Source organism: Geobacter sp. (assembly GCA_009684525.1).
GTDB lineage: Bacteria > Desulfobacterota > Desulfuromonadia > Geobacterales > DSM-12255 > Geoanaerobacter.
The window spans coordinates 115,343-173,013 of sequence record WKKR01000001.1 but is presented as its reverse complement, the minus strand read 5'-3'; the positions used below and the strand labels follow the sequence as shown (position 1 = coordinate 173,013).

51 protein-coding genes, 1 tRNA gene and 2 pseudogenes (1 of these 54 cut by a window edge) are annotated in these 57,671 nt (G+C 55.7%); 21 read left to right on the top strand and 33 right to left on the bottom strand.

The genetic code is table 11. From position 1 onward, the window contains the following. Positions 1–641, top strand: partial view of a hypothetical protein gene (locus GJT30_00840; protein ID MSM38156.1) — the 3' end only. 895 nt of this gene lie to the left of the window's left edge; 641 of the gene's 1,536 nt are visible here — the last part of the coding sequence; the start codon falls outside the window, past its left edge; the stop codon is at positions 639–641. A 331-nt stretch (positions 642–972) separates the two neighbouring features. On the opposite strand, the gene GJT30_00835 is transcribed toward GJT30_00840, so the two are convergent. The 6 genes from GJT30_00835 to GJT30_00810 all read right to left on the bottom strand — a co-directional run bounded on the left by GJT30_00835 (position 973) and on the right by GJT30_00810 (position 5,985). Further along, the gene (locus tag GJT30_00835) at positions 973–1,287 is read right to left on the bottom strand and encodes a BON domain-containing protein (protein MSM38155.1); all 315 of its coding nucleotides are present in this window, start codon (positions 1,285–1,287) and stop codon (positions 973–975) included. Between the two features lie 28 nt (positions 1,288–1,315). Beyond that, positions 1,316–1,597 (bottom strand): DUF1207 domain-containing protein, encoded by a 282-nt coding sequence (locus tag GJT30_00830; GenBank protein ID MSM38154.1) that lies wholly within the window; start codon positions 1,595–1,597, stop codon positions 1,316–1,318. A gap of 4 nt (positions 1,598–1,601) precedes the next feature. Next, a complete protein-coding gene (locus GJT30_00825; protein MSM38153.1) occupies positions 1,602–2,981 on the bottom strand; it encodes an OmpA family protein in 1,380 nt (459 codons plus the stop codon). 93 nt (positions 2,982–3,074) lie between these two features. Further along, a complete protein-coding gene (locus GJT30_00820) occupies positions 3,075–4,133 on the bottom strand; it encodes a zinc-binding dehydrogenase (protein ID MSM38152.1) in 1,059 nt (352 codons plus the stop codon). Between the two features lie 67 nt (positions 4,134–4,200). Then, entirely contained in the window at positions 4,201–4,401 is a 201-nt protein-coding gene (locus GJT30_00815; GenBank protein ID MSM38151.1) for a hypothetical protein, read from the bottom strand. 9 nt (positions 4,402–4,410) lie between these two features. Beyond that, positions 4,411–5,985, bottom strand: a complete 1,575-nt coding sequence (locus tag GJT30_00810) for a DUF4070 domain-containing protein (GenBank protein MSM38150.1) — start codon at positions 5,983–5,985, stop codon at positions 4,411–4,413. 575 nt (positions 5,986–6,560) lie between these two features. On the opposite strand from GJT30_00810, the gene GJT30_00805 reads away from it, so the two are divergent. The 10 genes and pseudogenes from GJT30_00805 (at position 6,561) to GJT30_00760 (ending at position 16,006) form a co-directional block, all read left to right on the top strand. Further along, positions 6,561–6,710, top strand: a complete 150-nt coding sequence (locus GJT30_00805; protein MSM38149.1) for a lmo0937 family membrane protein — start codon at positions 6,561–6,563, stop codon at positions 6,708–6,710. A 55-nt stretch (positions 6,711–6,765) separates the two neighbouring features. Further along, complete coding sequence (locus GJT30_00800) at positions 6,766–7,518, top strand: PAS domain S-box protein (protein ID MSM38148.1); 753 nt, start codon at positions 6,766–6,768, stop codon at positions 7,516–7,518. Between the two features lie 1,142 nt (positions 7,519–8,660). Next, the gene (locus GJT30_00795; GenBank protein MSM38147.1) at positions 8,661–8,993 is read left to right on the top strand and encodes a hypothetical protein; all 333 of its coding nucleotides are present in this window, start codon (positions 8,661–8,663) and stop codon (positions 8,991–8,993) included. A gap of 125 nt (positions 8,994–9,118) precedes the next feature. Then, the gene (locus tag GJT30_00790) at positions 9,119–9,907 is read left to right on the top strand and encodes a VacJ family lipoprotein (GenBank protein ID MSM38146.1); all 789 of its coding nucleotides are present in this window, start codon (positions 9,119–9,121) and stop codon (positions 9,905–9,907) included. 31 nt (positions 9,908–9,938) lie between these two features. Continuing rightward, a complete protein-coding gene (locus tag GJT30_00785) occupies positions 9,939–10,166 on the top strand; it encodes a hypothetical protein (protein MSM38145.1) in 228 nt (75 codons plus the stop codon). A gap of 5 nt (positions 10,167–10,171) precedes the next feature. Then, positions 10,172–12,646: an AMP-binding protein gene (locus GJT30_00780; protein MSM38144.1), complete on the top strand. Its 2,475-nt coding sequence runs from the start codon at positions 10,172–10,174 to the stop codon at positions 12,644–12,646. A gap of 51 nt (positions 12,647–12,697) precedes the next feature. Then, positions 12,698–13,531 carry an alpha/beta fold hydrolase gene (locus GJT30_00775; GenBank protein ID MSM38143.1) on the top strand — a complete coding sequence of 278 codons (834 nt, stop codon included), beginning with the start codon at positions 12,698–12,700 and terminating at the stop codon, positions 13,529–13,531. 83 nt (positions 13,532–13,614) lie between these two features. Continuing rightward, on the top strand, positions 13,615–14,856 hold the full coding sequence (locus GJT30_00770) for an MFS transporter (protein MSM38142.1): 1,242 nt from the start codon (positions 13,615–13,617) through the stop codon (positions 14,854–14,856). Positions 14,857–15,140: 284 nt separating this feature from the next. Continuing rightward, the gene (locus tag GJT30_00765) at positions 15,141–15,788 is read left to right on the top strand and encodes a hypothetical protein (protein ID MSM38141.1); all 648 of its coding nucleotides are present in this window, start codon (positions 15,141–15,143) and stop codon (positions 15,786–15,788) included. Positions 15,789–15,922: 134 nt separating this feature from the next. Beyond that, positions 15,923–16,006, top strand: a pseudogene (locus GJT30_00760) (PEP-CTERM sorting domain-containing protein). Between the two features lie 341 nt (positions 16,007–16,347). Here GJT30_00760 and GJT30_00755 read toward each other — a convergent pair. The 4 genes from GJT30_00755 to GJT30_00740 form a co-directional block, all read right to left on the bottom strand. After that, complete coding sequence (locus GJT30_00755) at positions 16,348–16,842, bottom strand: DUF2147 domain-containing protein (GenBank protein ID MSM38140.1); 495 nt, start codon at positions 16,840–16,842, stop codon at positions 16,348–16,350. A gap of 364 nt (positions 16,843–17,206) precedes the next feature. Beyond that, on the bottom strand, positions 17,207–18,766 hold the full coding sequence (locus tag GJT30_00750) for a PAS domain S-box protein (GenBank protein MSM38139.1): 1,560 nt from the start codon (positions 18,764–18,766) through the stop codon (positions 17,207–17,209). A 192-nt stretch (positions 18,767–18,958) separates the two neighbouring features. Beyond that, on the bottom strand, positions 18,959–19,882 hold the full coding sequence (locus GJT30_00745; protein MSM38138.1) for a hypothetical protein: 924 nt from the start codon (positions 19,880–19,882) through the stop codon (positions 18,959–18,961). Next, positions 19,882–22,524 (bottom strand): chemotaxis protein CheB, encoded by a 2,643-nt coding sequence (locus GJT30_00740; GenBank protein ID MSM38137.1) that lies wholly within the window; start codon positions 22,522–22,524, stop codon positions 19,882–19,884. Before GJT30_00740 ends, GJT30_00745 begins: the two co-directional genes overlap by 1 nt. Positions 22,525–22,898: 374 nt before the next feature. Between GJT30_00740 and GJT30_00735 the strand changes: the two genes are divergently transcribed. The 3 genes and pseudogenes from GJT30_00735 (at position 22,899) to GJT30_00725 (ending at position 26,563) form a co-directional block, all read left to right on the top strand. Beyond that, on the top strand, positions 22,899–24,521 hold the full coding sequence (locus GJT30_00735) for a hypothetical protein (protein MSM38136.1): 1,623 nt from the start codon (positions 22,899–22,901) through the stop codon (positions 24,519–24,521). An 89-nt stretch (positions 24,522–24,610) separates the two neighbouring features. After that, the gene (locus tag GJT30_00730; GenBank protein MSM38135.1) at positions 24,611–26,305 is read left to right on the top strand and encodes a PAS domain S-box protein; all 1,695 of its coding nucleotides are present in this window, start codon (positions 24,611–24,613) and stop codon (positions 26,303–26,305) included. Beyond that, positions 26,305–26,563 (top strand): annotated as a pseudogene (locus GJT30_00725) (response regulator). The gene GJT30_00730 and the pseudogene GJT30_00725 overlap by 1 nt, the downstream one beginning before the upstream one ends. Before the next feature lie 763 nt (positions 26,564–27,326). On the opposite strand, the gene GJT30_00720 reads toward GJT30_00725, so the two are convergent. The 16 genes from GJT30_00720 to GJT30_00645 all read right to left on the bottom strand — a co-directional run bounded on the left by GJT30_00720 (position 27,327) and on the right by GJT30_00645 (position 42,355). Next, positions 27,327–27,989 (bottom strand): transposase, encoded by a 663-nt coding sequence (locus GJT30_00720; protein MSM38134.1) that lies wholly within the window; start codon positions 27,987–27,989, stop codon positions 27,327–27,329. Between the two features lie 37 nt (positions 27,990–28,026). Beyond that, the gene (locus GJT30_00715; GenBank protein ID MSM38133.1) at positions 28,027–28,413 is read right to left on the bottom strand and encodes a hypothetical protein; all 387 of its coding nucleotides are present in this window, start codon (positions 28,411–28,413) and stop codon (positions 28,027–28,029) included. An 81-nt stretch (positions 28,414–28,494) separates the two neighbouring features. Further along, on the bottom strand, positions 28,495–29,721 hold the full coding sequence (locus tag GJT30_00710; GenBank protein MSM38132.1) for a hypothetical protein: 1,227 nt from the start codon (positions 29,719–29,721) through the stop codon (positions 28,495–28,497). Between the two features lie 61 nt (positions 29,722–29,782). Next, complete coding sequence (locus tag GJT30_00705; protein MSM38131.1) at positions 29,783–30,385, bottom strand: hypothetical protein; 603 nt, start codon at positions 30,383–30,385, stop codon at positions 29,783–29,785. A 73-nt stretch (positions 30,386–30,458) separates the two neighbouring features. Next, a complete protein-coding gene (locus tag GJT30_00700; GenBank protein ID MSM38130.1) occupies positions 30,459–31,298 on the bottom strand; it encodes a hypothetical protein in 840 nt (279 codons plus the stop codon). A 463-nt stretch (positions 31,299–31,761) separates the two neighbouring features. Beyond that, positions 31,762–32,154, bottom strand: coding sequence for a YgiT-type zinc finger protein (locus GJT30_00695; GenBank protein MSM38129.1), 393 nt, complete (start codon positions 32,152–32,154; stop codon positions 31,762–31,764). Positions 32,155–32,177: 23 nt separating this feature from the next. After that, positions 32,178–32,480 (bottom strand): type II toxin-antitoxin system MqsR family toxin, encoded by a 303-nt coding sequence (locus GJT30_00690; protein ID MSM38128.1) that lies wholly within the window; start codon positions 32,478–32,480, stop codon positions 32,178–32,180. Positions 32,481–32,664: 184 nt separating this feature from the next. Then, positions 32,665–32,739 (bottom strand) — tRNA-Gly (locus tag GJT30_00685). 70 nt (positions 32,740–32,809) lie between these two features. Then, on the bottom strand, positions 32,810–33,502 hold the full coding sequence (locus tag GJT30_00680) for an ATP-binding cassette domain-containing protein (protein MSM38127.1): 693 nt from the start codon (positions 33,500–33,502) through the stop codon (positions 32,810–32,812). 31 nt (positions 33,503–33,533) lie between these two features. Beyond that, positions 33,534–34,694 carry an FtsX-like permease family protein gene (locus tag GJT30_00675; protein ID MSM38126.1) on the bottom strand — a complete coding sequence of 387 codons (1,161 nt, stop codon included), beginning with the start codon at positions 34,692–34,694 and terminating at the stop codon, positions 33,534–33,536. Positions 34,695–34,740: 46 nt separating this feature from the next. After that, entirely contained in the window at positions 34,741–35,211 is a 471-nt protein-coding gene (locus tag GJT30_00670; protein ID MSM38125.1) for a DUF2318 domain-containing protein, read from the bottom strand. A gap of 51 nt (positions 35,212–35,262) precedes the next feature. After that, positions 35,263–35,712, bottom strand: coding sequence for a hypothetical protein (locus GJT30_00665; protein MSM38124.1), 450 nt, complete (start codon positions 35,710–35,712; stop codon positions 35,263–35,265). A 136-nt stretch (positions 35,713–35,848) separates the two neighbouring features. Further along, positions 35,849–38,488, bottom strand: a complete 2,640-nt coding sequence (locus tag GJT30_00660; protein MSM38123.1) for an HAD-IC family P-type ATPase — start codon at positions 38,486–38,488, stop codon at positions 35,849–35,851. Beyond that, on the bottom strand, positions 38,485–40,962 hold the full coding sequence (locus tag GJT30_00655; GenBank protein ID MSM38122.1) for an AMP-binding protein: 2,478 nt from the start codon (positions 40,960–40,962) through the stop codon (positions 38,485–38,487). The genes GJT30_00660 and GJT30_00655 overlap by 4 nt, the downstream gene beginning before the upstream one ends. Before the next feature lie 189 nt (positions 40,963–41,151). Next, complete coding sequence (gene pgsA, locus GJT30_00650) at positions 41,152–41,742, bottom strand: CDP-diacylglycerol--glycerol-3-phosphate 3-phosphatidyltransferase (GenBank protein MSM38121.1); 591 nt, start codon at positions 41,740–41,742, stop codon at positions 41,152–41,154. A gap of 1 nt (position 41,743) precedes the next feature. Continuing rightward, entirely contained in the window at positions 41,744–42,355 is a 612-nt protein-coding gene (locus tag GJT30_00645; protein ID MSM38120.1) for a transglycosylase SLT domain-containing protein, read from the bottom strand. Positions 42,356–42,546: 191 nt separating this feature from the next. Between GJT30_00645 and nadB the strand changes: the two genes are divergently transcribed. The 3 genes from nadB (at position 42,547) to GJT30_00630 (ending at position 44,715) form a co-directional block, all read left to right on the top strand. Continuing rightward, positions 42,547–44,142 (top strand): L-aspartate oxidase, encoded by a 1,596-nt coding sequence (gene nadB, locus GJT30_00640; protein MSM38119.1) that lies wholly within the window; start codon positions 42,547–42,549, stop codon positions 44,140–44,142. Positions 44,143–44,220: 78 nt separating this feature from the next. Continuing rightward, a complete protein-coding gene (locus tag GJT30_00635; GenBank protein MSM38118.1) occupies positions 44,221–44,499 on the top strand; it encodes a chorismate mutase in 279 nt (92 codons plus the stop codon). A gap of 6 nt (positions 44,500–44,505) precedes the next feature. Continuing rightward, positions 44,506–44,715, top strand: coding sequence for a hypothetical protein (locus GJT30_00630; GenBank protein MSM38117.1), 210 nt, complete (start codon positions 44,506–44,508; stop codon positions 44,713–44,715). Positions 44,716–44,725: 10 nt separating this feature from the next. Here GJT30_00630 and GJT30_00625 read toward each other — a convergent pair whose 3' ends face one another. Next, on the bottom strand, positions 44,726–45,910 hold the full coding sequence (locus GJT30_00625; protein ID MSM38116.1) for an HD domain-containing protein: 1,185 nt from the start codon (positions 45,908–45,910) through the stop codon (positions 44,726–44,728). A gap of 95 nt (positions 45,911–46,005) precedes the next feature. On the opposite strand from GJT30_00625, the gene GJT30_00620 reads away from it, so the two are divergent. Beyond that, on the top strand, positions 46,006–46,785 hold the full coding sequence (locus tag GJT30_00620; protein MSM38115.1) for a prolipoprotein diacylglyceryl transferase: 780 nt from the start codon (positions 46,006–46,008) through the stop codon (positions 46,783–46,785). Positions 46,786–46,795: 10 nt separating this feature from the next. Here the strand turns inward: GJT30_00620 and GJT30_00615 are convergent, their stop codons facing one another. The 5 genes from GJT30_00615 to GJT30_00595 all read right to left on the bottom strand — a co-directional run bounded on the left by GJT30_00615 (position 46,796) and on the right by GJT30_00595 (position 52,733). Continuing rightward, the gene (locus tag GJT30_00615) at positions 46,796–47,221 is read right to left on the bottom strand and encodes an ATP-binding protein (protein ID MSM38114.1); all 426 of its coding nucleotides are present in this window, start codon (positions 47,219–47,221) and stop codon (positions 46,796–46,798) included. A 14-nt stretch (positions 47,222–47,235) separates the two neighbouring features. Then, positions 47,236–47,571 carry an anti-sigma factor antagonist gene (locus tag GJT30_00610; GenBank protein MSM38113.1) on the bottom strand — a complete coding sequence of 112 codons (336 nt, stop codon included), beginning with the start codon at positions 47,569–47,571 and terminating at the stop codon, positions 47,236–47,238. 96 nt (positions 47,572–47,667) lie between these two features. After that, positions 47,668–50,916, bottom strand: coding sequence for a SpoIIE family protein phosphatase (locus tag GJT30_00605; protein ID MSM38112.1), 3,249 nt, complete (start codon positions 50,914–50,916; stop codon positions 47,668–47,670). A gap of 6 nt (positions 50,917–50,922) precedes the next feature. Continuing rightward, positions 50,923–51,171, bottom strand: a complete 249-nt coding sequence (locus GJT30_00600; protein ID MSM38111.1) for a hypothetical protein — start codon at positions 51,169–51,171, stop codon at positions 50,923–50,925. Then, positions 51,171–52,733, bottom strand: coding sequence for an AAA family ATPase (locus tag GJT30_00595; protein MSM38110.1), 1,563 nt, complete (start codon positions 52,731–52,733; stop codon positions 51,171–51,173). The genes GJT30_00600 and GJT30_00595 overlap by 1 nt, the downstream gene beginning before the upstream one ends. Before the next feature lie 257 nt (positions 52,734–52,990). On the opposite strand from GJT30_00595, the gene GJT30_00590 reads away from it, so the two are divergent. Genes GJT30_00590 through GJT30_00580 form a run of 3 tightly spaced genes read left to right on the top strand, consistent with a single transcriptional unit; the run spans position 52,991 to position 57,371 of the window. Beyond that, positions 52,991–54,715 (top strand): tetratricopeptide repeat protein, encoded by a 1,725-nt coding sequence (locus GJT30_00590; protein MSM38109.1) that lies wholly within the window; start codon positions 52,991–52,993, stop codon positions 54,713–54,715. Further along, the gene (locus GJT30_00585) at positions 54,712–56,331 is read left to right on the top strand and encodes a peptide-binding protein (GenBank protein MSM38108.1); all 1,620 of its coding nucleotides are present in this window, start codon (positions 54,712–54,714) and stop codon (positions 56,329–56,331) included. The genes GJT30_00590 and GJT30_00585 overlap by 4 nt, the downstream gene beginning before the upstream one ends. Before the next feature lie 59 nt (positions 56,332–56,390). After that, entirely contained in the window at positions 56,391–57,371 is a 981-nt protein-coding gene (locus tag GJT30_00580; GenBank protein MSM38107.1) for an ABC transporter permease subunit, read from the top strand. Between the two features lie 53 nt (positions 57,372–57,424). On the opposite strand, the gene GJT30_00575 is transcribed toward GJT30_00580, so the two are convergent. Continuing rightward, positions 57,425–57,664 carry a hypothetical protein gene (locus GJT30_00575; GenBank protein ID MSM38106.1) on the bottom strand — a complete coding sequence of 80 codons (240 nt, stop codon included), beginning with the start codon at positions 57,662–57,664 and terminating at the stop codon, positions 57,425–57,427. Positions 57,665–57,671 lie beyond the last annotated feature (7 nt).

The following is a 57,671-nucleotide window of genomic DNA, read 5'->3' as shown; positions in this document are numbered from 1 at the left end:
TGACGACGGCCATCCAGGGATATTCGCATGCCCAAAAGGTGGCGATTCAGGGCGACGGGAAAATCGTTGTAATGGGCCAGTCGTTTTTGAGCAACTTTACCAATTTTGCCGCCACCGTCGCCAGGTATAACACTGATGGCACTCTTGACACGACCTTTGGCAGCCCGAATGGTTACGTCATAGACACCCGTCTGGACGACCCGCAAGCCATGGCTCTGCAGAGCGGAAAGATCGTGATCAGCGGTGGCGCCATAGTGGGTCCGATCTATCAGTTCGCCATGCTTCGGTTCGGTACCGACGGAGTCTCTGACAGCACCTTCGGCACCACGGGTCTTGTTACCACACCGGTCGGGGGAGCCGGTGTCAGCGGCGAAGCCTACTCGCTAGCCTTGACCAGCGGCGACGGCATTATCCTCGCCGGGCATGTCAGCACAACCCCAGCGCAGATAGGAGTTGCCCGTTACAGTTCAAACGGGGTCCTTGACACCACCTTCGGAAGCCCCGACGGCTATGTGCTTACCTCGATCGGCACAAGTCCCTACCCCTACGCCGCTATCATCGACGGGAACGGCAAAATCGTTATCGCTGGAGGGCAGGGATCGGGTACCGCGTCATACTTCGTAGTCAGGTACCTTCCATAAAACAAAGAGTAAAGCGGCCCTCCAGATTTGGGGGGCCGCTTTGTTCGTACATGCTTCCAACGAATTACCCCGCCGCAAGCACCGGAGTCCAGTGATTTTTAATTTGGTCAAAGACATCCCCCCAGATGCCTCTCACACCTGGTCAAAGTCGAAGAGACCCGTGCAGAAAAACGACAAGCAAAAAGGGAACCTCAAAAGATTCCCTTGATCGTGATCGATAAAAGAGAGTGTAATTGAAACTACAGGTATCTTGTGTGTAACTTTTCGACTGTTTATGCCAGAAAACAGAAAAAAGGGTCAAGAGACCTTGACCCCATCCAAGGTCACACGACTATTTTATCGACAGGTCATTTTTCACCGAAATTACCCCCTTAACCCTGGCGGCAACCTCTCCCGCTTTTGATACACTCTGCGCCGAATCGACGAATCCACTTAACTGTACCACTCCCTTGAATGTCTCAACATTGATCTGCATTGTTTTCAGTGTTGGTTCGTCAAATATTGCAGCTTTTACCTTGGTTGTAATGACGGAGTCATCGATATACTGGCCGGTGCTTTCGTGTTTTTGCGTGGATGCGCATCCCAGGAATACGGTAATAAACCCGACACAGACCAGCGATTTCAAGATACGATACAATTTTCTCATGGTATTTCCTCCTTTTTCACACGTTTGCTCAGAATGATATGTTGATACCTGCCCCGTAGTACTCTGCCCGAAGTTTGTAGAACTGCCCGAAAGGCAAATTGCCGTGGTAATATTCGCCGAATATCTGAATGGCCCGTTTTTCAGTATAGGGGCTGCGAATATTGAAGCCTGCTTTGGCGCTTACGTCGGGGTTCCAGTCGGTTTCCTCCCAAGCATTACACATGACGCTGCCGAATAGTCTAATTGTCGGCTTGTAGACTGGCTTCGTGCTCAGATAATCGATGCCCCCCTGGACACTTCTGCGCTTGATCTCGTCACTTTTTGATTACACAATCGATAACAGCGTTAATTCTACGGTTTTTCTGTCGCCCTTCAGGGGTGTTGTTGTAGGCGATGCGCCGGGTGGCACCGTACCCCTTGGCAAACAGGCGGGAACGCTCGATACCGAAATTTTCAACCAGGTAGTTCACCACATTTTCTGCACGCTGCAGGGAGAGCTTCATATTGTGCTCAGCGCCACCGATGTTGTCGGTATGCCCCTCGATAACAGCAGTAGTCGTCGGGTACTTCTTCATGTAATCGCCGACCTTGTTGACTTCGCCATAATAGCGGGGCTGGATCTCGGCGCTATCCGTGGCGTATTCCACCTTCAGGGAGATACAGAGCCTCTCGGGCGGTGGAGCGAGTTCCTTTACATCGAGAGCACAGTCGATGATGGCGTTGATGTGTCGGTTTTTCTGCTTACCTGCATCGGTTGCGTTGTCGGCAATCGGACTGGCCTTACCGTAACCTTTGGCAGAGAGACGCGAAGGATCAATACCGAAATTATCCACCAGTGACTTCACCACGCTCTCGGCTCGCCGCTGGGAGAGTTGCAAATTGTATTCATCGCTGCCGACCTCGTCTGTATACCCCTCGATGACGGCGGTAGTTGTAGGGTATTTTTTCATGAAGTCACCGACCTTGGCCACCTCATCGTTATATTGCGGGCGTATGTCGGCTTTGTTGATGTCAAACTCGATGTCCAGGGAAACACAGTATTTCATCTTCTCCGGGGTTGGTTCTGCAGCAGGTACCGGCTCGAGTGCAGGTTCCGGAATAGGGGCCGGGGTGACCACTGGCTCAGGCTCAGGCTCAGTTACCGGCTGCGTGGCAGTTTGTTTCCCGCCGAACTGGTAGGTAACCCCGACGGTGTATTCATAGTTGGAAAGGGTCTCATTGTCACGGAAGACGAGGTGGCGTAAATCGGCACGCAGAGCCAGATCGTCGGTCAGAAAGTATTTGAGCCCAGGCCCGTAATCGAAGATCCCCTTGGTTAGGGTGCCCTGGTTTTCGCGGTCAACGGTGATGCCGCCATAACCTGCCGCCAGGTAGGGAACCAGTCTGCTGTCCGGTAGGAGGTGCAGTAATAGGTCGCCGCCATACCGATAGACCTGGACGTCTTGGCTTGCCTGGGTGCTTTCCGTCGGGACGAAGTCGAACAGTGCCTCGACACCGAAATACTTGGTGAAGTTATAGCCGCCACGGATGCCGATGACGGGTCCTGTTTCCAGGTGCTGCTTGCCGTCGAAGCTGTAGCCGCCGACTATGCCGGAAAGAGTAAAGGAATCCGGGCGAATGCCGCCTGCTGTGGCCGTTGAAATAATTGCGAAGAGGAGTAAATGGACAATCGAAGACGTGGTGATGATTTTCATATGATACCTCCTTGTCATAAATGCTGTCAGATTTCGAAAAATGCGCGGCTGTAATCACAATAGGCAACTATGGTCGGCATGCAGCCCTATGCGTCAAGACGGAACCGTGAGATCCTGGTCTTGTGCAAGGCGCACGACCAGTTTGCCGAAGTTCTTGCCTTCCAACATCCCGATGAAAGCTTCGGGTGCGTTTTCCAACCCATCGACAATGTCTTCGCGGTACTTGATGCGGCCTTCAGCCAACCATGCGCTCATCTGCTGGTAAAACTCGCCAAAACGATGGCCGTAGTCCTCGAAAATGATGAACCCCTGCATCTTGATGCGCTTGGTGAGCAGTGTCCGCATCAGAAGCCCGAGACGGTCCGGGCCTTGCGGCAGGTCGGTGTCATTATACTGGGCGATCAGTCCGCACAAAGGGATGCGGGCAGATGCGTTCAACAGAGGAAGAACAGCATCGAATACCGTTCCGCCGACGCTCTCAAAGTACACATCGATCCCATTCGGGCAGGCTACTGTCAATTGTTGCGAGAAGTCGGCGCGCCTTCGGTCTATACAGACATCGAACCCCAGTTCCTTCACAACATAGCGACATTTTTCAGCACCGCCAGCGATACCGACCACGCGGCAACCAGCGAGTAGCTTGGCAATCTGGCCCACCACCGAGCCGACCGCTCCGGATGCGGCCGGAACAACTACTGTTTCCTTTGCTTTAGGGTGGCCGATGTCAAGCAGGCCTATATAAGCAGTAAAGCCGGGCATGCCAAGGATCCCAAGGAGTAGCGAGGGACGAGGCATCCCGCTTTCGAGTTTGGCGAGATTCAGGCCATCGGAAAGATCATAGTCCTGCCAGCCGCTGTAGGCGAGGACCAGGTCTCCCGCCTGAAAGTCCGGATGGAAAGAAGTTTCAACGCGTGAGACAGTGCCGCCGACCATCACGTCATTGATCGCTACCGGTGCTGTGTAAGACGGCTGATCGCTCATCCGGCCTCGCATGTATGGGTCGAGCGAAAGATACAAGGTTCGCAAAAGCATCTGCCCGTTTGAGGGGACGGGAACGGCACGTTCTTCAAGTCGGAAGTTCTCGGTAGTCGGGACGCCGAAAGGGCGAGATTTCAGAACGATTCGGCGATTGACGGTATTGCTTTGTGACATGATTCTCACCTCGCCTGAAACAAGTGAACACGCAGTTTACGAAGCCGGTGATAACTTTCTTCTGTGATCATTTCTTGTTTGCCTTCTCAAGGTCAAAATCTTTCACATCCATGATTCCCATAAGTTCGAGTTCGGCGATCTTCAGGTCGGCATTGAACCGAGCCTGATTTTTTTCATCCGCAAGTAACATGCCCGAGAAGATTTGAAGGTATAAAGAGCGTAACGGCTTGATTCGTAGGGTGAATAATTCAGGAAACGCAGGGACCACGACAGTCCCTCAAGGTAATCCGTCATTTTTAGCATAACTGTTACATGTAACGGACCAGCCATCCTTTTCACACAAGGCACCATTACCATCGAACATCCCGCTCCCCCTGAATTTTTCGGCAACCTTTCTGAAATGGAAACCGTATATGGCATAGGTTATTGCCAGTGGGAACAGCCGCGGTTTTCTGATGAGAGCCCAAAAAAAGAGTTTCCAGTAATGAAAACGTTCCCTTCCGATAACCCCCAGGAAAAGGATCGATTTGAAAAGCGCCCCGACATACCCTCGCTGGAGGTGATATTTTCCCAGATGCATCGGTTGGTACTCTGTAAGAAGCCTGATCACTCGCGGATAGTAGTTTTTGGGTGAGTAGATAGAATCGAGAATGGATCGGTAGCCATCAATGAGGGCTTTGACCTCCATCCTCGGAATGAAATTGAGATGACTGTCCATGTTGTTGCCGGTATCATCGCCCAGAAGTCTCCCCTCCTGTGCCATGCGCTGATAAAGCCTGGTACCGCGGATGGCTGAAAGCAGGCCGACCATGGCAGTGACGATGCCGCTCTCCTGGATAAAGAGAATCTGACGGTCGAAGATAGATGGCGGATCACTGTCAAAGCCGACGATAAACCCTCCATGCACCTGCAAGCCAGCCCGCTGAATGCTCTTGACAGATGCCAGCAGGTCGCGGTTCCTGTTTTGTACCTTGCCGCACTCGGCGTGGCTCTCTTCATAAGGTGTCTCGATGCCGATAAAGACCTCTTCGAAACCTGCCCTGACCATCAGTTCCATGAGTTGCGGGTCGTCGGCCAGATCGATGGATGCCTCGGTGTAAAAGTAGAAGGGGTGCTCTTTCTGTTCCATCCAGGTTATTATTGCAGGTAGAATTTCCTTTTTCAGTTTCCGCTTGTCGCCAATAAAGTTGTCGTCGACGAAAAATACCGCCCCACGCCATCCCCGGGAATACAGGCTGTCCAGTTCGTCAATCAACTGCTCCAGCTTTTTGCTCCTCGGCTTTCTCCCGAACAGTGCAGTGATGTCGCAAAACTCGCAATCAAAGGGACAACCCCGGCAATACTGGATGTTCATGGCGGCATAGTTTCTGACATCAATCAGTTCCCAGAGCGGAATGGGGGTGTCCACCAAGTCTGCCCACCGCTCGTCGGCATAGAGATGTCGTGCCTCACCATTACAAAGGTCTGCCAGGAATGGAGGGAGAGTCAGTTCCGCTTCGCCGAGGACCAGGTGGTCCACATCTGGGAAATCCTCATGGCATGCGGTAAAGAGGGGGCCACCGGCAACGGTCTTTACGGCAAGCTGCCGGCAACGGGAGATCACCTGCTGCGCAGATTCCAACTGGACCGTCATGGCGCTGATAAATACGTAATCCGCCCATGCCAGGTCTGCATCAGCAAGGGGGCGAACGTTCATGTCGACAAGCCTTTTATCCCATTCTTTCGGTAGCATGGCAGCTACCGTCAGCAGACCAAGCGGTGGAAAGCTCGCCTTTTTGCCAATGAATTTCAAAGCATGCCGAAAGCTCCAGAAGGTATCCGGATAGTGGGGATACACGAGAAGTATCTTCATATGACTGCTCCAGAAACGGCCATTTCTCCTGAGTTGAATTCTGAGTGCAATTCTGTTTGTGAGTTTCTCTGTGGGGAGATACAGCAACTAAAATGCCAGGGGATACTTACGGCGTAATGCGTTGATTTCACGACTTAAAATGCTATAGCGCACATGAGATGAAGGGAAAGTTGTCATCGTAATCTGTTATATTTAACGATGCCGCCATATATGACGGGCATATCTCATTTTGAATTCACCCTGATTTTTTATAGTGCAGCAATTGAAATTATTGAATGTTCTCCTGATATGTTAACGGTGTGATTGGGATAATCATAAATTCAGACTGTATTACCTCCCATCGAAGAATCCCGCAGCATGTTGAAGTTCCGCCAAATATTGAGGCGTATCGAAATCAATCATGATTTACTGATGTCCCGGTTATCCTCTTCTGTCAACCTAACGCGGTGTTATTAAAGGCGAATTGAAGCTTCTGATCCTGCATTAGGTTCTTGGCATCCCAATTGCCTTACAAGTGAATATCTAGATGAGAGTAGCGGCACAAGTTACACATCCGTCTCCAAAAGGAGATTGTTATGCTGTGGACAATTTGCGTGGTCCTGATAGTGATGTGGCTGTTGGGTATGGTTAATTCATATACCATGGGTGGGTTGATTCATATTTTGCTCGTAATTGCCATTATTGTGGTGCTCGTAAGAGTCATTCAAGGGCGAAAGATCCTGTAGACATCCTGACAGACTATGAATATTCAACGACATATCAGCGAAATGTGGGGCAAAAATGGAAACTGGCAAAGTTAAGAGCCTGTCAGTATTTGACAAACATCAGAGCAGAGTCGAAGTTCCGTTGCAGGCAAAAACGACTCACGTGCATTCTTCCCGAACCAGGGAAGAAGGACTGAGGCTTGTCCATGAATTTGAAGCCCGCCAGATCGAACTGGAGACGCAAATCCTGAAGCTATGCAAAGCCAAGGAAGGGGTTGAGAAAACGTTGAGATTGTATACTGATCTCTTCGATTTTTCCCCGGTCGGCTATTTTACCATCACCCGAAACGGTAAGATCCGCAACGTGAACCGCACTGGCGCCGGCCTTGTCGGAAGTGAGCCATACAAACTTTCTGGCAGCAGCTTCATGAGGTTGGTCAAAGATGAATACCGGACAGAAATCAAATCGTTCCTCAACTTAGCCTTTGCAAGTCGGCGCAAAGAGACCTGCGAAGCGGTGCTCCTCGATAAAGAGAACCTTCCTCGCTATGTACAGATCGAAGCAAAGATCAATGATTCGGGCCAGGCGTGCCACCTCGTCTTGATTGACATATCAGATCGCATAGAGCCACCAGCCGTGTACACACCCGGTTATACGGCCGAGGATGAATACGCCCTTATGGAAACCAACCTGTATAACGCCGGGAACAACAAGCTGATCTGGTCTGCTGCGTCCGAGACCGAGATTTTCGGTTCGAACCAGGACCAGATTAAATCTTATATAGGCGTCATGGTGGACGCCATGTCTGACCAGGAACTATTGAGGTGACGATTATGGGGATCTCGACCAGAAAGCAGCAATTAGCCCCATATGACCGCTCTCATCGGTTTTGCTTTTGTCATTGGCAGCACTGCATGGGTACTTATTGTCGTTGGAGTGCACACCATCATGATGATCTCGATAGTCATACGTGCAGGGGGTGTGATCTTGACCGGGATAACGCGTACCCTTTCTAAGGACAACCCCGGTCTTGCACAAGCAATCCCTCAGATTGACGCCACCAGGGCGGAAACTATCTACCGGCTCACCTGTCTGTCCGTACAGGCGAAATGCATGCCCACGTATAATGGAGACACCCGCATGATGTACCTGAGAATGCTGTTTATAGCCGGCTGCTTCTTGTTGTTGACAGTGCCAAGTCGCGCAGCAGATGACGACTACGGTTATCCGATCTCGGGATCGTATGAAGCCACCATCCTCGGGACCCCGGCAAACCTCATGGCTGAGTTCCCTGCAAAGATGCGGGTTCGGCAGCTTGTGCTCGATGTAATCCCGGACCGGCAGAAACCGCCGATCTTCTTTTACGATAAGGGATTGCATTGCACCTTCGCCTACCAGGAGAAGAAGGCGCCGCTGGTCTTTCTGATCGCCGGAGCCGGCGCCAGCGACCGGGCCCCGAAGCTTTTGACCATGATGAAGGCCCTCTACCAGGCTGGCTTTCATGTCATCACCCTGCCGTCGTCGTCCCATGCAAACTTCATAGTCAGTGCCTCACAAAACAACATCCCCGGAGATCTGACCGAGGACGCCGCAGACCTGTACCGGGTTATGGAGATCGCCTGGAAAGAGGTAGAAGATGACATTGAGGTATCATCCTTCCACCTGTGCGGCTACAGCCTAGGCGCTACCCAGGCCGCCTTCGTGGCGAAGCTGGACGAAGAGCGAAAGGTCTTCAACTTTCGCAGGGTGCTCATGATTAACCCCGCGGTAAGCCTCTACAATTCTGCTGCAAGGATCGAAGAACTCCTGAAACGGATACCCGGAGGAGCCAAGAAGCAAGGCATCTTTTTCAATAAGATGCTGATAAAATTCAGCCAATTCTACCGGTATGGCAATTTTGTTGCCCTCAACGATGATTTTCTCTACTCGATCTACACGGAGAAGCTCTTCTCCCGTGAGGAAACCGGTGGATTGATCGGTCTCACCTACCGCATCAACCTGGCAGGCATGATCTTCTCCTCCGACGTGATGACCAACAGTGGCTACGTCGTCCCGAAGAACCGGGTCCTGAGCCCCACCGATTCCCTTTTCGATTATTTTCTGGTCTCCACCCACCTGAGCTTCTTCGACTATTTCAACGAGTACCTTTATCCCCATTTCCAGAAGCGTCGACCGGGACTCACCAAGCAGGAGCTCATCGACACCCTGGGCTTCAAAAGTATCGAGGGGTACCTGAAGTCGTCTGCCAAATTCGGCGTCATGACCAACGAAAACGACTTCATCCTTACCAAGGCGGAGCTTGACTACCTCCGGCAGCTTTTTGGCGAACGGGCCAAGATCTACCCGCGTGGTGGCCATTTGGGCAACCTTGAGTATAAGGAAAACCTGGCCTACATGGTCGCTTTTTTTGAATAGGAGGGGCACTACAATGACTCTTACCCGATATGGATCCTGTAGTCGGGCCTTCTTCTTCCTGCTGCTGTCGGTGTCTTTGCTCGGGTGCGCCTCAGCCAGGGTAAACAGTCCGGCCGAAGAACCGCCGATGCACTCGATCAGCGAGTTCAAGGACCAACGCTTCGCTGAGGTAGCCGATCCCTGGGAAGGGTTCAACCGGAGCATGTACCGGTTCAACTTTTACTTTGACAAATACCTGTTCCTCCCGGTCGTGAGCGGCTACGAGTATGTCACTCCCACCTTCCTGCAGGAACGCATCTCCGGCTTCTTCAACAACCTCGGGGAGATCCGGAATCTCACCAACAGCTTGTTCCAGTTCAAGGGAACTGAGTCGGCGACGACACTTGGCCGTTTCGTGACAAACAGTACCCTGGGGCTTGGCGGCCTGTTCGACCCTGCTACCAGCCTGGGACTGGAACGCCATGACGAGGATTTCGGCAAGACCCTTGGCTACTGGGGGGTAGACTCCGGACCCTACCTGGTGCTGCCGATATTTGGCCCCTCTTCCCTTCGCGACACAGGAGGTCTTGCAGTGGACAGCGGGATAACATACGGCATCTATACGGCGGTCGATCCGTTTGGGAGCTCCGACGACAGCTTCGCCATCGCCTCGGGGATAACAACCCTGGAGGTCATCGATGCGCGGCATCAGCAGACTTTCCGCTACTATGAGAGCGGCTACCCCTTCGAGTACTACATGGTCCGCTTCTTCTACCACGAGAAGCGCGAGATCGAAATCGGCAAACCGATTCCGACAGATTGACGTCGCCAGGGCGGAAAAGAACCCTTTCCAGATGAGAACTGCCTACCTGAAGGGTCCCGACATCTCCCACACCCCGATGGCGCTCAAAAACGGGACAGTATCCATTTACCCCGGCATGAAAATCCTGTTCATGTCCGGTTATACATCCGATGTGATCGCTCATCGAGGAGTTCTGGACGAAGGGGTGAACTTCATGCAGAAGCCATTCTCGATGTTGGATCTGTCCATCAAGGTACGGGAAGCTCTGAGTGAGCAGTGAAAACCATGCGGACCCTGATCGATCTCTTCGGGACGTTCGAAGCGCTGGGTGATAAAACCGCCTTTGTGAACCGCACCGGCATACGACGGCTGACGGTTTCTTATCGGGAGTTTCACGGACTTGCCCTGAAAATGGCCAACCTCTTGGCGCAACGTGGTGTGGCGGCGGGGGACAGGGTGCTGATCTGGGGGCCAAACTCTTCCTGGTGGGCAATAGCCTATTGGGGCATCATCATCCGTGGCGCAATCGCCGTCCCGGTGGACTTCATGTCCGATCTGGCACGCGCCGATTCCATCCGTGACCTCACGAAAACCAAGGTTGTCCTGCAGAGCCGCTTCAAGCCGGAGCGGATATCCGAAGGCGCTTCGATGCTGCTGGAAGATCTTCCCAATCTGCTGGAAGACATTAACCCCATCCACGAACTTGCATCCGTTGCACCCGAAGATACGGCGCAACTCATCTATACTTCCGGCACTACCGGCAACCCGAAGGGGGTCATCCTGACCCACAAAAACCTGGTCGCCAACGTGATCCAGATAAACCTGGCTGTACCGATCATTACCCCCGAGTTCAACTTCCTTTCCCTGCTGCCGCTATCCCACATGTTCGAACAGATGGGCGGTTTTTTTACCCCGCTCTACCATGGAGCGGCCATCGTGTATCTGCGCACTCTCAAGCCCTCCGCGATCATGGAAGCGCTGGGCGAAGAGGACATCTACATCATCATGTCCGTTCCCCGCCTGATGCAGCTGCTCAAAACGACCATCGAGCGGGAAATTGAAGATAAGCACCTCTCCGGCCTGTTTCGATCGTTAACGAAGCTCGCAACAAGGCTCCCGAAAGGGGTGCGCCGAGCCCTCTTCTACCCGGTACAAAGCAAGTTCGGCCCCGATTTCACTGCCTTCGTCTCAGGCGGCGCACCACTGGATCCGGAGGTTTTCAATTTCTGGAATAGCATGGGATTCACCGTTCTGGAGGGATATGGCCTCACCGAAACCTCGCCCGTGCTCTGCGTCAACACCATGGACCGACAGGTAGCAGGTTCGGTTGGCCCTCCCCTGCCGGGGGTTCAATTGAGGGTCGAGGAAAGAGAGGTCCTGGTGCGCGGGGATAATGTCTTTCCCGGCTACTACGAGAATGAACAGGCCAGCCGCGAGGCCTTCACTGACGACGGTTGGTTTCGGACCGGAGACCTCGGGGAGATCGCTCCGCACGGCGGGCTGATCATCAAGGGGAGGGATAAGGAACTGATTGTCACCGGTGCCGGGGTCAATGTCTATCCCGACGAACTGGAGGCGGTGCTGAACAAGATCAGTGGGGTGAAGGAGTCGTGCGTCATCGGTGTGGATCGGGGAGGAGGCGAAGAGGTGCATGCTGTGCTGCTCCTGGACGGAAGCGGCAAAGCGCCCGAAGAGATCATTGCCCAGGCGAACCGTAGTCTGGATACTCTGCACCAGATTACCGGTTCCACTATCTGGAACGAGCCGGAATTTCCCAAGACCACAACCCTCAAGATCAAAAAATTCGCGGTGAAGGAAGAGTTGAAAAAGGGGCCGGAGGAAAGTGATGCAGGCATCAGCCGGGACAGACTGCTCAACCTGCTTGCCAAGGTGACCGGTACGGGTGCCGCTCAAATCCGGGAGGAGTCCTTGCTGGTGGCCGACCTGGGCCTTACCTCCATCGACCGGGTCGAATTGGTCAGTTTCCTGGAACAGGAATACCGGCTGGATATCGAGGACTCACAGATCGGTCCGCAAACACGGGTCTCGGACCTGCGCCAGATTATCGCAAAACGGGAAAAACCGATCCGGCACGACCATTTCCGGTTCTGGACCAATGCCGGTTTCTTCAGGAATGTGCGAAGGGCCTGGGATACCCTGTTTCACGGCCCCTTGTTTCGCCGCTTCGTCACACTCGAAGTACAAGGGATCGATAAGCTGCAAAACCTGGCCGGACCGGTTTTTTTCGTGGCCAATCACCTGAGTTACCTGGATCAACCGGCTGTCATGTTCGCGCTCCCGCCGAAGATCCGTAACAGAACCGCCACTGCTGCCTGGGAAGAGTTCTTCTTCGGTGACTACCATGGGATCGACCGGATCTTGAGGCGCCTGAGCTATGAGTACGCTACCGTATTGCTCAACCTCTTTCCCCTGCCCCAGTCACAAGGGTTCAGCGGCTCGCTCGCCCACATGGGAAGACTTGCCGATGCCGGCGTTAACATCCTGATCTTCCCGGAAGGGGGGCATTCAAGGGACGGCACGATGCAGCCCTTCCAGTTGGGTTTGGGAATCATGGTCAAGGAGTTGGGGATTCCGGTAGTGCCGATAAAAATCAGCGGAACCGATCAGGTTCTTCCGCACGATGGCAAGTTTCCAAAACAGGGCAAGGTGACGATAACCTTCGGAGAACCGCGGCGGTTTCGCTACGAGGAACCACCGGAGATCGTGGAGCAGACGCGGCTGGCAGTGGAGAAACTCTGAAAATCAGGATGACAAAGCTGCAAAAAGCTAATCTAAACAAGGAGGCACACAATGAGCTCGATAACGACGCAAGACGGTACACAGATCTATTACAAGGACTGGGGCAGCGGACAGCCCGTTGTCTTCAGCCATGGTTGGCCACTGAGCGCGGACGCCTGGGAAGACCAGATGGTTTTTCTGAGTGACCATGGATACCGCTGCATTGCCCATGACCGTCGCGGCCATGGCCGGTCGAGCCAGCCTTGGAACGGCAACGACATGGATACATACGCCGCCGACCTCGCGGCCCTTGTCGAAGCACTCGACGTAAAGAACGCGATCCATGTCGGTCACTCAACGGGTGGCGGTGAAGTTGCCCGCTATATTGGCCGCTACGGCACGAAACGTGTGGCCAAGGCCGTGCTGATCGGCTCGGTAACTCCGCTCATGCTGAAGACAGCCGAAAATCCCGGGGGGTTGCCGACAGAGGCTTTCGACCAGATCCGCACAGGGGTCCTCGCCGACCGCTCGCAGTTCTTCAAGGATCTCACCATTCCGTTCTACGGTGCCAACAGGCCACATGCCAAGGTCTCGCAAGGCCTTCGGGATTCGTTCTGGCTCCAGGGAATGCAGGCCGGGTTCAAAGGCGTTTTCGATTGCATCAAGGCCTTCTCCGAAACAGACTTCACGAAAGATCTCGAAAAGTTCGACGTCCCGACACTGATACTTCACAGTGATGACGACCAGATAGTGCCGATTGGCGCTTCGGCCATGCTCTCGTCCAAGCTCGTCAAAGGCGCCACGCTGAAGATTTATCCGGGTGCGCCTCACGGGATGTGCTCGACCCACAAGGGGGAGGTCAACGAGGACCTGCTCGCTTTCATCAAGGCTGAGACAACCAGGTAACCCGGCCATGCATGAAGGGGGTAATCGGGATTTAGCGTGAACAGCACTCCGGTTGAAGCAGACACGAGAAAAGGGGTCAATAAGTGAATGCAGGGCCGATCTCTACTCCCTACCGCCACTACGCTCTGGGGCTCCTTGTGGCGGTGAACCTGCTCAACTACATCGACAGGCAGGTGCTTTTTGCGGTATTCCCCCTGATCAAGATCGACCTGCGTCTCACCGATACGGAGCTTGGGTTTCTCGGGAGCTCCTTCATGCTCAGTTATCTGCTCTTCGCCCCGCTCTTCGGTTGGCTCGGAGACCAGTGGAGCCGAACCAGACTGGCTGCAGGAGGACTCGTTGTCTGGAGTCTGGCCACTGCCCTGGGCGGACTTGCTGGCGGCTACCGGACCCTGCTGGCAGCCCGGGCTACAGTCGGAGTCGGTGAGGCGAGTTTCGGCACTGTATCGCCAGGTCTCGTCGCCGACTTCTTCCCGAAGGAGCGCCGCGGCCGGATTCTTGCCTGGTTTTATGTTGCCATTCCTGTTGGCAGCGCGCTGGGCTATCTCCTTGGAGGGGTGCTGGGACAGAGGTACGGCTGGCATGCTGCTTTTCTCTTGGTCGGCGTGCCGGGCCTCTTGCTGGCTATCCCCATCGCCCTGTTGCGCACCCCTCCCCGCGGCGGCGACGATGCACCGTCGCAGCCTCCGGGAGGAAAGGTTTTCAAAGAATACGCCGCCTTGTTCAGAAATCGCTCGTTTGTTTACAATACCCTTGCCATGGCGGCGATGACCTTCGCCATAGGGGGGCTTGCACAGTGGATCCCCTCATTTCTGACCCGTGTGCATTCTCTGGATGTTGCAAAAGGGAATACCCTGTTCGGGGCGACCACGGTGCTGGCAGGGATATGTGGCACCATGGCAGGTGGCTGGCTTGGCGACCGCTGGCAAAAAAGTAATGGCAAGGGGTATCTGCTCATATCCGGCTGGGGGTTTCTTATCGGCACCCCCTTCGCCGTCTGGGCCATTCTCGCCCCCGGATTGATCTCCTGCATGGCCGCGATATGTATCGCCGAGTTTTTTCTCTTTCTCAACACCGGGCCGCTCAACACCGTCATCATCAATGTCACCAACCCTGCTGTTCGCGCCATGGCCTTTGCGGTCAACATCTTTTTCATTCACGCCCTGGGTGACGCCGTATCTCCCGCCATTCTCGGCTGGCTGTCCGACCAGTGGGGTCTGCGCAGCGCCCTCCTGATCACCCCGCTTGCCATGGTAGTGGCAGGCATCTTCTGTTTCATCAGCGGCAGATTCGTGGTGGAGGATATGGTTCAAGCCGAGGGATAACTTGGTACAGTCGATTTATCACCTTTGAAGACCCCATCAAAGCTTCCCTCAACATATTGAGGTTCCACCAGATATTGAGGGCAATCGGAAATCTCAATCTATCCGGATAGTCACTTAGATCAACCTAACGCACTGTTACTCAAGATTTAATTGTGTTTGTTGCATTACCGTCAGTTATTGGCAGGTTAATTGCCTTGTCATAACGTGATGATGAAGACTTTCGGAGTACCTGCCAAGATGGATGTTAGTGCAAGGCAGAAATACTCGCACCTAAAGGAGAACACATGAAACTCAGACACCACTCATTCGCCGTATGTACCTTCCTTCTACTCGGCACTGCCGCCTTCATGGGGGGGTGTGCAACTACAGGCACGGAGCGATCCGTCAAAACCTCCAACTCGATACAGGATGTGGAAGTAGAGATCAGAAAAATGATCGTCCAGATCGATGCCACGGGTACATCGCTTGATGCCTTGGTTTATCCGGCAAACCCTGATCTCAAAAAATCTTTCGATTCATATTCGGACAATGTCGTCAAGCTTGATAACGAGGGTAAAAAGGTGCTCAATCGCATTGAGGAGATGAAGGCACGAAGCAATGAGTATTTTGCAGAGTGGGAAAAACAGGGAGATACCTTCACCAATCCCGATATCCGCGAACTCAGCGCAGAACGCCGCAATAACCTGGCGCAAATCTATGCGCAGGTACCGGCAAAAGGCGCAGGAATCAAACGGGCATACAATGATTACCTGATTGACCTGAAGGAAATCCAGAAGTACCTGTCTAACGACTTAACGCCAAAAGGTATCGAAGCCATTACGCCCGTTGCCCAGAAATCCATCCAGGACCGTGAGGCCTTGAAGGAATCCATCAAACCGGTAATTGTTGCGCTGGATGATATCAAGGCAGAACTGTATAAAGAGAAGAAATAGGCACAGAATCGTCACCAGATCTCGCGCAGGGTGGTGACAAATACGTTTGCAGAGTGCAGCTCGTGTCACACCCGGAAACACCGGATGTGACACGAGCAGTTTCGGTTGTACGAACGGCAGCACTTTTCTAGCCGGTCCCGGAATCTTCAACCCTGTTCCTCCTTGTCTTTGGGCTGGCCGGATCGAAGGCATTCCGTAAAATGGTCAAGACAGCCTGACCCTAAAGACGTTTGGTTCAACGAGGAGGCAACTATATGTCATTGATAATTTATCTCGTCGGGTTTGCTTTTGTCATAGGTGGCATAGCGTGGGCACTTGTTGTCGCGAAAGTGAGTGCAAACTACGTGATGATTTCGGTTGTCATACTCATTGGCATCGGGATCTTGACCGGAGTGACTCGTACCCGTACGAAGGACTGAACCGGGATATTCTAAATTACCAGGATTTAAGGAGAAACAGACCGGCAGTATGAAGCAGACGGTTACCGCAAAGACCATGACTCCTGCACAACGGTTTGGGTTGCGAGGGAACTTTCCGGTCAGTCGGTCGTGGTACATACCTACCGGGCCAGGGTGAAGGTTCGACCGATAAGAGAAATCCCTATATAGCCGCGTAATTCCAATCGTTCAGGTGATGCCAGGAACATTTTACACTTGTAGCTCTTGCCGGTTTCAGGATCGTAGCAGATCCCGTTCCCCCACCGGTTGCCACCTTTGGGAGTGAGCCCTTTCATTACCTGAAGACCGAGAATCGGGCGATTCCGCAGCGAAGGGTTGGGGTTTTTCCTGTCGACCTTGGTTTTCCCGACTGGCCCATCCTTGCTATCGATGTATTTCGGTTGCTTCAGCCAGACTATTTTCCCGCAGATTCTCTCTCCGCACCGGAATAATTCCAACCGCGAATCGCCACCATCGGTTTTCCACAACCCGAGGACGCCACTCGGGCCGGCACCGAACGCGGTTGCCGCCGTCAGTAGAGCTATAGCCAAGAGCGTACAAACCTTCATGAATCTCCTCCGGAACGCAACCCCTCCCTCGTGAGGAATCGCACCCATCCCCTGATCGTTGTTCCGTCGCTCATAAAGAGATCCTCCGCGTTGAATTGCTTAGGATTTCTCCATTAATTTCGCCGCTGACACTTTTGTTGGATTCTCCATGCAATTATTTCCAATGACTTACCTCCTCTGGGAAATAACTGTTTTCATTTGCGAAAAAATATGACAGTGCTCATGTTCTGCAGAGAACAAACATCGCAATTAACGAGCCAGAGAAGATCTGTGGATACGGCGAGTGCAATAGTCTGATTATGCGAGGGAAAATGGAAAGGAAGGATGCAGGTTGAAGGGAAAGCCGTCAGTGGCAGCCGCCACATTTAACAAAAACCGCCATATATGACAAACGCGTTTGACGTATCCCCCATTATTGCCGGTGGATGCCGTATTTCCTCATTCGGGCTCGAAGGGTGCTGGGGTTTAGCCCAAGGAGTATTGCCGCCCCTTTTTCCCCTTCGATCCGCCAACCGGTCTGCTGGAGCACCTGGCAGATGTGGTCGTGTTCAAGCTCGGCAAGGGCTTTGACGTCCTGCGCGACCAAACCCTCTGTTTTCTGGAACGTATCGAAGCGATCCAACACCTGAAGAACGGTTCCCTGGCTGGTTATTACCGCCCGCTCGATGACACTTTCCAGCTCCCGCACATTGCCGGGCCAGTGGTATTCCTGCAGGGCGTTCAGGGTCTCCTGTGATACGGTATTGATCTTCTTGCCACTTTTCTTGTTGAACTTGGCGACAAAATGATTGACGAGCAACGGGATGTCATCCTTGCGCTGCCGGAGTGGCGGGATCGTGATGGGAAACACATTGATCCGATAGAAAAGGTCTTCCCTGAACCTGCCGTTAAGAATCTCTTCTTTCAGGTTCCGGTTGCTGGCCGCGATGATCCGGACATTCACCTTGATGGTACGGGGTCCCCCCAGTCGCTCGAACTCGCCGTCCTGAATGACCCGGAGCAGCTTGCATTGCATATCCATCGGCATTTCACCGATTTCGTCCAGAAAAATGGTACCGCCATCGGCCAGCTCGAAGCGTCCGATCTGTCGGGAATCGGCTCCGGTGAACGCACCTCGTTCTCGCCCAAAGAGCTCGCTTTCGATGAGGTTCGCCGGCAATGACGTGCAGTTGACCGTGATCATTGGCCGGTCCTTGCGAACACTGCGTGTGTGGATGGCACGCGCGATCACCCCCTTGCCGACACCAGTCTCGCCGAGAAGAAGTACTGTCGCGTCCATGGGCGCCACCTGCTCGACCCGTAAAAACACATTCGAAATGGCTTTGCTTTGACCTATTATCTCACCGAAATTGTACTCCTCGGCAACTTCATGCTGCAGGTAGACGTTCTCGGCCTCGAGCCGGTTTTGTAACTGTTTGATTTCCGCCAATGCTGCCTTGAGAGACTCTTCTCCCCTCTTCCGTTCGGCTACTTCCTCCGTCAGCTGCAGATTGGCAATGGACAGGTCTTTCGTACGCTCAAGAACCAGCAGTTCCAGGTTTGTATGTGCTTTAAGCAACTCATCTTCCAGATGTTTGCGAACCGTAGCATCAATAATTGAAGTAAGGATAAACGGAGCTTTATCTTTTGTAGATATCGCTACACTCTGAAGCTGGCCATGGACCACAACACCTTCGCTCCCCAATAGCTTGATTTCGCATCTCAGAATAACCTCCCGATGCAAAACACACTCGAGGTGCGTGGAAAAATCATCCTTGCCGGCTGCATCAGCGATAAAATTCGAAAAGGGCATGCCGATGAGACGTTTTTTTTCCATACCAAGCAGTTGCGCACCACTAAGGTTGACTTCCTGTATCACACCGCGTGCATCAAAGGTGAAATAACCTACGGGTGCAAAATCATAGAGTTCGGAATAGGTATTCCGCGATAGCTCCAGCTCATCCCTGGATTGGCGGAGTTCTTCGTTTTGCATCTCCAGTTCGATCTGGTGGACATCAAGCTCATGGACAAGCCGCTCCCTTTCATGCTCTGACCAGAGAGGTCGTTCTTTCGGTGCCTGATCCCTCAGGCGATCATGAGCGCGACGACGTAGTTCGGCGGCTTCTGACAGGTTTTCGTCTTTGTCGATTACCATAAATATCCCTCTATAATCGGCATTCCCATCCTATCGTCGAGAAGACTCTTGAAGCGTGAAGTAGAACGTTGCCCCTGCTCCCGGTTTGGCTTCGGCCCAAATTCGGCCGGAGTGTTTTTCAATTATCCGGTGAACTGTTGCCAGACCAATACCCGTCCCCTCGAATTCGTCATCATTTTGCTGTCTGCGAAACGGCAGAAAAATGTTATCCGCACACTCCATGTCGAACCCGGCTCCATTGTCCTTCACGTAATAGACATTCTCGCCTTCTACGACCCTTTTCCCAAACCTGACAGAGGCATCGGGTGTCTTTGAACTGAACTTGACAGCATTCCCGAGCAGGTTTCTCATGCATATTTCCAATAAATTCCGGTCACCTGTAGCTGTTACATTCGGATCGATCGAAACATGAACGAGGTTATCGCCGATGTTTTCGAGGATTTCCGCAACGATGTATTTTGCCATATCGGACAGGTTCAGCTTCTGCAGTTGGATTTCGGCACGGGAAAGCCGGTTCAAGGCAAGAAACGAGTCGATAACCACCCTTAAGCGGTTGCTGGCAGCTACTATGCGCCGGGCACAGTTAACGATGGACACTTTATCACCCACTTCTGCGATCTCAACCAACATATTGCCGAAACCTTCGAGGCGGGCGACTGGAGCCCTGAATTCATGCGAAATACCATAGCAGAACTGTTCCAGCTCTCTATTTATCCGCTCGAGTTCGATAGTGCGTTCTTTGACCCGGATTTCAAGTTCCTCCCGGGACCGGCAGAGCTCCGCGTTCTGCATTTCCAGCTCAACCTGGTGAACCTGCAGTTCGTGAAGAAGTTTCTGCATTTCATGTTCTGTATCGGGTGGCCATGCTTCTGGCTCCCGAGCTTGCAACTTTGCTTCTGCCCGGCGGCGCAGCTCGGTTGCGGTTGATTTGTTCATTTTATTGCTGTTCTCCATTACTTCTCCCCACTTTCAAGCTGGCGCTTGAGTCTGGCATTTTCCTCGCGCAGTTCCTGCTCCAAGGTCTTGGCCAAAGTGATATCAGCAAAGGTGATCACCACGCCGCCGATAACGTCCTCAGCGGTGCGATAGGGCATGATACGCACCGTAAACCAGCGGCCATCTTTAGCCGCGATCTGCTTTTCGGAAAAGTTCAGAGTCCGTAACACTCCCCGTGATTCTTCGGCCATTTCCGGATAGAGCAGGTCGCTCGTGATATCGGAAAGCGGCCTTCCCACATCACTCGGGATCAGTTTGAAGAGTTTGTTCGCTCCGGTTGTGAACCGCCGGATCTGGAGGTCATTGTCCAGGAAGACGGTGACAATCTCAGTGCTGTTGAGCAGGTTTCTCATGTCGTTGTTCATCCGCGAAAGTTCGTCCATTTTGGACTGTTGCTCGGCGTTCACCGTCTGCAGCTCTTCGTTCAGGGACTGCATCTCTTCCCTGGAGGTGGTCAGCTCCTCGTTGGTTGACTGCAGTTCTTCGTTGGTGGACTGCAACTCCTCGTTGGCGGATTTGAGCTCTTCCTGCGATGATTGCATCTCCTCGCGGGAAGCCTGCAGGGCTTCGCGGAGCTGCTGGATTTCCTGTTCCAGTTCGAGAACTCTGGCGTTGCCGGATAGAGCTGTCCTGGAACGGCTTGTTGATTTCTTGTTCTGAGGCGTTGCCACGTCGGTAAAGACGATCATCACCATTCCCCGCAGCGTCTCCGGCTCTTCAATCGCCTGGACCGTAACATCAACGGTCTGGGCTCCGCCGTTGGTCCCTACCTTGAGCCCCTTGACGGTAATCGTCTCTTTTTGCCTGAGAGCTTTCTGGAAGGCGTTTCCCAGGTCAAACCTGAGCCCTTCGCGGGCCATGGCAAAGATATTCCAGTTTGCCTTACCTGCCGCCGGTTCAAGATATTTTCCGGTCCGGCCGCTGATGTAGAGGATGTCGCCTTTATCGTTGACAAGGACGGCAGGCGGGGAAAAGTGCTGCAGCAGCAACTGGTCGGCAAGTGACTGGAGATTGGCGGCATATTTAACCATCGGTAACTCCTTGGGAACTCCCGGCAAAGCCGGGATAAACGAGGGGGGGAATGCTACCGGCTCGGTTGGCAGGATTGATTCGTGTTTCCGGAACAGCCTCGACTTGATGTCGAGCGGCGTAAAGTGATCCGGGAAGGAGCTGACGCTCTCCGCGCTCCCTAGGAACAGAACTCCGCCAGGTTTAAGGCTGTAGTGGAAGAGCGGCAGGAGCTTTTTCTGTAATTCCGGCGTCAGATAGATCAGAAGGTTGCGGCAGACGAGGAAGTCCAGCTTGGTAAAAGGGGGGTCCATGATTATGTTCTGCCGGGCAAAGGTAACCATCTCCCGGATCTCCTTGCAAATCCGGTAGTTGATCCCCTCCTGTACAAAATAGCGATCGAGGCGATCGGGAGACACGTCTGTGACGATGTTGGCAGGATAGAGCCCCTGGCGCGCCTTGTCGATGGCGTCTCGGTCCAGGTCGGTGGCAAATATCTGCAGGGTGAATTTCTCCAAGGGCTTGTTCTGTTCGAGAGATTCTTTGAAGGCAATAGCCAGCGAATAGGCTTCTTCTCCTGTGGAGCAGCCTGCTGACCAGGCCCGCAACTGCCCGCCGACCGGGTAGTTCTTCAGGAGCATCGGGATGACCTCATTTTTGAGTTGCTCCCATGCCAGTGGATCGCGAAAAAAGCTGGTCACGCCGATCAGCAGTTCCTTGAAAAGGATTTCCACCTCTTGGGAATTCCCCTGCAGGTAGCGGACATACCCCGCGATCCTGTTTATCTGGTGAATGCCCATACGTCGCTCAATCCGTCGGTACAAGGTGTTCTTCTTGTAAAGAGAGAAATCCTGACCCGTATTGGACCGCAGCAATATGATGATTTTTTCAAGGGAGCTCTGATCCTTCTCATCCAGTGAGAAATCCTCCTTGGGGATGATGAGGACATGCCGGAGATAGTCGATGATTTTCCCGGGGAGTTCCTCCGCCGGAGCTACCAGGTCGGCCAAACCAGCATCTATGACGCTCCTGGGCATGCTGTCGAACTTGGCAGAAGCAGGCTCCTGCACCAGGACGACGCCGGCCTTTTCCTTGATGACCCGCAAACCCGACGTGCCGTCCGAGCCCATTCCCGAGAGGATAACGCCAATGCTCCGTTCCTGCCGGTCCTCGGCAAGAGAGCGGAAGAAGAAATCTATCGGGAGACGAAGGCCGCGGGGTGCAGTCGGTTCGAACAGGTGCAACACGCCGTGCAGTATCGACATATCCTTGTTGGGGGGGATGACATAGACACTGTTGGGTTTCACCCTCATCCGGTCTTTGACCTGGAAAACCTCCATATCGGTGATGCGCTGGAGCAGTTCGGGCATGATACCCTTGTGTGTCGGATCAAGGTGCTGGATGATGACAAATGCGATGTCGCTCGCATGCGGCACATGGCGCAGGAACTGTTCCAGCGCCTCCAGACCGCCAGCAGAGGCACCGATGCCGACAATCGGGAAAGGAAGACTCTCTCGCCTCGACAGGGGCTCTTTCGGTGAAGAGTCAGCACGTTCATTTCCAGGTAATGTTTGTTGCTGTCGCTTTTTCATAAAGAGAGCAGTATATACAGAATAGTTATTAAATAACAGACATTAATAGTATAGCAGCGTTTTATCAAATAGCAGACGTTATGCCTGTAAGCAGCTGCTCCGATTCTCTACTGATAAAACTGACCGCAAGGTCGAATTTGTAAGAGAGATGGTGAGTCTATCTTGTTAGGACGAAAAATCCCTCCTTTCCGATCCGGAAGCCAATAGTTTCTCATCCGGAGTTTCCGTCCGGACACAATTCAGTAGAACATTTGCATATTGTAAAAAGTGCAATCCCCTCTACACTTTCATTAAGGGGCGGAGTGGCGTCAATACCCCGTTTCCTGGATATTGATGAACGTGAAGCAATGTAGCATGACCACCAGGAGAAGCACATGGCTGTCATGATCGATCCGGAGAACAGCAGCCTACTACGGGCAGCGCCACGGCTGATGCAAATCCTGCGTGTGCTCACCCGGCACAAGTTTCTGGGAGCCCTGCGCGGCAAGAGTCATTGGCCATCACCGAAAGAGGTGCGGGAAACCTTCGAGGAACTGGGTCTCACCTTTCTCAAGTTCGGACAAGTGCTGGCAATGCGACGTGATCTGCTGCCGGACGCATACATCGATGAGTTGGAGTTGCTGCAGGACCAGTTGCCTGCGCTCGGCATAGGCGCGGTACGTGCGACGGTAGAAGCAGAACTGGGCGCTCCGATGTCGAAGGTGTTCGCATCGTTCGACGAAAAGCCGTTAGGTGCCGCCACCATCGCCCAGGTACATGAAGCGACATTGCAGGATGGTCGACACGTGGCGGTGAAAGTGCAGAGACCAGGCCTTGAAGCAATGATCTTGACAGATATCTCGGCACTTACCTACCTGGTAGCGCTGGGGGAAAGACTCTTTCCGTTTCTGCTTTCGTTGGACCTCCCTGTTTTGGTGCGTGAATTTGCCAACAGTCTCAACCGGGAAACCGATTTCAACCGCGAAGCGCGCTCCATTATGCTCTTTCGCACAGCATTGACCGATGTTCCCAACCTCTGGATTCCGGCTGTCGTTACGGAGTGTTCGAGCGGAAGGGTGCTCACAATGGAGTTTTCAGCCGGTGAACGGATTGATCTCTATGCCCGGCTGCACCCGGAAGCGATGCCGCAGTCAATCAACACCCTGGTCAGGCTGATGCTGCAGACGATCTTCGAAGAGGGGCTGTTCCATGCCGATCCGCATCCCGGCAATGTTTTCGTTCTGCCCGACGGCCGACTCTCCCTGCTTGATTTCGGGATGACGGGAGAACTTGACGAGCCAATGCGCGAATCGCTGAAACTCCTGCTCGAAGCGGTCGTCAAAGGCGATGCACGTGCCGCAGAAGAAGCATATCTCGAAATGGCGCCTGGAAGCGAAAGAGTCAATCGCGCTGCGCTGTTGCTCGATATAAAGGCAGTGCTCTATGAAATCCACAGAGGTGACCTGGCGGATGTGTCGGTCGGCGATGCGTTCGATTCTCTGCTGCGCGCCGGAAGCCGGCATGGTGTCCACAACCCCCCCGAGTTTTTTCTCCTGACGCGTGCTTTCGTTATCCTGGAGGGGATGATACGAGAACTCGATCCGGACCATAACTACATGGGATCGTTTCGTGACGAAATTTCACGCCTGACCGCACAACATTTCTCGATGGAGCGGATCAAGGAAAAGACGTCCAAGCTGGCACGTGAAATGGAGCGGTTGATAATTGATGCACCCGGTGACACGCGCCGTGTGCTGCGTCGGATCGCCGCAGGCGATCTGGGGCGTCTGCAGGCTCCGACTGTAGAGGCTTTGGGAGGCCGTATCAGCCGCAACCTTGAACGGCTCACCGGCGCCATCATTGCGGCGGCACTCATGATCGCCGGCGGGCTGATGATTTCAGCCCCCCGAGACCATGGATGGCATCATGATGCCGGACAAGCGATGATTGTCGCCGGAGTCGGCTGGGCGATCGTCATTGCCATCAGAACAAGGCGTCGCGACCGTGGCCGGCGCTGACGCTCAGGTGGAAGATAGCCCCACTACCCCGCATATGATCTTCTTCCGGAGCAAGCGGGGAGGAAACTGATGCATCTAGGGTTAAGACCATGAAAGCTGATAAGGGTCAAACAGCTGAAGCTGCCACATTGCGTGATCGTGCGGAAGAGCAGCTACGTCTTAAAGAGGACTCATCATCCTGTCAGCGGGCAGAAGACGATGCGCGCCGGCTCCTTCATGAACTTCAGATCCATCAGATCGAATTGGAGATGCAGAATGCAGAGCTCAGCCAAGCAAAGGAAGAGTCGGAGACGGTGCTGGAGAAGTACACCGACCTCTACGATTTCGCCCCGATCGGCTACCTTACCCTCGATCTCAACGGAATCATCAACGCCGTAAACCTCACCGGCGCCACCCTCCTGGGGATCGAGCGTTTCCGGCTGATCGGCCGGCGCCTCGAACAGTACGTTGCCCATGAATCCCGTCCGCATTTCGATGAGTTCCTCGGAAAGGTCTTTACCAATCGGGTCAAAAAGGACTGCGAGATTGCTTTCCTGAAGGAGGGGAAGTATCCGTTCTTCGTGCAGATCGAGGCCGTGGCCTTTAGTTCCGGACAGGAGTGCCGCGCTGTATTCATCGACATCACCGAACGCAAGCGGGCGGAAGAATCATTGCGGGAAAGCAATGCTCTATTTGAGGTTATTTTCGATCAGGCATTACAGTCAATGGGGCTGATGAAGACCGATGGAACCCTGATCAAGATAAACCGGACTACCACTGATTTCATTGAAGCCAGGGAAGCTGAAGTGCTCGGTAAACCGTTCTGGGAAACTCCCTGGTGGACCCACTCGACGGAAGACCGGGAAAAGCTGCGTGAAGCCGTCAGGTCTGCAGCTCAAGGTGAATTTGTCCGTTTCGAAGCCACTCATCTTACCCCAGCCGGCAAGCTGGTATGGGTTGACTTCTCACTCAAGCCGGTGAAGAACGAAAAGGGTGAAGTAATTTTCCTCGTGCCCGAATGGCGCGATATCACCGCACAAAAACAGGCAACAGAACAGATTGAAATACTGAACTCCGACCTCGAGAATCGCGCCAACGAATTGGAAGCCGCCAACATTGAGCTGGAGGCGTTTAATTATACGGTCTCCCATGACCTGCGTCGGCCCTTGACGACTATTAACGCCTACTGTCAGGTACTCAAGGAAATGTGCAGCAACAGGCTTGACGAGCAATGCAAAGGTTACCTTCAGGAGGCATATACCGGAACCTTGAGCATGAATGAACTCATTAACGCCCTCCTCAGTTTCTCCCGGCTGTCCCACGCCGAACCATGCCGTGAGATTGTTGACCTCAGTGCGCTGGCCCATGAGGAAGCTGAGAAACTGCAATATACCGATCCTGAACGCAATGTCACTTTCCGGATCGCCCAAGGGATTCAGATAGTCGGGGACCGTAGTCTGCTACGGGTGGTCATGGAAAATCTTCTCAATAATGCCTGGAAATTCACTGGCAAGCTCACCGAAACGGTCATCGAGCTAGGTGCAACGGAAGTTGCCGGACAGCCGGCCTATTTCGTCCGCGATAACGGGAGCGGCTTTGACATGGCTTGTGCAGACAAGCTCTTCACCCCTTTCCACAGACTCCCGGGTTCAGAAGAATACAGCGGTCATGGCATCGGTCTGGCCACGGTGGCACGGATTATCAAGCGACACGGTGGCAGGGTATGGGCTCTAGGGGAACCGGAGAAGGGAGCGACCTTCTTTTTTTCCCTGTCAGCAGACGAAATGAACAAGGAGGGGAATTAATGAAGGTCCTGATAGCTGATGATGAACCGGCATTTTGTAATCTTCTGGAAGAAACCCTGACCAGATGGGGATATGAAGTGATCGTCACGGGACGGGAACGAGGCGTGGCAGGCCCTGCAAGGAGAAGACGCCCCGAAACTGGCCATTCTTGACTGGCTGATGCCGGGCTTGGATGGCGTGGAGATATGCCGAAGGGTCAGGAAAGAGGTCAAAGAACCACTTACAATGTCCAACAGCGGCTTGACCTTTGCGAGCTGATCATCGTTCCCGGCAAGATGGGCAGCGGCACTGCTCCAGCGGTACTCTCCGTGGGCCTTACCCCCCTCGGGAATTACCCCCGGAATTACCCCGCTTCAGCTCATCTCGTCCGATGCAACAGAATAATCTTGTTGCTGCAACACACAATAATCTAGCATTGACAATGCTGAATAATCTAGCTACCGTGATTCAGGCGCACATCACCGCCGGGATAACCACGGCCCATAGTATTTGTCTCATAGTATTCTCCGGGTATAACGTCGTAGCGGCGCAGCGGCGGAGCGTTAGCGAAGTCCGTCTGCCGCCAGCTGGTTGGAATCCAGACTTTTCAGATTCCGCTGTCTCCTTGTTACGTTCTGGTCTCATCTCCAGCAGAGCTGCCCTTGATCTTGAAGGTTTTCAAAAGCATCGATTCCCTTCCGTTTTGTACGCTCTTATCATCCCTTTTGCGTCCGTTTCCCAGTGTATAAAACAACCTGGGCGTACGGGCTCAACATACACTAAATTCCCGTTATCAAGAGAGTACGTCTTTTCTTGCCATCCAATCCTCTCCGCATACGTTGAGGATTTTCGGCTCCAGATAACTTCTTTAAGTTCAGCCAATGGACGGCCAATCCATGTTTTCGCTGAATCATCAACAGAGACAATCTGCGACACGCATCCACTGAGGAGGAGTACGATGGTAGTAATCAGTAATTTTTTCATCATTTTTCTTTCCAATCGGGTAGGAGGCGGTGCACATAATCGGGGGACACAATACCCATTATGCTGATTTAGAGGGCCTTCCCGCTGGCTTTATCTTCAACTCACGTCCCGTCAGGTTCTCAATCGCGGCAATAAATTGTTCATCACCTGCCGGACGGCCGGTACGAATGGATTGCTGAAGCCGGTCCGGTTCCGTGCTCGCTTTGCAGCTTAAAAACTCTCTCCAATCCGTAACCAGTCCCAACAGTGTCCGGTCCTTCACCAGTGGGTCATGGTCCGACAATCCGCAGTGGTAGCGAGTGCTTGACCAAGGATATTCCCAGGGTGTTTCGACCATGCCGGCAACAACCGGGTTTAATGCCACATAGCGGGCAGCCGCTAGCAGGTGCCGCTGATCGAGCACGCACGAACTGAATCTTCCCTGGAAAAGGTAGCCACGAACCCCCTGAGAGAAGTTTTTCATGCGAGTGTAGCGACGATGGGCTTCTCCGAAGCCGCGGGCAAGTGATGTCTCACTGTTGGGCACTGCAATGAAATGGACATGGTTCGTCATGAGGCACCAGGACAGGATTTCGACATTGAACCGCGCGGCCTCCTCAGACAAAAAGGCAAGATAGGCGCGACGATCCTCATCGGAGTGAAAGACATCCATGGAGCGGACCCCACGTTGGGTGACATGATGTGGATAGCCGGGGACGACAATTCGAGAAATGCGAGCCATGGTCGAACAATATGAGAATGCGCTCAGAGAGTCAAGGTTAAATAGGTATTATGTCCCCCGAATTCCCAGGGAAATCCACCAAGACTGCTTCGCTCCATCTACCAAGATCCTCAGTGCCACCATCAAACATGAATTCGTGAGCAAGACGGTTCCGTAGAATATTTAGAGTTATGAGATGCCCAAGAGCTTTTTTCAGATCTGGTGTGGCATGTGGCTGCAGACAGCCTAAAATCTGGAGTTTCCTGTGGAACGACAAATTTTTAAGCTTTGACGTGTTTTTCTTGTCAAGAGTGTGGATAGCACTATCAATGGCCACTTCAAGAATGAGATGCCCCTTCAATAAAATCAGCTCGTTATTCTTGATGCGATCAAGATGTACTCCGACAGCCCACTCAGTTACCTTACTAAAGTCAGACAATGACATAATTTGCCCTAAAGACGACCTTCGATTGTGCACGAGTGTAGTTCTACTGCTTTGAGCAGCACTGCTTAGCCGCGTATGCGACTACGCCGATGACATATGTGCCTTTGTAAGAGTTTCCACAGTTTTAAGTGTCTTGGAGAGTTTCATTTCCGGATTTTCAAGGAAACAAATGGGGCAATGTTTTTTATCACCTGTCGCTATCCCGAACCTGCATGGGTTTGAAAAACATTCTATTGTTAGAATACGATCATCTTTTTCTTCTTCGTCACCAGCTAGCCGAAGCCGCTTCCAGTAGTCTTTGATCTCTGGCTTAGTGAGTATGCTTGGGTCAGTACTTATCCGAGAACAGTCATGCGTACAGACATCTCTAATCTCACCTGTCAAAGTATTTATAACTGGTTCTAAGATAAATTTTCTCAGCTCTGAGGGGAGTTTTTTGCCATGAAAGTCATCAAATATATTGTTGATCAAGGTTAAAACTGTTTTAGCTCCAGCTCGATGTACAGCCACTAACAACAGGTAGGAAAATGCCTTTATGACTGGTTCTTGTCTTGCTCCAGCCTCGGATATTCTAAAGAACAAGTAAAAACTGTTTGTAAGCGAATAAAGAACACATAATAACAGGACTTCATTTGTCGTGTATGCGGCCCATGACCTTTTGGTAATATCGCCGTTTGCCATTTCAGAGGCGATTAGTGCAAATAGTGCCCCCTGCTCAAATACAAGTTCACTCTTAACTCTCCATAGTTCTGCAAGATGAGGTCTATCGGTAAACGTAGCGTAGTTCCACAATTTTGTCCTTGCGACTTCAAGCTTTCCCTGTGCGGAGAGTGCCTTTGTAAAAAGTCTAATAACGGCTAAGGGATGTTTGCTTACCATTCGCTCAAGGCAAGAACGTTCCCACAACTTTATGACTGGGCTCTTATGAGTCTTCTGCCACTCCTTGACCCAATCCCGCGTTGGATTCGAAAATTGTGCATTGGTAGCTATTACAAGCACATCAATATCATTACTTCCAGCCACATTGAGGATGGATTCTTTTATTGAACTCGGATCGACTGTTGAACTCCTACCTTTTGCTTCTACCCACCATTTTTGTTTTGTCAGCTCACCCTCGGGTGATGAAGTATAGAAGGTACATTCTATGTCTCTTCCTTGATCAGCTGTTCCGGGGCCTTTGCCGCCCTTTCGCCACTCAAGATCCTTTGCGCCCATCGATTCGAATAGCCAGTACAATAACTCTTCGAGTTCGGAACCTTTTATGTCGTCCCAAGGTATTTCTGAAGGCAAGATAAGTTCTTTACTCATGTTTTCCCTTTTTGCCCAACGCCGAGAGCACAGCGGCGAGGTTTTCCGCCCGCTGTTGCAATTAGTTGTGCTCCGGCTTTATGGCATTTGCTGGATTGCCTTCCCCTTTTGGAGCAGTCTTTTCAATAGGCACCCATCGGCCCTCCTCATAAACAAATGAATACCACTCAATATTTTCTGCTGGTTTATCTCCGAAGATTACAAGCTGCCTCCTGTGTGTCGAAATATCTGAAAATAGATCTGCGCCCTTCACTATTTTGGTATATTTGCCCAGGAATTCCTTTCGCTGCGCACTGTCACCATATGTGACAAGGACTTTAAGAGGGGCATTAAAAAGCTGAAGTTTGTTCATTTCACTGACTGACCCTCTGATCGCATTCTCGTGCTCAAACGCTACTACGATATTTTTGACGTATGTTTCATCTTTATCGAAGTGCTCGCTGTCCTTTTCGCGATAGAAGACTGCATCAAGGGTGTAGTAGTCGGAGTTGTAAAGGTTTACTCTGAGAAGGGTAGCGACGTCATCAAGTACTCTACGAATGGTCCTGGTATATTGAGTCAAACCACTCGTCCAGTGTTGTTTCAAGTCTTTGTCATGGATGACAGCCGCCTCCTTGAATGCTGCACAGAACTTTTCGGGCTGCACAAAATGCTCATTTTCCATTTTGATTCCTTTTGATGTACAACGGGGCGGGGCGTGACCTGCGGAGCGAAGCGTAGACAGGTCTGCGCCCAGGTTAGCCATTCAATGCGTCCCAGTCGATATCAACTTCTTCAAGATCGGATGCCCCAATCTCCGTCCACATCTGAATTGTTGTCCGATGATGTTCGTTCTTTTCTAACAGTGAGTTGGATTTGGGGAAATAGGTACAGTAGGCCTTGGTCATGTACGCAATGCAAATCATGGCTAGCCCCATCGTCGCTCCAACCAATCCTTGCTGGTGTGCAGCAGTTTCGCATTGTCTCATTTGGAGGACGCTTAAGCTACCAGCGTGTGCATATGAACACAGGTAGGTGTAAAAGGCTGATGAATGGACCTCGCTTAGCCCGGAAGAAAGAGCAATCTTTTTCCACCCTTTGAAACGCCATTCCCGACCTTCGATAAGAATTTGCCTCTGCTTGGGCGTCAGGTTCGCGTACGAGTTACTACCTTCAATCTCGCCCCTTAAGGCGCTGATGGCAGTTATTTCTGTCTCTAAAATTCTCTTTCCTTCTGGAGACCTTGCTGGAAACTTTTGTCGCTCCAGTAGGTCTTTGTAAAGCCAAGAGTGGTATCTAAAGGTTTCTTCTTCTGCAGTTTCAGGGTCAACAAATATGTAGTAAAAGACGAGAAATGACTCCAGCATTGCCCGTCCAAGGACATTAATGGACCCTGGATCAAAGAATGCCGCTCCTAAGTCAGGAACATTTGTACCTCGAAGAAGATATAGAAGGGAGCAGGCATGACTAAAACATTTGATGGCGAGACCTTCAGCGTCAAGAACTCGATCATCGTCCCCAGCTGCTGTACCTTTATTAACCTCTATGACTTCGAGCAAGGCTTGCAGTAGCTCTAAGTAATCTTCTTCTTTTTGCATATTTTCTCTTTGGCAGTTCCGGGGACAGTATACAAAACTATCCAACCTTGCAACAAAGTCCCGATGAAATAATCGGAAATAATCGGGACATCCCCTACAAATACCCACTCTCTCAACACTCAAACAAAAGGCCGCACCAGCCAGCTCATTGCTGACCGATGCGGCCTTGAATCAACGGAATATGTGACCAGCATCCACACACTCACCTCACCAGATAACTGCTGACTCAATAAGAACTACTACACCACCTCCCAACGATTGGCAACTGCAAATTCTCCAGGAAACAGTCCTTTACATTTAATATTTTGTCAGACCTCTTGAAAGCATCTGTGATTTTGTTCGGTTATACCAGACATCCTCCGCAAAATGAGTCAAATCACCTCATGCCTTTTCCGGCAGTGACATTTTTCACGAAGAGACCCGTGCAGAAGCGACAGCACTGCGAGGTCGCTACTGCCTGAAATCATGCAGCCATGCGTAGCTCGTTTAGAAGCTCAGGATGCTTGTCCAACAAGCGAAGTAGCTGCATTGTGGCGATGCTCGGCTCGGTTTCCCCTCGCTCGTATCGTGAAAACGCATTGATGCCGCCACCAAACATTGCAGCAGCCTCCTTCTGTGTGAGACCAAGTTTCCTGCGTATCCTACGGACTTCTTCACGGCATCTCTTACGGGCAAGCATCACCAGGCTGTCGCTTGCTTCTGCATACCGCTGGCTGCTCTCATCATCAAAAACACCATCGCTACATTCAGGACAGAACCATCCGGCCAAACCTGTGAGGGTTATTGACTCCCCGGAATAACTGATGGTCTCGGTTCTATTCTCGTCACGTACCATGCCCTTGAAACCGCAACTCATACACTGGACAGATTCAGCCATGACTATTTCTCCTTAAACTGGATGACTACTGCTCCTGCTTGCAGGGTCAGCTTTATGTAGGCGATTTTCCCATTCGGAGTTGTTGCGTGATATACATCTTGCCAAAGCGTGTGGTCATTATGTGTGGTCATCGACTTGTAAAGGTCTGCTACTCGTAAATTCAGAACAACCTCGATGAGTTGGGCATGCGTAAGCCCCATTTTAAAACCATTTTCACGGGCTATCCGCGTGAAAACATGGATACCCCGGCTGCGCACGACTTCTTTGATTTCATCGAGGCTGTAATGCCAGGTTCGTTTTTCCATGGCATCATAATAACCAATTTGGTTAATTTGTCAAAAATTTTGTTGTAGTTAATGATAGGCTGGGACTTCCAACTGCTCGCGCTGACAGCGGTGTGAAACTACAGGGAACGTGCGTGTAACATGACAGTTCATGCCCAAAACAAAAAGAGGATTCAAGTGACCTTGAACCCTCTTTTGAACTTTTTGGAGCGGGAAACGGGATTCGAACCCGCGACTTCAACCTTGGCAAGGTTGCACTCTACCACTGAGTTATTCCCGCTCAACGAGTTTCGTTTTGTACCAAATCGCTCCGGCAGAGTCAACAATTTTTTTTCGCGTTGCTTTCGTAATCAGGCTGCCAGGGAGATTTCGGCCTGGCTGACCACCACGCCGTCGCGCAGATAGATGGTCCGGTGGGCATAGGCGCAGTTGTCCGGGTTGTGGGTGACCATGACAATGGTCTGCCCTTCCTCGTTCAGCTCCCTAAAGATCGCCATGACCTCGTCGCTGGTCTTGCTGTCCAGGTTGCCGGTCGGTTCGTCGGCCAGGAGGATGTGCGGCTTGTTGACGATGGCCCTGGCAATGGCGACCCGCTCCTGCTCGCCGCCGGAAAGCTGGTTGGGAAGCCGGTCCATCTTGCGCCCCAGCCCCACCCTGGTGAGGGCCTCCTCGGCCGCCCTGATCTTCTCCCCCCGCTTTTCCCTGGTGATCGCCAGGGGGAGCATGACGTTCTCCCGCGCGGTGAGATAGGGAATCAGGTGGAACGACTGGAAAACGAAACCGAGGTGGGTGGCCCGGAAATCGGCGAGGGAGTCGTCGGAGAGCGCGTAGAGCTGTTTTCCCGCAATCGTCACCTCGCCGGTCGAGGGGTGGCTCATCCCCCCCAGCACGGAGAGGAGCGTGCTCTTGCCCGAGCCGGACTGCCCCATGATGCAGACGAACTCGCCGGCAGTGATGGTGAAACTCACCCCCCGCAGCGCCTCGACGGTTTCGGTGTCACTCACATACTCTTTGCGCAGGTCGCGCAGATTGATCAATGCCATCTGTTTACCTCGTATTGATTGTCAGAGTTTCCTAGAGCGCCCGCAGCGCTTCGGTCGGATCCATCCTGCTCGCATGCAGCGCCGGGTAGAGACTGGCGACGAGCCCGAGCAAGAGCGCCAGACAGATTGCGCCCACCGCCACCAGCGGGTCCCAGACCAGCACGGCATCCCGGTTCTCGGCCATGAAGGGCAACGCCAGCCTGGCGCCCCCCATACCGGTCAGATAGCCGAACAGGCCGGCAATGATGCTCACCACGGTTGCCTCAAGGAGGATGATCCGCATGATGTGGCTCTTCCTGAAGCCGATGGCGCGGAAGACGCCGATCTCCACGGTCCGCTCGGTCACGCTCCCCATCATGGTGACAAAGACGATGAGGGAGCCGATGAAGACCACCACCGCGGCCATGGCATAGGAAAAGCGCTTGAACTGGTCAAGGGCGTGCAGACGGGTGGCAACGACCTGCTGGATGGCGGATACCTTGGCATCCGGGAGCTTCTCGGCAATCTGCACCACCATGTCGCCGATGGGGCAGCCGGAACAGAGCGCAGCCACCTCGACCAGCGAGATCCGCCCCTCCTTGCCCAGGAGTTTCTGGGCCTTTGCCAGGCCGGCAAAGACCAGGCCGTCGTCCTGGGAGCCGGTCTGATCCAGCACGCCAGCCACCTTGAACTGCTCACCCTTGATGGTCAGGGTGTCGCCGTTCATGACGTTGAGCGCCTTGGCAGCGTCGCTTCCCACCAGCAGTTCGTGCTCTGTCTTCGGGACGTCGCCGAAGATGCTCCACCACTGCTTCATCTTCAGCTCCATGGCGAAATCGACCCCGACCAGGAGCACATCCCGGCCTGCGATCTTCACCCCACCCAGGACCTTGGGCGACACGGCGGAGATATTGGCGTGGTTCCTGATGGAGCGGATCTTTGCCAGGTCGCGTTCCCTGATCTCCCGCTGGTCAAAGGAGATCCCGCCCAGGCTGATGCCGCCATAGTTCATGGCCAGGTCGTTGCTCTGGGGGGTGATCAGGATGTTGGCACCGAACTCCTCCATCTTGTGTTCGATGTCCGTGGCCATGGAGCGGGTCAGGGTGATCAGGGTGACGATGGTGGTGATGCCGACCATCAGGCCGATGGTGAGAAAGGCCATCTTGGCCTTGCGTCGCCGCAGGTTGTTGAAGGATATGCTATGCAGTTTCATCGAGACTCTCCGCTATCTGGCAAAAACGTGTGGCACGGCGCACGGCTCAGAAGTACCGCGCACCGGCGCGCAGATCGGCAACGGAGATGACGATATTTGCGCCGGCCGGCCTGCTGGGGAGATAGGAGGGATTGCACCCTCCGACCGCGTGGGGGCCGATCTTGCTGGTAGCGAATTTCATCTTGCAGTTCTTGCAGACCATGGCATCGCCGTTCTGTTCATACCCCTTCTTTTCCTTATAACAGACATCACAGGCGTCGAAGGCGGTCTTCAGGCTGCCGTCCGCTGCCTTGACCAGGAAAAAGGCAACCTCTTTGCCGCCCTCATTTATGGCATAGAAATGTGCCTTGCCGTCGTTCACCTTGGCCACGGGGATGCTCACCATGCCATTGACCGGCGTGACCTTCTGATACTTGCCAAACCCCGGCAGATTCAGGGCATACGCTCCACCCTGCAGCAGACAGACCATCACGAGAACCACTCCTAAAACCCTGACTATGCCATTGTTACGTACCATTGATGCTCTCCTTGTTCTATGGTGAAAATACCGGTGATCAACCATCTCTGTTTACTGCTGAGCAGCTTTTCCGCCGCACCCGCTGGAGCTGTTGCAGTTGCCGCAGCCGCCGCCAGAGGAACTCCCCCCCATCAGCGCCGCATACTGCTTCGCATCCAGCACCCGCTGCACCGTGGCGCTGAAGCCGGCCTTGCTCACGTCCTCCGCCAGCATGCGGGCCTCCAGCACCCGGCCGTCATAGCCGACCAGCACCAGGCCGCTGGGGAGATCCACCCTGACCGACGAGACGCCGGGCTTGTTTCGCAGGGCCTGTTCCACCTTGCCGGAGCAGCTGGAGCAGGTCATGCCCGAGGCTTTGAGGACGGCATAGGTGTTTGCCGAAGCATCGAACCGGACAAAGAGCCCGAACAGCACCAGGACAACGGCAACCGTCACGGCTGCCAGGATATTTCCCCTGTTCATCTTCATTTCGTTCCCCTTTTCATGAACATACTGCAGCATCTGCAGCTCTCATTAACAAGGAGCATGCCAATAAGTAACCGGCGCGTAACATGCCGTCATTGCGTGTAATTATTGGAATACTCCCCGCAGGGTCAGCCGGAGTGTGGAATAGTACCCAGTGTTGTTGTGGGATTTTCTACACCTGCGAGCCCTGTCGCCTCCCCAGGCTGCGGCGCAGGAGTTTTTCCAGTTCCCCGGTCACCTGGACCAGGCCGGCGGCGACGACGACCATGGAGAGTTCGGGGAGGCTCAGGGGGTGGGTGGCGAAAAGCCGGTTGAGGGGAGGAAGATAGACCACTGCCAGCTGCAGCAGCGTGGTGATGGCAATGGCACCGACCAGGGGGCGATTGGAGAAGAGGCCAATCTCCAGGAGGGAGCGGTCGCGTGAACGGACCTGCAGGACAAAGACCATCCGGCTGGCCACCAGAAAGGTAAAGACCATGGTCTGCCACTGGAGACCGGCCGTCTTGCCCCACCACTGGAGCAGCAGGGCCGCCCCACCCAGGAGGAGGCCGTAACCGGCGAGATACCATCCCCTGCCGCTGCCGAAGATCCCTTCCCCCGGCGGCATGGGGGGCTGTTGCATCACCTCGGGCCCTGCCGGCTCGGCGGTCAGGGCGAGGCCGGGCAGGCTGTCGCAGAGGAGGTTCAGCCAGAGGATCTGGATCGGCAGCAGGGGGAGCGGCAGACCGAGGAAGGGGGCGAGGAAGACCAGCCAGAGGGTGCCGGCATTGGCGGTGAGGGAGTAGACGATGAAGCGGAGGATGTTCCGGTAGATCCGCCTCCCCTCGCGAACCGCATTGACGATGGTGGCGAAATTGTCGTCCAAAAGCACCATGGAGGCCGCGCCCTTGGCAACGTCGGTGCCGGTGATCCCCATGGCGATGCCGATGTCGGCCCGCTGCAGGGCCGGGGCATCGTTGACCCCGTCGCCGGTCATGGCCACGTACTCCCCCTGCTCCTGCAGAGCCTTGACGATCCGCAGCTTCTGGGCCGGCGCCACCCGCGCATAGACCCGGACCGTGCCGACCATCTCGCGGAAGCGGGCATCGTCGGTCTCTGCCAGCTCGGCGCCGGTCATGACCCCGTCGTCCGCCGGCCCCAGTATCCCCACATCGCGGGCAATGGCCCGAGCCGTGACGCCGTGGTCGCCGGTTATCATGATGGGGGTGATGCCGGCAGTCCGGCAGAGGGCAACCGCCTCGGCAGCCTCCGGCCGGGGGGGGTCCTCGATCCCGACCAGGCCGAGGAGCTGCAGCCCCTGCTCCACCGGGTCGGGCTCCAGGGGGTGCGGCAGGGAATCCCAGCGACGCATGGCAAGGCAGATGGTCCTGAGCCCCTCCGCTGCCATCCGCTCCCCTTCGTTGCGATAGATCGGCCCCGCCGATTCCGCCGCTTCCTTGGCCAGCCCCGCGGTGAGCGACTCCAGAGCCCCCTTGGTGAACGAGACGAAACCGTTACCAAAGCGGTGGATGGTGGTCATGGCCTTGCGCTCGGCATCGAAGGGGAGTTCTGCCACGCGCGGATAGAGCCGTTCGAGCTCTTCCCGGTCGAAACCGGCCTCTTGTGCCAGGACGGCCAGGGCAGTCTCGGTGGGGTCCCCTTTCCACTCACCCTCGGCACTCCGGCGGGCGTCGTTGCTGAGAGCCGCGGCAATGAACAGGAATTCCGCGGCACCGACTCCTTCCTCCCCCTTGGGAAGGGACGCTGCAAACCCCTGCAGCTGGTCCCGCATCACCCGCTTTCCGTCGTGGAAGAACTCGGTCACGGCCATCCGGTTGAGGGTCAGGGTGCCGGTCTTGTCGGTGCAGATGCAGGAGACCGACCCGAGGGTCTCCACGGCATGCAGCCGGCGGATCAGGGCATTCTGGCGGACCATCTTGTTGGCACCCAGGGCCAGGGAGATGGTGACCACTGCCGGCAGCGCCTCGGGGATGGCGGCAACGGCCAGGGAGATGGCGGTGAGAAGCATGAGGGGAAGCGGCTCCCCACGCATGAGCCCCGCAACGAGCACCACCGCGCAGATGGCGATGATGACGGCTGCCAGCCGCTTGCCGAAGTGGGTCAGGCGGCGCTGCAGAGGGGTTCTTACCTCTTCCTCCCCCTCCAGCAGGGCGGCGATCCCCCCCAGCTCGGTGGCCATGCCGGTTGCCACGGCAATGCCGCTCCCCCGGCCATAGACCACCACGGTGCCGCGATAGGCCATGTTGAGCCGGTCCCCCAGGGGGAGCGCGGCATCGTCGCGAGGGGCCGTGTCCTTGTCCACCGGGACCGACTCGCCGGTGAGGGCTGCCTCCTCGACCCGCAGGTGCACTGCCTCGCAGAGGCGCAGGTCGGCCGGGACCACGGCGCCGGTCTCCAGGATAACAAGGTCGCCCGGCACGATCTCACGGGCAGGCAGCTCCTCGACCTGCCCCCCCCGCACCACCCTGGCCGTCTGGCCGGCCATCTTGCGCAGGGCCGCCAGTGCCTGTTCGGCACGGTACTCCTGGGCAAACCCGATGCAGGCGTTGATGATGACGATGGCGATGATCGGCAGCGCATCCCCCAGATCGCCGATAAAGGCGGCAAGGATGGCCGAACCGAGCAGGATCAGGATCAAGAGGTCCGTGAACTGGCCAAGGAGCATGATCCAGGGGGAACGACCCCGCTTTTCGCGCAGTTCATTGGGGCCGGTTTCGGCCAGCCGGCGGCCGGCCTCCTCTTGCTCAAGCCCTGCCGGGCCGGTCTGCAGCTCGGCGCAAACCTCTTCGGATGTCCGTTGATGCCAGGTCATAGTTCGTCGATTGCCTTTCTGGAGCGGGTAACGATGGCCTCCGGGGACTCCAGGCCGAAGCGGAGCGGCTCGCCGAAGGTCACCGTCACCCGGCCGCGCCGGGGCCAGAGGGCGCCGCGGGGATAGACCCGTTCCAGGCCCCGTATCTTCACCGGGACCACCGGGATGTCCAGCTCGGTGACCATGATCCCCAGCCCCTGCTGGAACGGCAGGAGCCGGCCGCTGGCGGAACGCTCCCCTTCGGGGAAAACCAGCAGGTTTACACCGCGATCCACCAGTTGCCCCATGTACTGGAGCGAGCTGCGAAACCCCTGCGACTGGGGGAGCGGAAAGAGGTTTAAGGCCAGGGTGCCGTACTCGTAGGTGAACCGCTTCCAGGCCCACTGCGCCAGGTTGCGGAAATTCTTGAAAAAGAACTCGGCCCAGACAGCAGTGGCGGTACGGTAGCGCCAGGAAGGGGAAAGGGCCTTCATGATCACCGGCTGGTCCAGGTAGCTGACATGATTGGCAATGAAGAGCACCGGCATCCTCAATTCCTGGAGCCGCTCACCCCCGCGCACGTCAAGGGAAACAAAGAGGCTGAGCAGGGGGAAATGGATAACGGCGTCGCAGGTCCTCCGGATCATTCGCAACGGTCTGCTGTTGACCCAGGGACGGAAGCGCTGCGGCCTGCGAGGCCGTTCGTGCCCGGTCAGCAGCCCGCGCAGGTCCGCCACCCTGGTCTGCGGGCCGATCAGGGTATCGTCCAGATCGAGCCGGAACTCCTGCTCCAGGATGTTGACCAACTCCAGCCGGCCGATGGAGGTAAGCCCGAGATCGGCCACCAGGTAGGCATCCTCGCGTACCTGATGGGGCTGGGAACCGGTCACCCGGGCGATGACGTTTATCAACCGGTCTCCACCCCCGGCGGCATCCTCGTGCCCCTCCCCCTCCTGCAGACGCTTCCTGACAAGAAACTTCTGGATCTTCAGGGTGGTGGTCTTGGGAAACTCCGCATCGGGCCAGACCGTAAAGCCGGTGATCCTCTGGAGTTCGTCCAACCGGGCATTCGCCGCCAGGACGATCTCCGTCGGTGCCCGGCCGCTCCCGTCCAGGAGCAGGACCGCATGGACCTCCTCGCCGCTGCCGCGATCGAGACCGACGACGCAGGACTCCCTGACCCCCGGCACGCGATTCAGGATCTCCTCGATCTCGTCGGGATAGACATTGACCCCGGACCCGGTGACAATCAGCTCCTTCAGCCTCCCCCGGATATGGAGGAAGCCGTCCCGGTCCAGCTCCCCCAGGTCGCCGGTCCTAAACCAGCCATCATCGGTGAAGCTCTGCCGGGTTGCCTCCTCGTTCCGGTAATAGCCGGGGAAGATATTGGCCCCTTTGGCCAGGATCTCCCCCTGCCGGATCGCTACCTGCACGCCGGGGAGCGGCAGGCCGACGGAACCGGGGACCTGCCGGTCAAAGGTGTTGGCGGAAAGGACCGGCGAGCATTCGCTCAGGCCATACCCTTCCACCACCCGGAACCCCATCCGGTCCCAGAACCGGAAGAGATCGACGGAGAGCGGGGCGCCTCCGGAAACGAACAGGGTGAAATTGCGCCCGAACCTGCGCCTGATAGGGCTGAAGAGGAGCCGGCGCACCAACGGGGGGAGTCGTTCGGCCAACGCTGTCAGGGATTGGAATGCCGCAGTCAATCCCTTGGCCGCGAGCTCGCGCTCGACGGCGTTCCTGAGGAGCTGGAGCAGCCGGGGCACGGCGATGACGGCATGGATGTTTTCCTGAGACAGCGCCGCCAGGAGCGCCGACGGCTTGAGGGTGCGGAGGTAGACGATACAAGCCCCCCTGGAGAGCGGTACCAGGAACCCGCCGGTCTGCTCGAACATGTGCGACAGGGGAAGGCAGGAGAGGAACCGGTATTCGCCGGTCACCACCGGGATATGCCGGTTTACCTGGACCAGATTGGCCATCAGGTTGCCATGGGTCAGGACCACCCCCTTGGGAGTGCCGGTGGTGCCGGAGGTATAGATCAGCTGGGCCACGGTGGCCGGTTCGGGCTCGGCCATCGACTGCGCCGGGGGGAGCCCGGAGAGAAGATGGGGCAGATCCTCCAGGAAGAGCGACGGGCAGTCGACGAGCGGTTCGTCCTTGGCCCGGCTCTGGATCGCAAGCCCGGCTGTGGTCAAGCGGGCAATGGTCGCTGCACGCTCGCGGCCGGCCATGAAATCCACCGGCACCACCACAACGCCCCGCGCCACGCACCCCCAGAAAGCCACTCCCCACCAGGGGCTGTTGGGCCCCCAGAGCAGGACCCGGTCTCCCGGTTCGATCCCTTGATTCGCCAGCAGGGCCGCCATCCTGAGCGCCTGGTCATGGAGACGGGCATAGGAGAGCACGCGGCGGCGCACCCCGGTCCGGTAGACCAGGGCCGTCCGGTTGCCGCGAGGGGCAAAACTGAGGAACAAATCGATGAGGGTCTCCATGCCTCCCTTTCCCATACGGGCCAGGTGCTGCCGCAGGCCGGACGACTATTGTCGCCCAGTTCTCCCGGCCCTTCTACAGTGTATAGTCTAGCAGACGTTCTGCAACAGGGGGAAGAGCCGATTTCAGATCGGCGCAGAGCTCAGAAAGGCGAAACCAAAGGAGAAGAGAGTCGGGACAGGGGCAAGGGATTACTTGGCAATGACCTTGTAGAATTTGGCCAGATAGTCGACCCCGGACCAGATGGTGATGACGGTGGCGATCCAGAGGTAGAAGATCCCCACGTTGTGCATGTTGACGACCAGGTAGGGGTGATCGATGCCGAAAAACCAGTGATAGTCGTAGTGGAGCAAAAGGCCGATGATGGCCACCAGCTGGAAGATGGTCTTGAATTTCCCCAGATCGCTGGCCTGGATGACGATCCCCTCGCTTGAGGCGATGCCGCGCAGGCCGGTGATGATGATCTCGCGGCCAAGGATCACCAGGACCATCCAGGCAGGGACACGGCCGAAGGGAAGGATCATGATCAGGGCCGCCATGACGATCAGCTTGTCGGCGATGGGATCGAGGAACTTGCCGAAGACGGTGACGATCCCCATCCGCCTGGCCAGGTAGCCGTCGAGCCAGTCGGTGACGGAAGCAACGGCAAAGAGGGCAGCGGCCCAGAAACCGGGCTCCCGGTCTGGCGACATGAGCAGGAAGACCAGCAGGGGTATGGCGGCGATCCTGAGCAGCGTCAGGATGTTAGGGATGTTCCAGATCGGGTTTGCGGTTGCGGTCACGCTATTTGGCCTCACTCCCCTGGAGAGACCTGCGGTAGGTCATCACCTTGTCGACGTAGTTGCGGGTTTCCGCGTAAGGAGGGACGCCGTTGTACTGCGCGACCCTGGAAAGCCCGGCGTTGTAGGCGGCCAGTGCCATCACCTCGTCCCCCTTGCAGGTATCGAGAAGGAAGCGGAGATAGCGGACCCCGCCGCGAATGTTCTGTTCGGGGTTGAAGGCATCGGCCACCTTGAGATGCTGGGCGGTCTTGGGCATCAACTGCATGAGCCCCTGGGCACCCTTGCGCGATACGGCATTGGGGTTGTATCCCGATTCGGCCTGAATAACGGCCTTCACCAGGGACCGGTCGACACCATATTGCAGCGAACACTGGTTGATGATCGATTCGTATGCGGCCGGATCGCCCTTCAGGCGAAATGACGTTCGCAACCTGAGATCCTTTTTGAGATCGCGCATGAACACCTTGAAACGGCGATCCGTGGGCGCATCGGTGAAATGGACCGTCCCGTCGTCGTCCTCGTAGCGATAGATGTCCGCACCTGCCGTCGAAACCACTACCAGCGACGTTACAAATAAGAGTATCACCTGGTGTCTGATGTCTGGCATTTTCATCGGTTCACTCCCGTACGGAGCCGGTCGGAACGGCCGGCGAAAGACATTGTATACTCGGAAAGCCCGGTTTTCAAGGAAGATTTCCCTCTCATACTTCCTAAACCGGCACAATCCCTTGACAAAACGATTTGAGGGGTCAATAATCGGCAGCCGAAGTTACTATTGCCCTTATCGGCTCAAGAGGGGGATTTATGAAGCTGCAGAGCGATTTTCTGGTCATCGGCAGCGGCATTGCCGGACTTTCCTTCGCACTCAAGGCTGCCGAACATGGCACTGTCGCCATCGTCACCAAGCGAGAGGTCACGGAATCTGCCACCAACTACGCCCAGGGAGGGATTGCGACCGTTTTCTCCCAGGACGACACCTTTGCCGCCCACATCGAGGATACCCTGGTCGCCGGGGCGGGGATCTGCCACGAGGACGTGGTCAAGATGGTGGTTGAAGAGGGTCCGCAGATCATCCGCGAACTGATCGACTGGGGGGTAAACTTCACCACCAGCGGCGACTCCTACGACCTGACCCGCGAGGGTGGCCACAGCCAGCGCCGGATCCTCCACGCCGAAGACGTCACCGGCAGGGAGATCGAGCGGGCCTTGGTCGCCGCAGCTCAACTGAACCCCAATATCCGTATCTTCGAGCACCATATCGCCATCGACCTGATCACCGAGGCAAAGGTCGCCCACAAGCGCATCAAGCCGAACCGTTGCCTGGGCGCCCACGTCCTGGAGATCGAATCGGGACTGGTAAAGACCTTTTCCGCCAAGATCACACTCCTCGCCTCCGGCGGCGCCGGCAAGGTCTACCTCTACACCTGCAATCCCGACGTTGCCACCGGCGACGGTGTTGCCATGGCCTACCGGGCAGGGGCGACCATCGGCAACATGGAATTCATGCAGTTTCACCCCACCACTCTCTATCACCCCCATGCCAAATCGTTCCTGATCTCGGAAGCAGTGCGGGGCGAAGGGGCGATCCTCCGGCGGCGGGACGGTACCGCCTTCATGGAGAAGTACCACCACCTGAAGGACCTGGCGCCGCGCGACATCGTGGCACGCGCCATCGACAACGAGATGAAGGTCCATGGCGACGACTGTGTCTACCTGGACATTACCCATAAGGAACCGGAGTACGTCAGGACCCGCTTCCCCAACATCTACCAGACCTGCCTGGAATACGGCCTGGACATGACCGTCGAACCGCTGCCGGTTGTCCCTGCAGCCCATTACCTCTGTGGCGGAGTGGCGGTAAACACCGATGCGGAAACTGACATCCGTCACCTCTACGCCATCGGCGAGGTGGCCTTCACCGGCCTGCACGGCGCCAACCGACTGGCGAGCAATTCGCTCCTGGAGGCGGCAGTCTACGCGGGCAGGGCCTATCAGCACGCCGTCCACGCCCTCAAGGAGATCAGCCAGCCGATTCTCGACATCCCTGAATGGGATTCGGGTACTGCCACCGACAGCGACGAAATGGTCGTGGTATCGCAAAACTGGGACGAAATCCGGCGCTGCATGTGGAACTACGTGGGGATCGTCCGTTCCGACAAGCGCCTGGAACGGGCAATGAACCGGATCAGGCTCATCCAGGAAGAGATCGAAGACTATTACTGGAACTTCAAGATCACGTCGGACCTGGTCGAACTGCGCAACATCGCGACCGTCGCAGAGCTGATCATCCGCTGTGCCCAGGGGAGGAAGGAGTCGCGCGGGCTCCACTGCACCATCGACTATCCCGAGCGCAAGGACAACCACGGCAAACGTGATTCGTTCATCAGAAAACACTTTTGATCGCCGTCGAGACACCTTTCCCCGGAGCAGTTACCGTGCCGGTGGAGACTGCCACAGTTCACCGCTGTTGAGGCCGCTATGAGCATAGACGATATCCGCATACGAATCGACCTGATGGACGATGTACTGCTCCGCATCTTCAACGAGCGGGCTCGTCTGGCCCTGGAGATCGGTCATATCAAAAAAGAGATGGGAATGCCGGTCTTCGATCCTGCAAGGGAAAAGCGGATATTTGCCCGGATGAAGGAAGAAAACCCCGGCCCGCTCGACGACGGCGCCATTGTGCGGCTATTCGAGCGGGTCGTGGACGAATCGCGCCGACTGGAGCGGATCATGTCTCACAAGGAAGAGGATTAGTGAACTATGCTGATCATCATGAAGAAAAATGCACCGGAAGAGACGCTGGACAGCATCAAGGAGTACCTCATCAATCGTGACTTCGATATTCACCAGTCGACCGGTGCCAACAGGACCATCATCGGCGTCATCGGCGACACCCAGACCCTGGACGAAGGTGAGATCGAGTCGATGCCCGGTGTGAGCCAGGTGGTGCGGATCAGAAAGGACGAATGAAAGGCTTGCATCAATCGATTTTCAGGCTCTCGTAAATGCCGGAAAAGATATGTTCGATCCGGAAAAAGGTTGCCAGCAGTGTCGGATCGAAATGATCCGCCGGTCGAACCCGCTCATCACCATCGCGAAACACCCGCACCGTCTCGGCGTGACTGTAAGCCCCCTTGTAGCTTCTCGTCGAACGGAGCGCGTCGTAGACATCGGCTATCTTCACGATCCGTCCCGCCAGGGGGATCTGCTCCCCCTTCAGACCATAGGGATAGCCGCTGCCATCCCAATTTTCGTGATGGGCAATGGCAATCTCCCGCGCCACCTCGAGCCGAGGGGAATCGCCCAGTATCCGCTCGCCGAAAACCGGGTGCATCTTCATCAGCTCCATCTCCGCCGCATTGAGCGGCCCCTCCTTGAGCAGTATCGTCACAGGAATCTTGATCTTGCCCACATCATGCATCTGCGCCGAGTAGGAAATCGACTCGACAAAATGGGCCGGCAAGCCCAGATTGGCTGCCAGCGCACCGGCATAGCGGTTCACCCGCAGGATGTGCGTGCCGGTATGCTCTTCCGCCGCCTCGCAGGCCCTGGCCAACGCCTCGATGGTGTAGATGAACGCTTTTTCCGTCTCGCGCATCTCTCCGGAGAGGGTCACGAGCGATCCAATGACCACGGCAAGCCCGTGCAAAACCGATGCGTCATAGTCGGTGGCAGAGCCGGGATAGTTAAAAGCGGTGATCACCCCTGGTTGTTCGCCGCTGATCCGGCAGGAGACAAAGTTGCGAATGGCGCCGCCGACAAAGGAACGGACCGCAAGGGGGAACACGTTCTGGAAGGAATCCACCGACGCAGAGCGCTCGTCCCAGTTCACCGCTATCACGCCCTGCTGCTCTTCTGCAAAGGCAAGGTCGGCTCCATACCCTGAGCCAGTAGGGATGACCACCTCTTCCGATCCTTCCACCAGCTGATCCGCCACCAGGTGGAAGACGCGCCCCCGCGTCAGGCCATTGTGGCGCTCCTGGAAGCTGATGAGGATGCACGCCGCGCCCCGCTTCCCCTTCCCTCCCAGCACCCGGCGCAACGCCTCGGCATAGAGTTCACTGCCGCTGAATTTCCTGCAGCAGATCTCCTGCATCGTGGTTTCGGTGAGTCGCAGCAGCGCCTGGGTCTGCTGCAGCGCCATTTCACAGAGTTCTACCGACATCGCTCTCTCTCCCCCATATCCGGGGCGCACCAATTGACTGTCGACACGTTTGCTGCTACTGTAGCTCCGCACAATCCATCCTCTGCGGGGCAGTCATGACCTTTCCTTCAATAGACCCGGTATTTCTCCGCATCGGCCCTCTGGAATTCCGCTGGTACGGGCTGATGTACATTCTGGCCTTTTCTGCAGCCTACCTGGTACTCAAGACAGGGGTAAAGCAGCGTGACCTGCCGCTCACCAAGGATGACATCGCCGATCTGGTCTTTTCCGTGGCCATGGGGATCATCCTGGGAGGAAGGCTTGGTTACGTTGTTTTCTATAATCTCTCTTTCTATCTTGCCAACCCGCTCAAGATCTTCGCTGTCTGGGAAGGGGGCATGTCGTTCCATGGCGGCCTGATCGGCGCCACGATTGCCGGCATCCTCTACTGCCGGAAACACAAGATCGACTTTTTTGCCCTGGCCGACCTGACGTCGCTCTGTGCACCCATCGGTCTTATGCTGGGAAGGATCGGTAACTTCATCAACGGCGAACTGTATGGTCGGGTAACCGATGTTCCGTGGGGGATAGTCTTTCCGGGCGGCGGCATCCTGCCTCGCCACCCGTCACAGCTCTATGAAGCATTCCTGGAAGGGCCGCTCACCCTTTTCCTGCTCTATCTCATCTGGCGGAAGCGGCTCACGGCCGGATCGGTCCTCTGGAGTTTCGTGGCGCTCTATGGCCTGTTCAGAACGGTGGTGGAATTCTTCCGCGAACCGGATCAGCAGATCGGCTACATCGCCGGTTTCCTGTCGCAGGGGCAACTGCTCAGCATCCCCATGTTCTTTCTGGGGTGCGGCATGCTCTGGTATCTCAACCGACGGCCGGGTCAGTGACCGATTACCGTCAATGGAGCTGCTTGGTCATCTCCAGAACATTCCCCGCCGCTTCCCGCCGGTAACAGACCGAATCCATCAGCGACCTGATGAGGAATATCCCCCGTCCCCGATCCTCCAGAGCATCGAAGTCCGGCGACTGGATGGCATTGATGTCGAATCCCTGCCCTGAGTCGTGCACCTGTATCACCAGCTCTTCGTCGGAGATATAGATCAGGATGCGGACCGTCTTGTCGGGATCATCGGCATTGGCATGCCTGATGGCATTGACCATGGCCTCCGTCAGAACCAGGTTGATGTGGTACGCCAGCGTCTCCCGGTCACCGCGGTACTTGTACAGCTCATTGGCGATGTCCTCGCCGATCCTGCCGATCAGGCTCAGGTAACGGGTCTGATTGGGAACCTTAATGTCAACCTGGATACGGTTCTTATCCATCTCGTCCTCATGCATCAGAAAGTTTCCAGCGCCTCGGCCGATGAGCCGAATATCTCGAAAACCCGGTGGAGCCGGGTCAGCTCGAACATGGACTTGACCTGAGGTTGCAGGCTTGCCAGCTTGAGATTCCCCTGATGGGATATGGCATTCTTGAAGCCCGAAACCAGAGCGCCCAGACCGGAGCTGTCAATGAAGCGCACATCCTTCATCTCCACGAGAATATTCTTTTCTCCCCCCTCGAACAGGCGTCCCATCTCGGTTTTCAGTTCGCCCGAATTATGGGCATCCAGGCGTTCTTCACGAACATAAAGGATCGTCACATCTTTCTTCTTCTCAATGTACAGATTCATTCAGGACTCCTGGCAATGGGATGGTGCGACAATGGCATATGTGCAATCTTAGCAAGAGATCACGCCCTGTTCAATGAAGATTCGCTTATTTCGCCACTATGCTACCTTTACCACCACCAGGGATACGTCGTCGCTGAACCCCTGCGTGCCGGTAAACCGCTGTGCCGCAGTCAATACCCCCTCGATGATCTCTTCCGGCCCGGCATCGCGAAGCAGGGCCACCTGCTCGGCCAGCCTCAGCTCCCCGAACAGCTCTCCCGTGCTGTTGGTTGCCTCGGTGATGCCGTCGGTATAAAAGAGCAGGACATCGCCGATCTCCAGCACCAGGCTCTTTTCCTCGAACAGGACCTCCATCCGCACCCCGAGGATCAGGCCCTCCGCATCGAGCTCAACAACTGCCGGCTCACTGTTGCCGCCGCGGATGAGCAGCGGCTTGTTATGGCCGGCACTGGCATAGCTGAGTCGACGTGTCTCTGCCCAGTAGGTGGCATAAAACATGGTGACAAAGAGTTCCGCCCTGGTCAGGTCTTCATAGAGCAGCCGGTTGAGAACGTTCAGCACATCGCTGGCAGTACCAGCGGCCTGGCCCTGGGCTCGGAGCACACTGCGGGTTTCCACCATGATCAGGGCCGCGCCGACGTTATGCCCCGATACATCGGCGATGACCAGGTCGACCAGCCCGGACTCGCGCACGAAAAAGTCGAAATAGTCCCCACCGACATGGGCAGCCGGGATGCACCGGGAAGCCAGTTGCAACCCCTGCACTACCGGTAGCGTAGCCGGGAGGAGCGAAAGCTGGATCTGCTTGGCGATCTCCATGTCCCGCAGGACACGGGCATTCTCCAGCTGCGCCTGCTCTTTTTCCTGCCGCTCTCGGTCCTTCTCCAGACGCTCTTGCTCGATCTTCAAAGCCTGGGCGAGCTGCCCCGCCAGACTGGAAAGGAGCCGCAGGAACGGTGGGGTGAACATCCCGATGATGGTTTTGGAAAAGACCGAGAGTATCCCCAAGGGGGTGGCGCCATGGGTGGCGATGGGAACATGGGCAAACGACCTGATCCCCTCCCGCTCCATGATCTCCCTGGATTTCGGCTTGGTGATGTTGCGGGTGTCGTTGACGAACTGCGGCTTGTTGGCGAGAAACGACTCGCCTATGTAGGTGTCGATCTCCGGCAACCAGTCCCGCTCCACGATCGTTCCTCCAGTCAGCCCGCGATAACAGGAGACCTTCAGTACCCCCTCGGGGTTGGTCAGGCGGATGACGACCAGCTCGAACTTGAACTCGTGCTGCAAAAGCTCAAGCAGGTCATCCATGATGATATCCACATTCAGGGTCCGGTTCATGATCTCCGATGCCTTGAGCCGGACATACAGAGCTTCCCTGCTCTCTTCGAGCGAGGTGCGGACGGTGCTGAAGGCGTCATAGACCGACTCCATCTTCGACCCAATGTCGGACAGGTAGCTTTCAACGATGGCGCCGGCCGCAGCAGCCCCCACCGAACCTGCCAGGGTCCGCTCGATAAAGCGCTTCAGATTGGGAAGCTCGAACTCGGAGACCCCGCCCCGCTCGTCGATCTCCCGGTCCCCCAGATATTCGCTGATGGCGATATGGGCCTGTTCCTCGCCGATGAATTTGGAGAGCAGCGAGACGAACTGCATGATGGTGATCGGTTTGGAGAGACGTTTGGTCTCCCAGGTTGTCCCTTCGTGGTTCACGGTGAAGACGTCGACAAATTTCCTGACCTGCTCGCGCTCGGTCTCATCCTGATCGAGCAGGATGGAACAGATGATATACCCGGCCACATTGACGAGGATGCTCCAGAAGACCGTGTGTGACCAGACATCGAGCCCGGTGAGGCCGAACAGCTCGGTCGGTCTCAGCAGAAAGATGCCGAATGGCCCCTTTTCAAGCAGATCGGTCTGCCACCAGCCGGAACGGATGAACGAGGGGAGCAGTAGGGTATAGAACCAGACGATGAAACCGAGGACGATGCCCGTTATGGCACCGGTTTTGTTGCCGCGGCGCCAGTAGAGCCCTCCCAGAAGGGCCGGGCCGAACTGGGCCGCAGCGGCAAAGGAGATGAGCCCCATATTGACCAGCATGTAGGTTTCGCCCAGGATCTGCTGGTAGACAAATCCCAGGAGCACCACCAGGAAGATGCCGCAGCGCTTCAGGTTGATGAGCAGAAACGGAAACCAGGGCCGCGGTTTGAGTTTGACGATGATCGGCATGACCAGATGGTTGAGGAACATGGTCGAGATCGCCACCGATTCGAGCATGACCATCCCTGCGGCAGCGGAGAACCCTCCCATGAACGCAACGACTGCCAGCATGGGTGAACCGTTGAACAGCGGGATGGTCAGGACGAAGTAGTCCGCCCCGGCGGAGCTCCCGTTGATCAGGATGCCGGCCAGGGCGATGGGAAAGACGAAGAGGTTGATGGCGAACAGGTAGGCGGGGAAGAGCCACATCGCCTTGCTGATGTGTTTCTCCGACGAGTTCTCGATAACCATGACATGGAACTGGCGCGGGAGCAGCATGATGGCGCCCAGCGACAGGTAGAGCATGGTGAACCATGTGGCTGCAGGAGGCCTGCCCTGACCGCCGAAGGTGGTGAGCCTGCCCAGAAGGGCGGGATCGCGAGCCTGCATGCGGCTGAAGATGTCCGTCACCCCGTCAAACAGGCCGAAACAGACAAAGATGCCAACGGCAAGAAATGCCAGTAGTTTGACAATCGATTCGACCGCAATGGCAGCCACCAGCCCCTCATGGCGTTCGGATGAAACCAGGTGGCGTGCGCCGAAGATGACGCCGAACAACCCGAGGATAAGAGCTGAAAAGAAGCTCGACTGCTGCTGCGACGGGATCATAGTCCTGAGCGCCGGCGCCTGCTGGTGGATATAGGTGACCAGTATCTCGAAGGTCGCTGATACCGCCTTGAGCTGAAGGGCAATGTACGGGATGATCCCCATCAGCGCAATGATGGTCACCAGTGCTCCCAGCCACTGTGACTTGCCGTAGCGGGAACTGATGAAGTCGGCAATGGAGGTAATGTTGTTATCCTTGGCGATCCTGACGATCTTGCGCAGGAGGAACCACCAGGAAAAGGCCGCCAGTGAAGGCCCCAGATAGATCAGCAGGAAATCCAGGCCGGTGGTGGCTGCCTTGCCGACGCTGCCGTAGAAGGTCCAGGACGTGGCATAGATTGCAATGGAGAGGGCATAGATGTACGGATTGGAGATGATGCTGCGGCCGAGCTCACGACGGCCGTCCGCATAGTAGGCCACCATGAAGAGAAACAGGATATAGAGGAAGATGACCGCGAAGATCAGTTCGATACTGAGCATGGCTGCCTATTTCTTCTCCCCATCGTCCGATTGGTCGATGGATTTGGTGAAGATGCTTATGAAAAGGATCGACACCAGCCAGCCGAGCTGAAGGTAAAGGTAGAGAAGCGGGACGCCGAAAAGGGTCACCGGCTTGTTGAAGATGCCGATGAACGGCACGTTCATCATGATGATCCCCAGCAGGAAAAAGATCACCCACGATTCCTTGAGACGAAGACGCTGCAGGAGTAAGCCCTTTTGCAGACGCGGCCAGATCATGGCAGAATCCCCACGGCTTTCAGGATATCGTCAACGGCCTGCCGGATCGGCCCAGACGTGTTCGCGCAGAGGAACTGCTCGCTGTCGGGGTCGGGCTGCTCGAATGCTGCCAAGTGGCTGTCGAACAGCTCCAGCCGGCCATCGGAAATTTCGTTCATCTTCCCCTCGCGTTCCGCCAACCGCTCCCGGATCAGTTCATCGGGACAGGCGATCATGACCAGCCGGAAGCCGGCTCCGAACTCCGCCGCAGCCCGCCGGAAGCGCTCCCGGTCGGCTTTCCTCCGGAAGGTTGCGTCGATGATGACGCTCTGCCCCTGCTGCAACCGGGCCGTACCTCTTTCCAACAGGGCCTCATAGGTGGCACGGTCAGCCTCGGTGGTATAGAGTCCCGTGCCAAACGGAGCGGAACGCGAGGAAGCGGTGGCATGATAGAGTTCCTTGCGCGTCCGATCCGAGGAGATGACCGGTATGCCCAGTTCCCGCCCCAACAGTTGGGCCAGGGTGCTCTTGCCGCTTCCCATGAGGCCCCCCACCAGAAAGATCGTCACCGGCAGCTTCTGCCGCAGCAGATATCCCCGGGCGAGGCGAAAATAGCCGATTGCACGGTCTCGGGCCGCATCGCGGTCTTCGACCGGTATGGCCCGGTCCAGGAGCTGCAGGCTTGCAACCTTTCCCCGCACAAAGGCACGATAGACCTTGTAAAACTCCACCAGAGGAAGACAGGTGTCATCCGTGGCGACCTTCACATACTCGTCGATGAAGGCCGCAGCGAGATCCGCCCGATCGTGATAGTCCAAGTCCATGAGGAGAAAGGCAATGTCCGCCGCCGTATCGCCATAGCGGAAACGCGGATTGAACTCGATGCAGTCGAAGATCCAGATCTTGTCTCCCAGGCAGATGTTTTCGAGATGCAGGTCGCCGTCGCAGTCGCGGATGAACCCGCTTGCGATCCGCTCCTCGAACAGTTCGGCATGTCTCTGCAGGTACTGATCCACCCACTCCCTGAAATACTGGAGATCCTGGCCGGACAGGGTATCACCGACGAACCGCTCAGCCAATGCAAAGTTTTCATCCCAGCTGCGCCGGATGGCCTCGATCGATCCATACCGGTCGATCTCGGTGTCGCGCTCCGCATCCCGGTGAAACGCCGCCACCACCCCGGCAATCGAGCGGATCGTCTCTTCCTGCACCTGGCCGGCAGCCAGGAGCCGGTCCATCATCCGCTCTTCCGGCAGCCGGACCATCTTGACGGCATAATCGACCACCGGGCCGTTGCCGGTGAAGGCAACACCCTCTTCCGATCTACGCAGTTCCACCACACCGAGATAGATGTCAGGGGCAAGGCGTCGATTGAGGCGAACCTCCTCATGGCAGTAAAAGCGACGCCGGTCAATGGTGCTGAAATTGAGAAAACCGAAATCGACCGGTTTCTTTATCTTATAGACGAAACGGTCCGTCAGGAATAGGTACGATATGTGCGTCTGCTTGAGATGCACTGTTTGCGGGGCATCGGGGTATGCTTCCGGCCTCAACAGCGACTCAAGCTCGCGCTGCTCCATCGTCTCTCCTTAACAAAGCGAATTACTTGACGAAAACTCTAGCATACAACCGGCCAATGGCAAGCAAATGCCGTAATAATTGGATTTGACGGCACTACTGTTATATGGTAATTTTCAAGCACAGTGCAGGAGGAGTACGAAGTTTCCCCACCCCTCTCTATGTACCCAATCTCCAGATCAGCAACCGACAGGCACCGCGAGCTCTCGGCTTTTCAACTTGATACCGAAGCCACGGATTTTTTTTTGCGGGATACCCAATGAAACGACTCGGCATAGCAGCCATAATCTCCATAAGCGCCCTCTGCCCCTCCTGCGCCACAAGCCAGACAGCCGCGACGCGCCCTCCCGCTGACCAGGCGGCAACCCCTCCCCGCCTTGACATAGCAGATTCACGAGCAATGTACCTCTTTTCCCTCTCCCGGCTGCACTCCCTGGACGGCGACACGGAAGGTGCCCTGACACTCCTGCGTGCCGCAACGGAGACCGACCCGTCCGGCGCCTACCTCTACACCGCCATGGCTGGGGTTTACCTGAAAAGCAACCAGCCCCTGGAAGCTCTCAAGGCCTGCGAGACAGCCATCGAGATCGACCCCAAGAGCTTCAACGCCCATCAGCTGGCAGGCAACATCCTGGTGGGGCTCAAACGGGACCGCGAGGCGACCGAACATTTCAAAAAAGCCATCGAGCTCAACAAGAACAAGGAAGAGCTCTACCTCCACCTTGCCGTTGCCTATGTGAAGATCTTCGAATACGAAGAGGCGATCAATACCCTCAAGGCCCTGATCAAGATTTCGCCGGACAATGCCTTTGCCTACTACTACCTGGGCAAAACCTACGACCAGATGAAGCTCCCCCGCGAAGCGGTGCAGTATTACCGCAAGGCCCTCGAAATCAAACCCGACTTCGAACAGGCGCTGATCGATCTGGCAATCTCCCTGGAAACCCAGGGCCTTGCCGGGGACGCCGTTGCGATCTACCGCCAATTGCTGAACGAAAACCCCCAGAACGTTTCGGTGGCACAACACCTGGTTCAGCTCCTGATCCAGCAGAAGCGCCTCGAAGAGGCGCTGTCACTCCTGAAGACCATGGATGCCGCCAACCTGGGCGGGCTGGAAACCAAGCGGAAGATGGGACTGATCAACCTGGAACTCGAACAGTTCGACGAGGCGATCGCCATCTTTAACAGTATCCTCGAACAGGAACCTGACGCCAACCAGATCCGTTTCTACCTGGCCAATGCCTACGAGGAAAAGAACGACCCTGACCGGGCAATTGCCGAGTATGCAAAGATTCCTGCCACAGCATTCAACTATTACGAGGCAGTGGGGCATATCGCCTTTCTCTACAAAGACAAAGGTGAACCGGAACGGGCCATCTCCTTCCTCAACGACGTGATCTCCCACGCACCGGACCGCCTCGATCCCTACCTCTACCTGGCTGGGGTCTATGACAATCTCGGCAAGCCTGACGAGGCCCTCAAGGTCTTGACCGGCATCGAAGGGAAATTCCCGGCGGAACCATCACTCCAGTTCCGGCTGGGGGTGATTTACGAAAAGATCGGCAACAAAGCCGAATCCATCGCCCGCATGAAACGGGTGCTGGAAATCACCCCGGACGACCCGCAGGCGCTCAATTACCTCGGCTATACCTATGCAGAGCTCGGGGAGAACCTGGACGAGGCGCTGCGGCTCCTCAAGAAGGCCAACGGGCTCCGCCCCGACGACGGCTTCATCCTGGACAGTCTCGGCTGGGTTTTCTACAAATTGAAGCGCTATGACGAAGCGGTCAAGAGCCTGGAACGCGCCTACGAGATCGTAGATGACGATCCCACCATCATCAGCCACCTGGCAGAGGTCTATCTCGCAAAACGCGACAGCAAGAGCGCCCTTGAACTCTATCGCCGGGTCATCAAACTCGACCCCGACAACAAGGAAGCCGCCGAGAAGATCAAGAAGATCAAAGCGGAGATTCAGGAACGATGAGGTTCCGGTGGGCCCTCTGCCTGCTGCTGTTCATCCTTGCCTGCGGTTGCACCGATAGAGAACCGAAGCCGGCACTGCGGCTCCATCGCTCCGCCGGCCCCCCTGCCTATGGCGATACCCTGATCGTCGGCGCTATCGGCGAGGCATCCACGCTCATCCCCCTGCTTGCCTCGGACAGCGTCTCACATGAAGTTGCCAGCCTGATCTACAGCAGCCTGGTCCGGTACGACAAGAACCTGAAACTGGAAGGAGAACTGGCAGAGCGGTGGGACGTGTCGCCGGACGGCCTCACCATAACCTTCCATTTGCGTCGGGGTGTGAAATGGCATGACGGCCACGAATTCACCTCACGCGATGTCATGTACACCTACCGGGTCACCATCGACCCCAAGACCCCCACCGCCTATGCCGAAGACTTCAAACAGGTAAAACAGGCGACAGCTCCGGACCCCTACACCTTCAGGGTGACCTACGACAAGCCCTTTGCCCCGGCCCTGGAATCATGGGCAGCATCGATCCTCCCGGCGCATCTCCTCGAAGGGACCGATATCACCAAGAGCCCCCTATCCCGAAAACCGGTCGGAACAGGTCCCTACCGCTTCAAGGAATGGACCGCCGCCCAGAAGATCGAGCTTGAGTCATTCCATGACTATTTCGAAGGCCGGCCTTACATCGACCGTTACGTTTATCGGTTTATTCCCGATACCTCCACCATGTACATGGAGCTGAAGGCCGGCGGCATCGACATGATGGCGCTTACGCCGGTCCAATACCAGCGCCAGACAACAAGCGCCGATTTTCTCGCGCGCTTCGCCAAATACCGTTATCCTGCCTCCGTTTACACCTATCTGGGATACAACCTGCGCCACCCCCTTTTCCGGGACAAACGGGTACGGCAGGCGATCACCCTGGCCATCAGCAAGGACGAAATCGTGCAGGGCGTATTGCTGGGAATGGGCCAGGTGGCCCACGGCCCTTACAAGCCGGGCACCTGGGCCTTTAACCCGACGGTCAAGGATTTGGGATACGATCCGCAACGGGCAGCCCGGCTCCTTGCCGAGGTGGGGTGGAGCAAACGGAATCAAGACGGTATCCTGACCAGAAACGGAAAACCGTTTCAGTTCACCATTCTGACTAATCAGGGGAACGACCAGCGGCTGAAAACCGCCCTGATCATCCAGCAACGTCTGAAAGCGGTGGGAATCGACGTGAAGATCAGGGTGGTGGAGTGGGCATCGTTTCTGAAAAACTTCATCGACAAGGGGGATTTCGAGGCCATTGTCATGGGGTGGACCATCCCGCAGGACCCGGATCTGTTCGATGTCTGGCATTCCAGCAAGACCGGCCCCAAAGAACTCAATTTCGTCGGCTTCAAGAACGCCGAAGTGGATCGGCTGATAGAAGAAGGGAGAAGCACCTTCGACCTGGAACGCCGGAAACGCTGCTATTGGCGGATCCAGGAGATCCTGGCGGACGAGCAGCCCTATACCTTCCTCTTCGTTCCCGATGCCCTTCCCGTGGTAAATGCCCGTTTCCACGGCATTGAACCGGCCCCGGCAGGGATCACTTATAACATGATCAAGTGGTACGTCCCCAAGGATGAGCAACTGCACTGATGCGAATTCTCACGGTTTACATCCGCATACCCTACGTCAAGGACTGGTAGAACGCACGCATGATCCGCTATCTGACCAAACGTCTCCTGATGATGATCCCCCTGCTCCTGGGGATCACCCTTATCACGTTCACGGTGATCCACCTGGCCCCTGGCGAACCGGTGGAGATGCAGGTGGCGATGAACCCCAAGGTATCGGCCGAAGCCCGACAGCGTCTCCGGGAATTCTACGGCCTGGACAAGCCGTTGCCCGTCCAGTACGGCAACTGGCTCAAGCGGCTGGCCCACCTGGATTTCGGCAACTCTTTTGCCCCCGATAACCGGCCGGTCATCGACAAGATCAAGGAACGGATACCCGTCACCGTCTCCCTCAACCTGATTGCGCTCTGCATCGAGTTCGGCCTGGCCATACCGATCGGCATCCTGGCGGCAATCCACCGCAATTCACTGCTGGACAAAGGGATCACCATCTTCGTCTTTATCGGTTTCGCCGTGCCGACGTTCTGGCTGGCACTGTTGCTCATGTACTTTTTCGGGGTGAAACTCGGCTGGCTGCCCATCTCGGGACTTCACTCCCTGGGGAGCGAGCAGTGGGGCCTGTTAGCCAGGCTCTGGGACCTGGCCAAACACCTGATACTCCCGCTGGCGGTCGCCTCGTTCGGCAGCCTGGCAGGCCTCTCCCGGTTCATGCGCTCGACCATGCTGGAAGTGATCGGCCAGGACTATATCGTGACAGCACGGGCCAAGGGGCTGTCGGAACGAGCCGTTATCTTCCGTCACGCGTTGCGCAATGCCCTTCTACCGGTCATCACCCTGCTCGGCTTTTCGCTCCCCGGCCTGATCGGCGGCAGCGTCATCTTCGAGACGATCTTCGCCATTCCCGGCATGGGTCAGCTCTTCTATCAAGGGGTCATGTCGAGGGATTATCCGCTGGTAATGGGGATTCTGGTGATCGGAGCCGGTTTGACGCTGGTGGGAAACCTGCTGGCAGATGTCTGTTATGCGCTTGCCGACCCGCGCATCAGACAGGGGAGGAGCTAACAACCTGACAGAGAGCCGATTCGCCGGCTCCCTGTCAGGCTGCTGCATGCGGGTCAGGAATTGGTATCGTCCGAAGGGATCCGTCTCTTGGAAAGCAGCGACCTTCGCCGTTCCTGGCCACGATAGGTTTTCGTCCCCACCACGCCGTTGCCGCGCAACTGCTCGCTCGGTGCCGAAATCCAGCCATCGCTGCGTCGGAACGCAACCACCTCGCCGGAGGCTATGGAGGCGTCAAGATGCTCTTCCTCGATAAACCGTTCAGTGCCGGTATTGTCACGAATCTGTATGTACATGGCACCC

Excerpts from the sequence above, each read along its gene's own strand:
- GJT30_00835 (MSM38155.1), bottom strand. The coding sequence starts at position 1,287 with ATGAGAAAATTGTATCGTATCTTGAAATCGCTGGTCTGTGTCGGGTTT.
- GJT30_00825 (MSM38153.1), bottom strand. The coding sequence starts at position 2,981 with ATGAAAATCATCACCACGTCTTCGATTGTCCATTTACTCCTCTTCGCA.
- GJT30_00820 (MSM38152.1), bottom strand. The coding sequence starts at position 4,133 with ATGTCACAAAGCAATACCGTCAATCGCCGAATCGTTCTGAAATCTCGC.
- GJT30_00810 (MSM38150.1), bottom strand. The coding sequence starts at position 5,985 with ATGAAGATACTTCTCGTGTATCCCCACTATCCGGATACCTTCTGGAGC.
- GJT30_00805 (MSM38149.1), top strand. The coding sequence starts at position 6,561 with ATGCTGTGGACAATTTGCGTGGTCCTGATAGTGATGTGGCTGTTGGGT.
- GJT30_00800 (MSM38148.1), top strand. The coding sequence starts at position 6,766 with ATGGAAACTGGCAAAGTTAAGAGCCTGTCAGTATTTGACAAACATCAG.
- GJT30_00790 (MSM38146.1), top strand. The coding sequence starts at position 9,119 with ATGACTCTTACCCGATATGGATCCTGTAGTCGGGCCTTCTTCTTCCTG.
- GJT30_00785 (MSM38145.1), top strand. The coding sequence starts at position 9,939 with ATGAGAACTGCCTACCTGAAGGGTCCCGACATCTCCCACACCCCGATG.
- GJT30_00780 (MSM38144.1), top strand. The coding sequence starts at position 10,172 with ATGCGGACCCTGATCGATCTCTTCGGGACGTTCGAAGCGCTGGGTGAT.
- GJT30_00775 (MSM38143.1), top strand. The coding sequence starts at position 12,698 with ATGAGCTCGATAACGACGCAAGACGGTACACAGATCTATTACAAGGAC.
- GJT30_00765 (MSM38141.1), top strand. The coding sequence starts at position 15,141 with ATGAAACTCAGACACCACTCATTCGCCGTATGTACCTTCCTTCTACTC.
- GJT30_00755 (MSM38140.1), bottom strand. The coding sequence starts at position 16,842 with ATGGGTGCGATTCCTCACGAGGGAGGGGTTGCGTTCCGGAGGAGATTC.
- GJT30_00750 (MSM38139.1), bottom strand. The coding sequence starts at position 18,766 with ATGCAAAACGAAGAACTCCGCCAATCCAGGGATGAGCTGGAGCTATCG.
- GJT30_00745 (MSM38138.1), bottom strand. The coding sequence starts at position 19,882 with ATGGAGAACAGCAATAAAATGAACAAATCAACCGCAACCGAGCTGCGC.
- GJT30_00740 (MSM38137.1), bottom strand. The coding sequence starts at position 22,524 with ATGAAAAAGCGACAGCAACAAACATTACCTGGAAATGAACGTGCTGAC.
- GJT30_00735 (MSM38136.1), top strand. The coding sequence starts at position 22,899 with ATGGCTGTCATGATCGATCCGGAGAACAGCAGCCTACTACGGGCAGCG.
- GJT30_00730 (MSM38135.1), top strand. The coding sequence starts at position 24,611 with ATGAAAGCTGATAAGGGTCAAACAGCTGAAGCTGCCACATTGCGTGAT.
- GJT30_00720 (MSM38134.1), bottom strand. The coding sequence starts at position 27,989 with ATGGCTCGCATTTCTCGAATTGTCGTCCCCGGCTATCCACATCATGTC.
- GJT30_00715 (MSM38133.1), bottom strand. The coding sequence starts at position 28,413 with ATGTCATTGTCTGACTTTAGTAAGGTAACTGAGTGGGCTGTCGGAGTA.
- GJT30_00710 (MSM38132.1), bottom strand. The coding sequence starts at position 29,721 with ATGAGTAAAGAACTTATCTTGCCTTCAGAAATACCTTGGGACGACATA.
- GJT30_00705 (MSM38131.1), bottom strand. The coding sequence starts at position 30,385 with ATGGAAAATGAGCATTTTGTGCAGCCCGAAAAGTTCTGTGCAGCATTC.
- GJT30_00700 (MSM38130.1), bottom strand. The coding sequence starts at position 31,298 with ATGCAAAAAGAAGAAGATTACTTAGAGCTACTGCAAGCCTTGCTCGAA.
- GJT30_00695 (MSM38129.1), bottom strand. The coding sequence starts at position 32,154 with ATGAGTTGCGGTTTCAAGGGCATGGTACGTGACGAGAATAGAACCGAG.
- GJT30_00690 (MSM38128.1), bottom strand. The coding sequence starts at position 32,480 with ATGGAAAAACGAACCTGGCATTACAGCCTCGATGAAATCAAAGAAGTC.
- GJT30_00680 (MSM38127.1), bottom strand. The coding sequence starts at position 33,502 with ATGGCATTGATCAATCTGCGCGACCTGCGCAAAGAGTATGTGAGTGAC.
- GJT30_00675 (MSM38126.1), bottom strand. The coding sequence starts at position 34,694 with ATGAAACTGCATAGCATATCCTTCAACAACCTGCGGCGACGCAAGGCC.
- GJT30_00670 (MSM38125.1), bottom strand. The coding sequence starts at position 35,211 with ATGGTACGTAACAATGGCATAGTCAGGGTTTTAGGAGTGGTTCTCGTG.
- GJT30_00665 (MSM38124.1), bottom strand. The coding sequence starts at position 35,712 with ATGCTGCAGTATGTTCATGAAAAGGGGAACGAAATGAAGATGAACAGG.
- GJT30_00660 (MSM38123.1), bottom strand. The coding sequence starts at position 38,488 with ATGACCTGGCATCAACGGACATCCGAAGAGGTTTGCGCCGAGCTGCAG.
- GJT30_00655 (MSM38122.1), bottom strand. The coding sequence starts at position 40,962 with ATGGAGACCCTCATCGATTTGTTCCTCAGTTTTGCCCCTCGCGGCAAC.
- GJT30_00645 (MSM38120.1), bottom strand. The coding sequence starts at position 42,355 with ATGAAAATGCCAGACATCAGACACCAGGTGATACTCTTATTTGTAACG.
- nadB (MSM38119.1), top strand. The coding sequence starts at position 42,547 with ATGAAGCTGCAGAGCGATTTTCTGGTCATCGGCAGCGGCATTGCCGGA.
- GJT30_00635 (MSM38118.1), top strand. The coding sequence starts at position 44,221 with ATGAGCATAGACGATATCCGCATACGAATCGACCTGATGGACGATGTA.
- GJT30_00630 (MSM38117.1), top strand. The coding sequence starts at position 44,506 with ATGCTGATCATCATGAAGAAAAATGCACCGGAAGAGACGCTGGACAGC.
- GJT30_00625 (MSM38116.1), bottom strand. The coding sequence starts at position 45,910 with ATGTCGGTAGAACTCTGTGAAATGGCGCTGCAGCAGACCCAGGCGCTG.
- GJT30_00620 (MSM38115.1), top strand. The coding sequence starts at position 46,006 with ATGACCTTTCCTTCAATAGACCCGGTATTTCTCCGCATCGGCCCTCTG.
- GJT30_00615 (MSM38114.1), bottom strand. The coding sequence starts at position 47,221 with ATGGATAAGAACCGTATCCAGGTTGACATTAAGGTTCCCAATCAGACC.
- GJT30_00610 (MSM38113.1), bottom strand. The coding sequence starts at position 47,571 with ATGAATCTGTACATTGAGAAGAAGAAAGATGTGACGATCCTTTATGTT.
- GJT30_00605 (MSM38112.1), bottom strand. The coding sequence starts at position 50,916 with ATGCTCAGTATCGAACTGATCTTCGCGGTCATCTTCCTCTATATCCTG.
- GJT30_00595 (MSM38110.1), bottom strand. The coding sequence starts at position 52,733 with ATGGAGCAGCGCGAGCTTGAGTCGCTGTTGAGGCCGGAAGCATACCCC.
- GJT30_00590 (MSM38109.1), top strand. The coding sequence starts at position 52,991 with ATGAAACGACTCGGCATAGCAGCCATAATCTCCATAAGCGCCCTCTGC.
- GJT30_00585 (MSM38108.1), top strand. The coding sequence starts at position 54,712 with ATGAGGTTCCGGTGGGCCCTCTGCCTGCTGCTGTTCATCCTTGCCTGC.
- GJT30_00580 (MSM38107.1), top strand. The coding sequence starts at position 56,391 with ATGATCCGCTATCTGACCAAACGTCTCCTGATGATGATCCCCCTGCTC.
- GJT30_00575 (MSM38106.1), bottom strand. The coding sequence starts at position 57,664 with ATGTACATACAGATTCGTGACAATACCGGCACTGAACGGTTTATCGAG.